We start from the raw sequence: 51,997 nt of genomic DNA, 5'->3' as shown, positions 1-51,997 counted from the left end.
GTCTGGGCCTCCCTCCCCTCAAGGGGGAGGGAGGCCCAGACGACTTTGCTCCGTGCAACCTCGCCGAACGGGATGCAGCGCCATGTCTAGCTTCGACACCGATTCCCCGCCGCCACCGCGCCGCCGTCCCTGGACGCTGTTCGAGCGCGGGCTGAAAGCCATTGGCCTGTCCGGCCGCGCGCTGGTCATTGCCGCGCCCGCCATCTGGCTCACCGTGTTTTTCCTCGTGCCGCTGCTGGTCGTGTTCGGCATTTCGCTCTCGGTCAAGCAATTCGGCCGCCCGCCCTACACGCCCTTGCTCACCACCGACGAAGGCACGGTGCAACTCACGCTGCACCTCTCCAATTACCTGCGCCTCTTCACCGACAATCTCTATGTCGCGGCCTATCTCAGCTCGATCAAGATCGCCTTCATCTCGACCGTGATTACCCTCCTGATCGGCTACCCCATGGCCTATGCCATCGCCCGCGCCCCCGATCGCTGGCGCAATATCCTGCTCATGCTGGTCATCCTGCCGTTCTGGACCTCGTTCCTGCTGCGCGTCTACGCGCTGACCGGCTTCATGCGCGGCAACGGCGTGATCAACAATTTCCTGGGCCTGTTCGGCATCCCGCCCGTGGTGATGATGCAGACCGATTTCGCCGTCTATGTCGGCATCGTCTACACCTATCTGCCCTTCATGATCCTGCCGCTCTATACCAATTTGGTGAAGCTCGACGGCGCCCTGCTCGAGGCTTCGGCGGATCTGGGCGCACGGCCCGTCCGCACCTTCTTGTCCATCACCCTGCCCCTTTCCATGCCCGGCATCATTGCCGGCTCCATGCTGGTCTTCATCCCCGCCATCGGCGAATTCGTCATCCCCTCGCTGCTCGGCGGACCCAGCACATTGATGATCGGCCGGGTGCTGTGGGACGAGTTCTTTGCCAATACCAATTGGCCCCGCGCGGCAGCCGTCGCCATCGCCATGCTGGTCGTGGTCGTCATCCCCATCATGCTGCTGCAAAAGGCGCAGGATGCGGTGCAAGACAATGAGAGGAACAAATAATGCGTCGCGGCTGGTTCCTGCCCATCACGGCAACGCTCGGCTTTGCCTTCCTCTATGCGCCCATCATGTCGCTGGTGGTCTTCTCGTTCAACGAAAGCAAGCTCGTCACCGTCTGGGGCGGCTTCTCCACCAAATGGTATGGCGAGCTGTTTGCCGATCCGCAAATGCTCGGCGCCGCATGGCTCAGCCTGCAGATTGCCTTTTTCAGCGCCTCCATCGCCCTGGTATTGGGCACGCTGGCCGCCGTCGCCCTAGTGCGCTTCCGCAAATTCCGTGGCCGCACCGTGCTGGCCGGCACCGTCTCGGCGCCGCTGGTCATGCCCGATGTGATCACCGGCCTTGCCCTGCTACTGCTCTTTGTCGCCATGGAAGGCACTTTGGGTTGGCCGGCCGGGCGCGGCATCGTCACCATCATCATCGCCCATTCCACCTTCTGCATGGCCTATGTCTGCGTCGTGGTGCAGTCGCGCCTTGCCGATTTCGATCTCAGCCTTGAGGAAGCCGCCATGGATCTGGGCGCGACCCCGGTCCGGGTCTTCTTCGACATCACCCTGCCCATCATTGCCCCCGCTCTGGTCTCGGGCTGGCTGCTAGCCTTCACCCTTTCGCTGGACGATCTGGTCATTGCCAGCTTCGTTTCCGGCCCCGGCTCTTCCACCCTGCCCATGGTGATCTTCTCTAAGGTCAAGCTGGGCGTCTCGCCCGACGTCAACGCCTTGGCCACCATCATCATCGGCATCGTCGCCCTGGGCGTCTTCGCCGCCACCCTGCTGCAATTGCGCGCCCGCCCCAAAAAGGCGCGGGCGTAACGGCCAGAAACGCTTCGCCTCGACAAAATTGTGATCGACTGGACAGATCGAAAAAATCTGTCATGCTGGTGTGATGTTCAACCAACGTGAAGGAGGTGATCCAGTGTCGATTGAGATTAAGGTTCTCGAAGCAGGTCTTGGATTTTCGGTGCAAACTTGCGAGGTAAGCCTCGGCTAGCACCCTCCTTCAAGGCACTTGAGGCCTATAAACTCAGGAAGGGCCGTCCGTTTCGGGCGGCCCTTTTTATTGCCGACTTGACGGAGCGGCCCAAGCCATTGATACCGCTGGCAAGATAATTTCGAGGCTTCCATGACCACGGCCAATTTCGTCCTGACCCTGTCCTGCGCCGATCGCCCCGGCATCGTCGCCGCCGTCACCACCGAGCTGGCCGCGCTCAATGCCAATATCGCCGAATCCAATCAGTTCTGGGATCGCGAAACCGACCGCTTCTTCATGCGCCTGGCCTTCACCGCCCCCCAGGGCGTCACCAGCCAGACCATCGAACGCGCCCTGAAGTCGCCCATCGAGCGCTTCTCGATGAAGACCGCTCTGGTCGACGAAGCTCGCAAGAAGCGCATCGTCATCATGGTCAGTAAATTCGATCACACCCTGCGCCATTTGCTCTACCAGATCCAGGTCGGCTGGCTCGATGCCGAAGTCGCCGCCATTGTCTCCAATCACGACACCACTCAAAAACTGGCCGAAGCGGAAAATATCCCCTTCCACCTGCTGCCCGTCACCGCCGCCACCAAGGCCGCCCAGGAAGAGCAGGTGCTTGGCGTGATCAAGCAATCGGGCGCCGATCTCGTGGTTCTCGCCCGCTATATGCAGGTGCTGTCGGACAATCTATCCACCCGCCTGTTCGGCCAGGTGATCAATATCCATCATTCGTTCCTGCCCAGCTTCAAGGGCGCCAAGCCCTATCACCAGGCCCATGAGCGCGGCGTCAAAATCATCGGCGCCACCGCCCATTACGTGACGCCGGACCTCGACGAAGGCCCGATCATCGAGCAGGAAACCGCCCGCGTCACCCACGCCATGAGCCCCGACGATCTCGTCGCCGCCGGCCGCGACATCGAAAGCCGCGTCCTCGCCCGCGCCGTCAAACTACATCTGGAAAACCGCGTCATGCTGAACGGCAAGAAGACGGTAGTGTTCGGCTAGGCACGCCGCCGGGCCATTCCTGGAATACTCCACCTTCGCCGGGCTGACATTAAGGGCTTGGGTTACACCTTCCTTTGTCACAACCACCGCGTCTCCCTCGGGCTTGACCCGAGGGCCACTGGCCGCTTGCGCCGGGCCGATAGAGGCCCTCGGGTCAAGCCCGAGGGAGGCGATTGTGGAGTGGCGTGATCGGGGGAAGTCCCAGCCGCCGCAGGATAGCGAGAGGCCCCTCGCCAAATCCTAAACCGGCAAATCCTCCAGCCGCAGCGAATCCGCCAGCGTCGTCTCATCGAGCACGGCCCGCGTCGCCAGCGTCACCCGCTCGAACACATGGCGGATTTCGCACGAAGCCTCGTCCCGGCAATCCTCGCATTTGCGATAGGCGATCTTGGAGAGGCATGGCAGCGGCGCAATCGGCCCATCGATCAGCCGCAACACCTCGCCAAACCGGATCTCCTCAGGCGCCCGCAGCAGCTCATAGCCCCCCGTCCGCCCGCGCCGGCTGGCGACATAACCAGCCCGCTTGAGCTCCAAAAGAATCTGCTCCAGAAACTTCTTGGGGATCGCCTGCGCCTTCGAGATTTCGCCAATCATCATGGTTTCGCCCCGGCCGGCCCGGGCCAGCGACACCAGGGCCCGCAAGGCATACTTGGCTTTCTGCGAAATCATCGTCCCAACTGCCCCCAGCGCGTGATCACCGCACTCTGCCAATCCTGACCTATGCGCGCAATCATGCCCAAAGCAAACACCTAGCCCTTGGGTTCCGGCGTCACGGGCGGAACGGTTCCAGGCTTTTCTGTCTCGTCGGCTTCATCCGCCTCGTCGGCAACCTCAACAGCTTCGGCCCCCTCAGCCTCGGCGTCAGCATCCTCGGCATCCTGTTCCTCTGGATCACCTGCCTCTGCGTCGGCAACAGCCTCATCCGACCCATCAAGATCAGCGACAGCCTCCTCCACCTCGGCCTGCTCGTCGGCTACTTCCGCCTCTGCCTCTTCCACCTCGGCAGTCACATCCGCATCGGCCTCCGAAGCTTCCGCCTCAGGCGTCACCACGCTCACCGGCGGCACGATCTCATCGATCGCCGCCGGCGCCTCGCCAACGGCTGGCGTGCTCGCTACGCTTTCCAGATCAGCCGCCGGAATTTCGGCCCCTTCACCGTCCTCCCGCTCTGGCGGTGGCAGGATAATGACATCGGCAGCGGAAACAGCCTCCGCCTCGTCAACCGTTTCCGGCTCCGGCACCTCCGCCACAACAGGCGCATCCACCACCTCGACCGGCGCCGCCTCGGTTGCCACAATAACGGCAGCAGGCGTCGCCACAGCCTTGGCCAACAGATTCTCGACCGGCGGCAATTTGGGCTCCACCGGTTCCGGCTCCGGCACCACGCCTGCAGGCCCATCCTCGCGCCGTTCGCCGCGCAGCCAGGCCAGCATGCCAATGCCGATTTCGCGCTCGCCACGAATGACGATATCGGCGCCCAGCCCGCGCAGATGCACGTCTTCCTCTTCGGAATAGGCCCGCGTGATGATGCGAATGCCCGGATTGAGCTTGCGCCCGGATTCGCAGACCGTCCCGGCCTCGAACCCATTGGAGATGGCGATCAGCAGCGTCTTGGCAGCCTCGAGATTGGCGAGCTTCAGCACGGCTGAACTCGCCGCATTGCCGAACACCACTTCAAGCCCTGCCGCCCGCGCCGCCGCCACGTCATGGTCGGAATCCTCGATCACCACCAATGGCGAACCAGCGGCCTTGAGCCCCTCGGCCACCACGCGGCCGACCTGCCCATAGCCCACCAGCACCGTATGATCGATCTGGTTGGACGCGTCAGGCACATCGTCATCGGCGCCCGGCGCACCGCGATCGACTGCCGCTTCGCTTGGTGCATCGCTGGTGATAGGCCCTTCGGCCGCATCCACCCGATCGGTCGGCTCGATCCGCACGCCATCGCGCTCGAATTGCTCGGCCTTGCGCTGCGCCATCCTCGCTTCCAGCCGCGGCCGCACCAGATCGATTGCCCAGAACACTAGCGGATTGAGCACGATGGAAATCAGCGCCCCGGCCAGGATCAGGTCCTGGCCTTCCGGCGGCAGAATGGCCAGCGACACGCCCATGCTGGCCAGGATGAAGGAAAATTCGCCGATCTGCGCCAGCGAAGCCGAAATGGTCAGCGCCGTGGCCATGGGCCGGCGGAACAACAGCACAATGCCGAACGCCGCCAGCGACTTGCCGATAATAATGATGAACACCGTCGCCAGCACCGGCAGCGGATTGGTGATGATGATCGAGGGGTCGAACAGCATGCCGACCGATACGAAAAACAGCACGGCAAAAGCGTCGCGCAGCGGCAGGGTTTCCTGCGCCGCCCGATGGCTGAGCTCGCTTTCGGAGAGGATCATGCCGGCAAAGAACGCACCCAGCGCCAGCGACACGCCAAACAACACGGCCGAGCCCAAAGCCACGCCCAGGGCAATGGCCAGCACCGCCAGCCGGAACAATTCGCGGCTGCCGGTATGGGCCGTGGCATGCAGCGCCCAGGGAATGAGCCGCCGGCCCACGATCAGCATGAAGCCCACGAAAGCCGCGACCTTGATGACGGTCAGCCCCAGTACGCCCCAGATGCCGACCGAGCCGCCGATAATGCGCTCGACAAAGGACACGAAGGGGTCATGCACGCCGCTGTCGGCGCCGTTCAGGCTCGCAATAGCCGGGATCAGCACCAGCGCCAGCACCATGGCGAGGTCTTCCACGATCAACCAGCCAACCGCGATCCGCCCGCGCTCGGTCTCGATCAATCGCCGGTCCTGCAAGGCCTTGAGCAGCACCACGGTGGAGGCCACCGACAACGCCAGCCCGAACAACAGACCCGCGCCAATGCCCCAGCCCAAGAGCGTCGCCAGCCCTAGTCCCAAGAGCGTTGCGAGGGCGATCTGCGCCAGCGCCCCGGGAATAGCCAGCGCCCGCACGCTCATCAAATCCTTGAGCGAAAAGTGCAGACCCACCCCGAACATCAGGAGGATCACCCCCAGTTCGGCCAGCTCCGCCCCTAGCGCCTGATCGGCGACGAAACCGGGCGTATTGGGCCCCACCAGCACGCCGGCAAACAGATACCCCACCAGCGGCGGCAGCCGGAACCGGTTGGCAATCATGCCGAAGATGAAGGCAAGCACGAGACCCGCGACGATCGTGGTGATCAGGGGGGTGTCGTGATGCATTCAGCGCCTCCGCAGGTCTTGTGAGCTATCGCGAAATCTCTACGGCGAAGATGGGGTATCGGGCCGCCTTGTGCAAGCGCGGCTCCAGCCAAAATTGGCTAGCAATTGGACCAACTTGGACGAAAGACTTCACACCGGCCAATGCAGTGGGCTAAGTTTGGCTTTGTTATGGCGCATTGGCGCCACGCGAGGGACCATGCCGGACACTGCGCTACCGCCTGTGCTGCAAGCCTTCCACGCCGCCATCAATGCGGGCGACACCGACGCCTTCATTGCCCTCTTCCCTGCCGATGGCACGGTGGAGGATTGGGGTCGGCGCTTTTCCGGCCACCAGGCCATCCTGAATTGGAGCGCCAAGGAACTGATCGGCGCCAAGGGCACTCTCACCTATGGCGAGGTGATCGAAACCGCCAATGGCCGCATCTCGCTCAATACCCACTGGACCAGCTCCTTCTTCACCGGCGACAGCGTCTTCACCTTCGTGCTAGGGGACGATCAGATCCGCGAACTCAAGATCAGCGCCGGTTGAACGGAACCAGGCTGCTATCATCGGGTTGTCGCAACAAGGCGGTAGATCGCCCGCAACGGGGTGAGCCATGAAATTTTCCGTCGGATGCGACATCGGCTACGAGATCATCGAGCCGGCGACCCTGATTTTCAACATCGAGGCCATTGCCGGCGGCCGGCAGCGCATCCTGGGCGAAACGCTGACCATCACGCCCAACCTGCCGGCCGATGAAAAAACCGCCACCGAAACCGGCAATCGCTATCTCCGCCTCACCGCCCAGCCGGGCCAGCTACGTCTGCGCTACACCGCCGAGATCGAGCTGGACGCCCTGCACAACCCGCCGGGCATGATCGAGGAAGTACCGGTCGCCCGCCTGCCGCTCGATACCCTGCCCTATCTCAATCCATCCCGCTATTGCCCCTCCGACCAATTGGCGCGCTTTGCCAATCGCCAGTTCGGCGGCATCGCGCCCGGCTTTGGCCGCGTCACCGAAATCTGCAACTGGATCAATGCCGAGGTCGACTATCTCAGCGGCACCAGCGATACCACGACCACCGCCGCCGATACTTTTGCCCTAAGGGCCGGCGTCTGCCGCGACTTCGCCCATCTGGGCATCACCTTCTGCCGCGCCCTGGGCATCCCGGCGCGTTTCGTCTCCTGCTACGCCTGGCAATTGCACCCGCAGGATTTCCACGCCGTATTCGAAGCCTATCTGGGCGACCGCTGGTATCTGTTCGACGCCACCCGCATGGCCGCGCTCGACGGCATGGTCCGCATCGGCTGCGGCCGCGATGCCGCCGACACCGCCTTCGCCACCATTTACGGCGCCGTCAATCCGCTCCCCATCGAAGTCTGGAGCAATGCCGATGGCGACACGGCCGAGGAATGGACTACGGACGCCGTGAGTGTCGCGCGTAGCTAGTTCTAGGCACTAGGCCATTCGCAAGTCAGCTCAGGCTGAGCCGAAAGCGGCGGTTTTCGAGAACCGGAGCGGAGCGTACTTTGGTACGTGAGCACCGGAAGCGCAGAAAATTGCCACTTGCAGGCCAGCATCAGCTGACTGGCGATTGGCCTAGCCCATCGAGTCCTGTGGCGACGTTACGCGGTCCACCGCGACCTCAACATCCATGCCGAGATAATCATCCTTGCGGCCAATGAACGTACCGGCAATCGGAATCGCCTGCTGCGGCTCCCGCGCCACCCCAACGCGGATCAGGTCACGCGTGCCGATAATGCCATTGGTGGGATCGAACTCGACCCATCCCGCGCCCGGCAGATAAATCTGGCACCAGGCATGCGTCGCCCCACCGCCACGATGATCGCCATCGCGCGCCGGAGAATAGAGATATCCCGTCACAAACCGGGCGGCAAAGCCCAGCGAACGCGCCGCCTCGATCATCAGCAACGCAAAATCCCGGCACGTGCCCTGGCGTTTCGACAGCGTCACAGCCGGGCGCTGCGTGCCCGGATCGGGCCGGCGGAGATATTTGAAACTCTCCTTGATCGAATAGGTCATGGTCATCAACAAATGCCCGGTATCGGTCTTACCCTGCGCACCGACAAAGCGCCGCGCCCAGGCATCGACCTCTCCCTCATCGGGATATTGCCGCCGCATATTGGGCGCCAGATCGATGCTATCCACAGCGCCATAATCGAAGGGATAGGTCTTGGCCCGCACCTCGATCTCGAAATTGGGCGTCAGCTCCGGCGTATGATCGAGCACCATGCCGGCCACAATCCGCAATTGCTCGGCGGGCTCGGCAAACTCGGCAATCGCAATGCCATTGCCGAACACATCGTGGATCCAGCGGATCGCCGAGGGCTCCGGGAATATCTTGAGGCTGAACGAATCCAGCGTCTGTTCCATGCTGTCGCGCGGCCGCACCAGCATGCGATGCTCGCCGAACCGCACCGGCCGGACATAGCGATAGACCGTCTCGTGCCGCACCGTGAGCAGCGTCACGAGACGACCGTGATCTTTTCGGCGGCGCGGGTAATGCCGGTATAGAGCCAACGCGCCCGCTCTTCGCGGAACACGAAGCTCTCATCGAACAGATAGACATTGTCCCATTGGCTGCCCTGCGCCTTGTGCACGGTCAGGCAATAGCCAAAGGTGAACTCGTCATATTGCCGCCGCTCGGGCCAGCTCATGGCGTCTTCCTCGCCCGAGAAAAACGCCTTGTGGGTCAAAACCTTGGCTTCGCCCTTGCCCTCATCGGCCCCCAGCAGCAGCGAATATTTGCCATTGGCCTTGCGGCTGACATCGGTGACGATCCAGATCTGCCCATTGAGCAGGCGCTTGCGCGCGTTGTTGCGCAGGCACACCATGCGGTCGCCCACCACCGGCTCGTGAAACGGCAGGCCGCGCAGCTCGCGCAACCGGTCATTATATTGCAGGCGCGTCTTGTTGCGGCCCACCAGCACCTGGTCGGCCTCCAGCACCGCATCGCGATCGACATCCTCGCGGGCGACCACCAGAGATTCGCCATAGCGCCCGCGCTCGATATAGCCGCCCTCGCGCACCTGCATCGAGAGCGCAATGATCGGATTATCCGCCGCCTGGCGGTGGATTTCAGTCAGCATGATATCGGGCTCGTCGGCGGTGAAAAACCCCGCGCCCTGCACCGGCGGCAATTGGAACGGATCGCCCAACACCAGAACCTTGGTGCCAAACGAGAGCAGGTCGCGCCCCAATTGCTCGTCCACCATGGAGACTTCGTCGATGACGATGAGGTCCGCATCGGCCGCCGGGGATTCATCGTCGAGCACGAAGCGCGGCTCGCCTTCCTTCTCGCTGACCAGCGTATAGATCAGGCTATGGATGGTCTGGGCGCCCTTGCAGCCGCGCTTGCGCATGACCAAAGCCGCCTTGCCGGTAAAGGCGGCATATTTGACTGTTTTGACGTCCTGCGCCAGATGCACGGCCAGCGTCGATTTGCCCGTACCGGCCCAGCCGAACAGGCGGAACACCTGCGGGCCGTCGCGCTCCTTAAGCCAATTGGACACCGCGACCAGCGCCGCATCCTGCTGGGGCGACCAGACCGGCATCAGACGATGCTGGTCCGTACATGGCCCACGCCCTCGATGGCGCCTTCCAGCACGTCGCCCTTGACCACGGCGCCAACGCCCGACGGCGTGCCGGTCATGATCAGGTCGCCGGGCTTGAGCGTCACAAAGCCGCTGAGATAGGCAATGGCTTCGCTGACATTCCAGATCTGCTCGGAGAGATCGCCCTTCTGGCGCACCGTGCCATTGACCGACAGCGTGATGGCGCCCGTGTCGGGATGCCCGATTTCGCTGGCCGGCTCGATCGTGCCGATGGGCGCCGAATGATCGAACGCCTTGGCCATTTCCCACGGCCGCCCGCTCTTTTTGGCCACGGCCTGGATATCGCGCCGCGTCATGTCGAGCCCGGCGGCATAGCCATAGACATGGGCCAGCGCCTGCTCCACCGGAATGTCAGCGCCTTCCTTGCCGATGGCGACGACCAGCTCGATCTCGTGATGGAAATCGTCGGTCTGCGGCGGATAGGGAATGGCCGCCCCACCCACCACGACCGCATCGGCCGGCTTGGCGAAAAAGAACGGCGGCTCGCGCTCGTCATTGCCCATTTCGCGGATGTGCTCGACATAATTGCGGCCCACGCAATAGATGCGCCGCACGGCAAACAGCCCGCCCCGGGCAATGGGAATGGTCACAGGCGCATAAGGCTCAAACAGGAAATCAGCCACGTTTGAAATCTTCCACATAGGTTGAGAGCAGGTCCTGGTCGGCCGGACCAAGCCGGTCATTGGCAGTAAACGTCTGGTGCCAATAGGGATAGAGCAGCGGCGGCCGGCTGACCGCATCGAGTTTTTGCCGTTCTTCGGCGCTGAGCTTCAAATCAGCCGCCGCCAGATTATCCTTGAACTGCGCTTCGCTGCGCCCGCCAATGATCACCGACGTCACCCCCGGCCGCCCCAAAGCCCAGGCCAAAGCCACCTGCGCACCGGACACGCCCCGTTCGTCGGCAATCGCCACGATCACATCGACAATATCATAAAGCTTGTCCCAATCGGGCACTGGCGGCTCACGCGAGCCCCCGACATGGCGGCCACTCTCCGGCCCACCATCGCGGCGATATTTGCCACTCAGCAAGCCACCGGCCAGCGGCGACCAGATCAGAATGCCCAGCCCTTGGTCCTGACTGATCGGCACCAGCTCATATTCAGCTTCGCGCGAATGCAGCGTGTAGTGGATTTGCTGGGAGATGAAGCGCTGGCCGTGATTTTTGTCGGCCGCCGCCAGCGCCTTCATGATATGCCAGCCCGAATAATTCGAGCAGCCGATATAGCGCACCTTGCCCTGTTTCACGAGTGTATCGAGCGCTTCCATCGTCTCTTCGATGGGCGTCATTCCGTCCCATTCATGCACCTGATAGAGATCGATCACATCGGTCTTGAGGCGTTTCAGGCTCGCCTCGGCCTGCGCCACGATATGGTGCCGGCTCAGCCCCACATCATTGGGCCCATCGCCCATGCGGAAGCGCACCTTGGTGGCAACCAAAGCCTTTTGCCGGCGACCATTTTCGCTGAGCGCCACCCCGATCATCTCCTCGGAGACTCCGGCATTATAGACATTGGCGGTGTCGAGCAGGTTGATGCCGTGATCAAGGCACAGATCGATCTGCCGCGTCGCCTCGGACTGTGGCGTATGCCCCACCTTTTCCGAGCCGCCAAAGGTCATCGTGCCCATGGTGAGCGTCGAAACCTTGAGACCCGAGCGGCCGAGATAGCGATAATCCATGATCACCCTCCTGCGGAAACGTCCGTAAGGGCTAGAGTGCAATCAGAGTCGGGTCAATGCGCACCCGCGCCTTCGGAGCCAGCAAAAAGAACTGGAGCATGCCTCGATTTTGGGCATAGTCGCACACCGTGCTGTCGAGGAGGGCCAGATCGATGCTCTATGCCGTGCTGTGTTACAATGACGAAAACGCCATCGCCACCTGGAGCAAGGAGGAGGACGATGCCTGCATGGTTCGCCTGGCCCAGGTCGAAGACGCCATGAAAGCCCGGGGCAAGCTCGGTCCCGTCGCCCGCCTCAAGCCCACCAGCGCCGCCACCACCCTGCGTAAGACCTCGGGCGAACCGTTCGTCATCGATGGTCCTTTTGCCGAAACCAAGGAACAGTTCCTCGGCTTCTTCGTTGCCGATTGCGACACGCTCGACGAAGCTATCACTTTCGCCAGGGACCTGGCGCAGGCCAATCCCGGCATGGGCGCCTATGAAATCCGCCCACTCGCCGTCTTCAAACCCAGCCAGATCGGCGGCTGATCCGATATTTCTAACCAGACCGGTCTGATTGGCCACCGCCCGCTCGTCGTGCTTGCATCAACCCATTTGCGAGGAGCCCAACATGACCGACACACCAGCCAGCAGCGGCCTGATCCCCTATATCAATGTCGATGGCGTCGCCGACGCCATCGCCTTCTACCAAAAAGCCTTCGGCGCCATCGAGCATAGCCGCAATCCGGCCAGCAGCGACGATGCCCGCATCATGCATGCCCATATCGAAATCAACGGCGCGCCGCTGTTCCTGTCCGATTTCTTCCCAGAACACGGCTTCCCCATCGTCGCGCCCCAGGGCTTCAATCTGCATCTGCAGGTCGAGGACGCCCAGCACTGGTTCGACCGTGCCGTCGCCGCCGGCGCCAATGTCATCCTGCCGCTGCAAGAGCAATTCTGGGGCGACACCTATGGCCAGCTCAAGGACCCCTATGGCGTCACCTGGGCCGTGGGCCAGTCCAAGGCGTAACCGATCCTGTAGAATACCCGGTGGATCCCACCGGGTCATTTCCTTACCCACGATGTCATTCCCGCGAAAGCGGGAACCTCCGTTTTACGATGTATGGATGGGAAACAGAGGTTCCCGCTTTCGCGGGAATGACACTGTGGGTGGTAAGCCATTTTGGGCAAAACCCATCGGCGCTGTCGCCTCCCCTCAAGGGGGAGGGGACAGCATCGCGGCTCCCTCTAAGCATTCACCCCCAGTGCCTCGGTCGCCGCAATCGCGGCCATATTGACCACGCCACGGCTGGTCACCGACGGCGCCAGAATATGCGCCGGTTGCTTGGTGCCCATCAGGATCGGCCCCACCGGCAGCGCATTGTTGAGCTCCTTGAGCAGTGTCATGGAGAGGTTTGCCGATTCAAGGTTCGGGAAGATCAACAGGTTCGCTTCCCCCTTCAGCACCGAATTGGGCACATAGCGGTCGCGCAATTCGGCATTGATCGCCAGATCGCCCTGCATTTCGCCATCGACGACGAGATCAGGCGCGACCTCTTGCAGCCGCTCGAACACCACCCGCATCTTTTCCGAGGTCGCCCCATCGCGCGAACCGAAATTGGAATAGCTCAGCAACGCCGCCCGCGCCTCGATATTGAAGCGCTTCAAATGATCCCGCGCCTGCAGCGTGATCGCCACGATTTCCTCGGCGCTGGGATCGATATTCACATAGGTATCGGCGAGGAAAAACACGCCCCGGCTCATGATCAACATGGAAAGCGCCGAGAGCTGCGAGCTGTATGGCGCCAGCCCGATCACCGATTGAATATCGCGCGCATGCTTGATGAACCTTCCCTGCAAGCCGCAGATCAAGGCATCTGCCTCGCCCCGCCGCACCGCCAGCGCGCCGATCACCGTCGTATTGGTGCGCACAATGGTTTTGGCCGTGTCCGGGGTCACGCCCTTGCGGCCGGTAATGTCGTGGAATAGCGCCACATAGTCGCGATAGCGCGGATCATCCTCGGGATTGATCACATCGAAATCGCGCCCCGCCTTCAGCGTCAGTCCGAAGCGCTCGATGCGCTGCTCGATCACCGAGGGCCGACCAATCAGGATGGAGCGGCCAATGCCGTCTTCCAGCATCACCTGCGTCGCCCGCAGCACGCGCTCATCCTCGCCATCGGCAAAGGCAATGCGCTTGCCCTCGCCCTGCGCCCGCTCAAGCATGGGCTTCATCACCATGCCGGAGCGGAACACGAAGCGGTTGAGGCTATCGCGATAGGCCGCAAAATCCGCGATCGGTCGCTGCGCCACCCCAGACTCCATCGCAGCCTTGGCCACCGCCGGCGCGATGCGCAGGATCAGCCGCTGATCGAACGGATTGGGAATGAGATAATCCGGCCCGAAGATCGCCGGCACGCCATGGGCACTCGCTTCCAGCCCCGGCTCATGCGCCAATTTGGCAATGGCATGCGCCGCCGCCGCCTTCATTTCCTCATTGATAACGGTCGCGCCGCAATCCAGCGCCCCCCGGAACAGGAAGGGGAAGCACAGCACATTATTGACCTGGTTGGGATAGTCGCTTCGACCAGTGCAGATCATCGCATCGGGCCGCGCTGCCCGCGCCAGTTCCGGCATGATTTCGGGGATGGGATTGCTCAGCGCCAGGATCAGCGGATTGGCCGCCATGTCCTTCATCATCTCGGGCTTGAGCGCCCCCGCCTTGGACAGCCCAACATAAATATCGGCGCCAGCCATCACTTCGCTCAGCTCGGTCTTGTCCGTATCCTGCGCAAACGCCCCGCGCCACCGGTCGACCGCATTGCCGCGCTTCTTGGTGACCAGCCCCTTGGAATCAGCGATCCAGATATTTTCGCGTTTCGCGCCCACTGCCACCAGCATATTCATGCAGGCAATGGCCGCAGCCCCCGCGCCGGACGTGGCGATCTTGACCTTGGCAATGTCCTTGCCCACCAGCCGCATCGCATTGATCACCGCCGCCGCCACGATGATCGCCGTGCCATGCTGGTCATCATGGAACACCGGAATATTCATGCGCTCGCGCAAAGCTTCCTCGATCTCGAAGCATTCCGGCGCCTTGATATCTTCCAGATTAATCCCGCCAAAGCTGGGCTCCAGCGGCGCCACGATCTCGATGAACCGCTTGGGGTCCTGCTCGTTGACCTCGATATCGATGGAATCGATGCCGGCGAACTTCTTGAACAGCACCGCCTTGCCTTCCATCACCGGCTTGCTCGCCAGCGCCCCGATATTGCCCAGCCCCAGCACCGCCGTGCCATTGGAGATGACGGCAACCAGATTCCCCTTGGCCGTATACTTGTAGGCCGCCTGCGGATCGGCCGCGATTTCCTCGCAGGGAATGGCCACGCCCGGCGAATAGGCCAGCGACAAATCGCGCGTATTGGCCAAGGGCTTGGTCGCCACGATTTCGAGTTTGCCCGGACGCGGAAACTCATGGAAATGCAGTGCGGCTTCGCGCAAGCTATTGGTATCGTTGGACATCGCGGTTGGTTCCTCCCCGGAGCGTCTGTCTGGACTGGCGCACGGGTATGGAACAGCTCCACCCCCGCAGCAAACCCGACCTTAGACTAAGGAATACCCCACCCATGATGCCGGCAAGAATTTTCATCGACTTCCCCGGCCTGCCCGCTAGTGTCGTGCGCAATCCCATCGCGAAGAAATCCCGAATATGAAAATCCTCGTCCTCGGCTCCGGCGTCATCGGCACCACCACCGCCTATTATCTGGCCCGTGACGGTCACGAGGTTACCGTCATAGACCGCCAGCCCGGCCCGGCGCTTGAAACCAGTTTTGCCAATGCGGGGGAAATCTCGCCCGGCTATGCCTCGCCCTGGGCGGGGCCCGGCATTCCGCAAAAGGCCATCAAATGGCTGATGATGACCCATCCCCCGCTGATCCTGCGCGCCTCGCTCGATCCCGCCATGATCGAATGGATGCTGCGCATCCTCGCCAATTGCACACCCAAGGCCTATGCCATCAACAAGGCGCGCATGGTGCGCATCGCCGAATATAGCCGCGACCTGATGGTTGCGCTGCGGGCGGATACCGGTATCGCCTATGACGAGCGCATGCAGGGCACGTTGCAGCTGTTCCGCCAGCAAAAGCAGGTCGACGCCGCCCACAAGGATATCGAGGTGCTCGAGCAATATGGCGTGCCCTACCAGGTGCTCGACCGCGCCGGCTGCATCGCCGCCGAACCTGGCCTTGCTGATTCACCCGCCCCGATAGCCGGCGGCCTGCGCCTGCCGCATGACGAAACCGGCGATTGCTTCATCTTCACCAATAAGCTCGCCGACATGGCGAAGGCTTTGGGCGTCGAGTTCCGTTTCAACACCACAATCGACGCCATCGAACAGCAGGGCGACCGCATCACCGCGGTCAAGACCAGCGCCGGCACGCTGGCCGCCGATCATTACGTGCTGGCCATGGGCAGCTTCACCCCGCTCCTCGCCAAAACCATCGGCCTCAAGCTGCCCATCTATCCGGTCAAGGGCTATTCCATCACCGCCCCGATCAGCGACGCGGACAAGGCTCCGGTCTCCACCGTGCTCGACGAAAGCTACAAGATCGCCATCACCCGCCTGGGCGACCGCATCCGCGTCGGCGGCATGGCCGAACTCTCCGGCTACAATAACCGGCTCGATCCCAAGCGCCGCGACACGCTGGCCCACTGCGTCAACGACCTGTTCCCCGGCGCCGGCGACACGGCTTCAGCCAGTTTCTGGACCGGCATGCGGCCGATGACGCCCGATGGCACCCCGGTTCTGGGCCGCGCCAGACACGCCAATCTCTTCATCAATGCCGGTCACGGCACGTTGGGCTGGACCATGGCCTGCGGCTCCGGCCGCGCCATTGCCGATCTCATCGCCGGCAAAAAGCCCGAAATCGACATGAAGGACCTCGGCCCCGAGCGCTATGCCTGAGTTTTCTCTGCCGGCGGCTCCACCGCACCCCGCCGCTGCAGCCAGAAGGCAACCAGGCTACAGCCCAGCGCCCAGGCGGCGCCCAGGCACCAACCCGCCAGCACGTCGCTGGGGAAATGCACCCCCATATAGAGCCGGCTGACGCCCACGATCAGCGTCAGGAAGATCGCCGCCCCGATGGCAAAGATGCGCAGGGCCCGCGTCGGCGCCACCTGCGCCAGGATGGCCCCCAGCGTCAGAAACGTCACCGCCGACAACATGGCATGGCCGCTGGGAAAACTGGCGGTGAACTGATGCGAAGAGGTCACCAGGTCCGGCCGCGGCCGGTCATAGCCCATTTTGAGCACGGTGCTGAGCACGGTCCCGCCCAACACCGAAACCAGCACCAGCAGCGCCATGCCCCGCATCCGCGCCAGCACCAGATAGATCACGACCCCCAAGACCAGCAGGCCCAGGATCGCAAAGCTTCCCAGCGCCGTCACGTCGCGCACCATTTCCTGCACCCAGGGCGGCCCGATGACCTGATCGATATTGGCCTTGTCGCGAAATAGCATCAGAATGGCGCGGTCAAACGCCTCCGTTTCCCCTTCCAGCATTTCATCGGCCAGCCGCAAAAATCCCAGGATCAGCCCGCTGACTAGCGCAATGCCGCTCAGCAGCAGCGCCTCGGCTTTTACGAAATCGCGCAGGGCCCGATAGGGCCGGGAACGGATAAAGTTTTGCAGCATAGAGTGAAATCGTCTCCGCTAGGGCCGGCAAGCCAACGCCGGCCAGCTTGCTATGTTCCTCAACTTTAGCGCAAGGCTGAACCAATAGGCATGCGCGCCCGTTACCTAGAGGCCAATCATCCCAGCTTTGTGAGCCGCATGCCCACGCGAACCTTTCACGTCATCTTCAATGCCAATGCTGGTACGGCCCTCGCCACCGGCATCACCGAAGCCGCGCTCGCCGAAATGTTCGCCAGCAACGGGCTGACCGCAACGATCGATGCCGATGCCGACCGCCCAATGCCCGAACGTATCGAGCAGGCTTTAGCGAGCGATGCCGACACCATCGTGGCCGCCGGCGGCGACGGCACCATCACCGCCCTGTGCGGCCCCATCCTCGGCACCGGCAAGTCGCTGGCCATCCTGCCTCTGGGCACGGTCAATGCCCTCGCCAAGGATCTGCGCATTCCCCTCGATACACCGGCCGCCGTGGCGGCCCTTGCCGATGGCATCGAGCAGCAGATCGATGTGGGCGAGGTCAATGGCCGCTTCTTCCTGCACAAAGTGGTCATCGGCACCATTCCCGGCCTGGCCGCCGGCCGCGAATATATCCGCACCATGCCCGGCGTGTCCCCCAAGCTCGGCTTCATGCGCTATGTCTTCCGCCGGCTCCAGCGCACCCGCCGCATCGCCATCGCCATCGATGCCGATGACAAAGGCAAGCCCCGGGTGGAGCGCGTGCAGGCCGTGGCCGTGGCCAGCAATTCCTATGATGAAGGCTTTGGCCGCATCCTTGCCCGCGAGCGCCTCGATGGCGGCACCCTCACTCTTTACGTGCTCAAGCGCCTGACCTTTGTCGATTTCTTCCGCCTGGCCAGCGGCATGCTGCTCGGCCGCTGGCACCAGGATCAGGCGCTGGACGTGCAAAGCGTTGGCGCCGTGACCATCACCAGCCACAAGGGCTTGCTCAAGGTCATGTTCGATGGCGAGGTGGAGACTCTGACCACGCCACTGCATTTCACCATTCACCCCAAGGCCCTGACCGTGCTGGCCCCGCCACCCCTGCCCGATACCTCAGCCCCCGCAGACGAGGCCGTGCGCGCATGAAACTGGTCCACCTGTCTGACCTGCATTTCGGCCATCACGACGCGGAAGCGGCCGCGGGCCTTGCGGCCGACATTACCGGGCTTGCGCCCGATCTCATCGTCATCAGCGGCGATTTCACCCAGATCGGCAGCAAGGATGAATTCATCGAAGCGCGCGCCTTTCTCGATACGCTCAAGGCGCCGATCTTTGCCGTGCCGGGCAATCACGATGTGCCCGCGGTCAATATCCTGCGCCGCTTCCTCAATCCCTATGGCTTTTACCGCCGCTACATCGCCCGTGACCTTGAACCCTTCCTCGAAATGGGCGGGGTGGCCCTCTTGGGCATGCGCACCTCGCGCCGGGCGCGGCTGGAATGGAATTGGGGCCATGGCAGCATTTCCCGCGGCCAGCTCGAGGATCTCGAAACCCGTTTCGCCCAGGCTTCGCCCGACGCCATCCGGGTCATCGTCGCGCACCATCCGCTGCTCTTTCCCACCGAACCCATGCTGCAAAAGACCAAGCGGGTGAAGCGGGCCGACGAAGCGCTGGAAACCTTCGCCCGCCTTGGCGTGCGCCTCGTCCTCTCGGGGCATTTTCACCTGTCCTATGTGCGCAAGCACCACGCCCAGGGCACCACCAACCAGGGCGCACCCACGGGCCTGCGGAAATCGGCCGTGGCGCCCATCCTCGTCGCCCAGGCCTCTTCGACCATCTCGACCCGCCTGCGCGGCGAGCCGAACGCCTACAACATCATCACCATCACGCCCGAGCGCATCGCCATCACCGTGCGCGAATGGCGGGGCCAGCAATGGGTCACCCGCGAAAAGGAATCCGAGCCGGTCTGAGCTCTCAGGCCGGCTGCACCTCGCCTTGCTGGTCCCCCTCGTCCCGCTTGGGCGGTGGAAACGCCAGCGCCATGGCCGCGGCGGCAATGCCCACGGCGGCCGAGGCCACATAGAGCCAGTGATAGCTGCCGAAATTGTCATAGAGCCAGCCGCCACCCACCGGTCCAAACGCCATGCCGATGCTCGAGGTCATCGTCGCCGCGCCCAGCACCGTGCCCATCACATGGGGCCCGAAATAATCGCGCGCCAGCACCGCATAAAGCGGCATTACCCCGCCATAGGCCATGCCCAGCACCACGGCCAGCATGTAGAAATGCTCCAGCTGCGTCACATAAATATAGGTGTAGATGCCCAATGCCTGCAGCACGAGCCCGGCCACCAGCACCCGGCGCACCCCGAGCCGATCGGCCAGCACGCCAAAGATCAGCCGGCCGAACAGCCCCGCCACCCCTTCCACGCTATAAATGCTCGCCGCCGCCAGCGACGACGCCCCGCAGATCATGGCATAGCTCACGGTGTGGAAGATCGGCCCGGAATGGGCCGCGCAGCACAAAAAGAACGTCGCGGCCAGAACGACAAATTGCGGCGTCCGCAATGCGCTGGCGGCAGCAGACGGCCGGCGTTCGATGGCAACGCCATCACCGGCCAGAACCGGCGCTTCGACCAGTGCTGGCGCCCGGCGAATAAGCAGGCTTGCCGGCAGCACGATGATCACCGCGCCGATGGCAATCGCCAGCATGGCGCTGCGCCAGCCATAATTGGCGATCAACACGCTGGCAAAGGGCGTGATGACCATCGGCGCCACCCCGCCGCCCACCGAGACCAGCGAGACGGCGAGGCTCCGATGCTTATCGAACCAGCCGACCGTCGCCGCCATGATCGGCGCAAAGAAGGCGCCCCCGGATGCCCCGACCAATCCGCCATAGGCAAACTGGAACACCAATAGATCAGTGGCGCGGCTGGCCAGCACCAGCCCGGCGCCCAACAACAGCGCGGCCATAAATACGACCGGCCTCGCCCCGATCCGGTCGCTCAGCGCGCCCCAGCCGAACCCGGCAACGCCCATGACGATGAACCCCAAAGTCATGGCGCCCGAAATCCCGGCGCGCGTCCAGCCCGTCTCCTCGGCAATCGGCTGCAGATAGACCGGCAGGGCGAACATCGCCCCCATCGCCACGCAGGTGATGACAGCGCCCGCTGCCACCACAACCCAACCATATCGCTCGTTCACTTTCCCGCTCCTCTCCAAACACCTGCCCTATCGACGAGCGGGCAAACAGCGGTTCGACTGGAAAGAGAGAAATACTTCGGCGGCTGGTTTGGGCTAGGCTCGCGGGCGGCTCACCCCCGGGCGGAGGGCGACCTTGCCTCCGCAGAGCGGTCCTTGCCACAGCTTGGATCGGCACAGATCTTGCGGATGGCCGTGTTCAGCCCCTCACGCATCGCCTGCGTCATCGCCAGCGCATATTCGAGCATCCAGCGGCCCTGGGAACTGCTGGAACTTTGCGACAGCATGGCCTCCAGCCGCCCCACTTCGTCATCGAGATGCTGCTGGCGCGCCTCGATATTGGCCACCACCACTTCGCGTGGCGCCAGATGGGCAAAGCGCAGGAAATGCAGGAACGAGCTCTGGAACTTGTCCTTGGCCAAGGGCTCCCGCAACCCCGCCATGAAGGCCTGCCTTCCCGCTTCGGTAATCCGATAGACCTTGCGGCTGGGTCTGCCGACTTGCTCCTCGATCTCAAAGCCCACCAGGCCCTTGGCTTCGAGCTTGGCCAGAGCCGGATAGATCGCCCCGATGCTGGCATCGGCAAACCACGCCGCCTCGCCCTCGCTGAAATGCCGGCGGATGTCATAGCCGGTCGCTTCACCCTCATAGAGGATCGACAGGCACAATTGTTCAACAGTCAAAGCACTCGCCTTTCCCATTCCGGAATAGGGTAAAGGCAGGGACGGTTTGCGCCGCCCCTGCCCCTTGCTGGCCGAGGGTCACTCCGCCGGTGCGGCGACCGCAGCGGAATCGTCCGTCTTGGACTTTTCCTGCTTTTTGCGATCGCCGAAAATCCGCATCACGAAGACGAAGAAGACCGGCACGAACAACACGCTGAGTACGGTTGCCGAGATCATCCCGCCCATCACCGCAGTGCCGATGGCGTTCTGGCTGGCCGCGCTGGCGCCCGTGGCAATGGCCAGCGGCACCACGCCCAGGGTAAAGGCCAGCGACGTCATCAGGATCGGCCGGAAGCGGAGCTTGGAGGCTTCGATGGTCGCCTGCAGCAGCGGCATGCCCTGGGCTCGCAGATCCTTGGCAAACTCGATGATCAGGATGGCGTTTTTCGCCGAGAGCCCGATGATCGTGATCAACCCGACCTTGAAGTAGACGTCATTGGGCATGTCGCGCAGCGACACGGCAATCACCGATCCCAGCACCCCCAGCGGCACCACGAGCATCACCGAAAGCGGGATCGACCAGCTTTCATACAGCGCTGCCAGCAGCAGGAAGACGAAGATGACGATGAGGCCAACCAGCAGGGGCGCTTGCGAGCCGGACTGGATTTCCTCCAGCGACTGCCCGGTCCATTCATAGCCAAAGCCATTGGGCAATTCGCCCACCAGCCGTTCCATCTCGGCAATGGCGTCGCCCGATGAATAGCCCGGTGCTGCCGCCCCGCCGATGCGGACCGCCGGATAGCCGTTATAGCCGACCACCTGGGACGAGCCGCGCTGCCATTCCGCCGTCGCAAAGGACGACAGGGGTACCATGCCGCCCGAACTATTGGGCACATCCAGCTTGAGCAGGTCATCGACCTGCATGCGCTGGTCCTGGTCCGCCTGCACGGTCACTCGCTGCATCCGCCCTGCATTGGGGAAGTCGTTGGCGTAGGACGAGCCCAGATTGGACGAGATCGTCGCATTGATCGCCGCAAAGGTCACGCCCAGCGTATTGGCCTTTTCGCGGTCGATCACCAGATTCACCTGCGCAGCCGCTGGCATGCCTTCGACGCGCAGACCTGCCAGGATCGGGCTTTGCGATGCCGCAGCCATCAATTGATCGCTGCCCGCGAGCAGCGCCGCCTGGCCCAGCCCCGCACGATCCTGCAGGCGGAAGGTAAAGCCGCTCGAGGTCCCCAGGCCCTGGATAGCGGGCGGCGAGAGCGCGAAGGAGATCGCGTCCTTGAGCCCGAACAGCGCGCCATTGGCGCGGTTGGCAATCGCCTTCGCCGAATTATTGGCGTCGCGTTCGCTCCAGTCCTTGAAGGTGATGAAGGCCAGGCCCGCATTGTCGCCGGCGCCCGAAAAGCTGAAGCCATTGACCACGGCGGTGTTTTCGACGGCCGCTTCCTGGCCGAAGATTTGCTCCACCTGGTTGGCCACTTCGCGGGCCCGGTTGCTGCTGGCCTCGGGTGGCGCCTGCATGTCGACGATGACGAAACCCTGGTCCTCATTGGGCAGGAAGTCCGACGGCAATTGCAGGAAGCCCCAGCCCAGACCGACCAGCAAAGCCAGATAGACCACCATGAAGCGGCCGGTGCGGTTGATCAGCCAGCCAACGCCCCTGGAATAGCCATTGGTCGTGTTTTTCAGTCCGCGGTTGAACCAGCCGAACGGACCCTTCCGCTCGTGATGGCCCGGCTTGATGGGCTTGAGGAAGGTGGCGCATAGCGCCGGCGTCAGCGACAGGGCCAGGAATCCCGAGATCAGGATCGAGGCCACCATGGTGATGCTGAACTGTTGATAGATCACCCCGACTGCGCCGGGGAAGAAGGCCATGGGCACGAACACCGCCGACAGCACCAGCGTAATGCCGATAATGGCGCCGGTAATCTGCTTCATCGCCTTGCGCGTGGCGTCCCGGGGCGACAGCCCCTCCTCGGCCATGATGCGCTCGACATTCTCCACCACGACGATAGCGTCATCCACCAGAATGCCGATCGCCAGCACCATGGCGAACATGGTCAGAACGTTGATGGAAAATCCTGTCGCCAGCATGATGGCCAGCGTTCCCAGCAGCGCCACCGGCACCACCAGCGTCGGGATCAGCGTGTAGCGGAAGTTCTGCAGGAAAATGAACATCACGATAAAGACGAGGCCAATGGCCTCGACGAGTGTGTGCAGCACCTTCTCGATGGAGACTTCGACGAAGGGCGAGGTATCGTAGGGAATGGTATATTCCACGCCCGGCGGGAAGAACTCGGCCAGTTCCTCCATGCGATGGCGAACGCCCTCGGAGGTCGATAGCGCATTGCCCGACGGGGACAGCTGCACGGCCAGCGCCGCGGCGGGCTGCCCATTGATGCGGGTGGAGAAATTGTAGCTCTCCGCCCCCACTTCGATCCGCGCCACATCGCGCAGGCGAACCGAGGAGCCATCCGGATTGGCCCGCAGCACCACCGCGCCGAACTCTTCGGGCGAGCGCAATTGCCCGCTGACCAGCACCGTGGCCGACACCTGCTGGGTAATCGGATTGGGCTGTGCCCCGATCCGCCCGGCCGTAACCTGGGCATTCTGGGACTGGATCGCGGCGGTCACTTCCTGGGTAGTCAGGTTGAGGCTGCTCATCTTGTCGGGGTCGACCCAGACGCGCATGGCGCGCTGGGAGGCGAACAATTGCGCCCGCCCGACACCCTCGACCCGGCGGATTTCGCCCAGCACGTTGCGGCTGAGATAATCGCCCAGGCCCACGGCGTCGAGCGAGCCGTCGGTGGAGAGCAAGCCCACCAGCATCAGAAAGCCGCTGCCGGCTTCCTGCACCTGGATACCCTGCTGCGTCACGATCTGCGGCAGGCGCGATTCAACCCGGCGGACGGCATTCTGCACATCCGTCGCCGCCTGGCTCGATTCCGTGCCCGGCTCGAACGTGACGGTAACAGTCACCGAACCCGAGGAATCCGAGGTGGATTCGAAATACATGGCGCCTTCGACGCCGTTCATTTCCTCTTCGATCGGCCGGGTCACGCTTTGATACATGTCCTCGGGCGAAGCGCCCGGATAGACGGCGTTGATCGTGACCTGTGGCGGGGCCACATTGGGATATTGCGCGATTGGCAGCATCGGCAGGGCGATAATGCCCGCCAGCATGATGAAGATGGCCACGACCCATGCAAAGATGGGCCGGCCGATAAAGAATTGTGCCATAAAAAACGACCTTAGCTTGCGGGAGTTTCAGCAGCCTCAGCCGCGGCCACCGCTTCGGGTGGCGTCCATGGTTCTGGCGCGACCGGAGAGCCCGGCCGGATTTTCTGCACGCCCTCGACAACCACCCGGTCGCCGGCAATCAGGCCCTGCTCGATCACCGAGCGCGAGCCGATCGAGCGCCCGACAGTGACCGTGCGCAATTCCACGACATTGTCGGCGCCCACGATATAGAGCTGGGACTGCCCGCCCGCATCGCGCTGGATGGCCTGCTGCGGCACGGCAAAAGCGCCGCTTTGCACGCCCTGGTCCAGCAACACCCGCACATACATGCCGGGCAGCAGATTATCGTCGGGATTGGGGATTTCGGCGCGCAAGGTCACCTGGCCGGTGCTGGCATCGACCGCCGCACCCGAAAACAGCAGGCGCCCGGCATGGGCATAGGTGCTGTCATCGTCCATCAGCAGCTTGACGCTGGCTTCGCCCGGCGCCAGGCTGGCCAGGGTGCCGTCTTCGAGCGCCTTGCGCAGCCGCAGCATCTCGTTGGAGGGCTGGGTGAAATCCGCATAGACCGGGTCGAGCTGCTGGATGATGGCCAGGTTCTCCCCGCTGCCGGCATTGACCAGCGCCCCTTCGGTGACCAAGGCGCCCCCGATACGGCCCGAAATCGGTGCCTTGACCTCGGCATATTCAAGATTGAGCTTGGCCTGGGCCAAAGCCACTTCCGCCAGCGCCACATCGGCATTGGCTGACGCCAGGGCCGCTTCGGCCGTGTCGGCATTCTGCTCGGTGCCGATATTGCGTTCGCGCGAAGCGATGGCGCGGGCGGCCTGCTGGCGGGCCTGCGTCTGCTGCGCCAAAGCGCGGTCGCGGCTGGCCTGGGCGCTGTCGACCTGCAGCTGGAACGGCGCCGGGTCGATGCGGTAGAGCACATCGCCTTCCTCAACCGTGCTGCCCTGCTCGAACACGCGTTCGATGATGATGCCCGAAACGCGCGGGCGAACCTCGGCAATGCGGGTCGGGGCGATCCGGCCCGGCAATTGATTGGTGATCGCCAATTGCTCGGGTTTTGCCTCGACAAAGCTGACCGGCATCGGGGGTGGCGCGCCGGGGGCGGCCTGGGGCGCGCTGTTGGACTCGGTGCAGGCTGCAATAAAAGTCAGCAGCGCGAGCACGCTTGCAGCCTTGGCCAGGGAGCTAATCGCCTTCATGATGAATATCCAAATTTTGGCAGAACGGACAAAGGGAGGCCTACCCAGGCGCGCCTGATGGCGGTGGGACAGCCGGAACTACGGGAGATTGAGAAAGAGAATTAGGCTGGTGCGGGGCTATCACCCTGCGTCATTGCGATACGTTCGATTTCGGCGAGCAGCCCGGTAAACTCGGCCGGGGACCACTTGTGAAAACCCATCAAATGCATGGACCGCAGCCCCTCAAGCGCCAGCAGGGCGACCAGGGCCGCACGCGGATTTTCCGAAGTATCGGTCACTTTGGCCAGAGCCTGGTTCACGCTCGCCCGCACCAGGCATTGCAGATCTTCATCCTGGGCCAGCGCCGAACACAATTGCAGGGCGACCGGCTCGGCCTCTTCCCCCAGCCAACCTGCGGCAACCGCAATGCGCCCGCGAATCTCGGCATTCTTCTGCCCGTTCAGCTTGGCGACGGCGGCTTCGGTTTTCTTGTCTTCGGTCGCGATCTTGCGCTCGATGATCGCCTGGATCAGCGCATGCTTGCTCTTGCAGTCATAGAGCACGCTGCCCTTGCTGATGCCGGCCTCCGCGGCCACCGCATCAAGGGTCAGGTTTGACGCGCCATCGCGAATGACCACCCGTTCCCCGGCATCGAGAACTCGGTCGAGATCGATTGTCCTGGGGCGTGCCATGATACTGCGCTGGGGTTATTGACCGACTAGTCGGAAATTAATTGGGGCAAGCATCATTTGTCAAATGCGCTGACGGTGCAGCAGGCATGCAGCGACGGGCCTTCAATAATCCCGCGCGATGCTTACGGCCCGCATTCCGACGCTCTGGTGACAGATTCGGCGGCGCGGCACCGCCCAAAAGGCCAAGTGCCGCGCCTAAATCCGCCTAGCCCAGCGCCAATTGCGCCTGACAGATCCGATCGACCAGCGCATCGAACTCGCCCTTGGGCGGACGATTGGTCGCAAGGCGTTGCTTGAGATGCATGATCGGCTCGGCCAGGATCTCGTCAAGGCTTTGCGCGCAGCTGAAATCCCCCGCCACGCTCTTGACCTTGGAATTGTCGAAGATCGCCGTCCAGGCCTTATCCCCCACCAGCGGCCCCACCCATTCGGGGTTATACCGGATCAGCGTATCGGTCGGCACATGCACGATCCTGGCCTCGACGCCCAGCAGCCGGCCAATGGCCTTCTGGATATCGTCCCAGATATGGGCGCGATCATTGGTGATATGGAAAATCTCGTTCAAGGCCGCCGGCTTGCCGAACAGCCCGACAAACGGCACCGCGAAATCCACCGACCGGGTCAGCGTCCATGGCGTGTGGCCATCCCCCGCCACGATCGTGGGTTCCCCATCCAGCATGCGCCGCGCCATGATGTCGGCGTCGCCCATCATGATGGGCAGGCCGGTGCGCACGGTGTGGCTGGGGCGGACAATGGTCCAGTCCAGCTCTTGCGTCCCCTTGAGCAGGTCTTCGCAGGCAATCTTGGCCTGGCTATAGGGCCAATATGGGTTAACCGCCGGGGTCTGCTCGGTGATCACATAATGGCGCGCCGGCTTTTCGTAGACCGAGGCCGACGAGATGAAGACATATTGCCCGCAATGGCCGGAAAACACCTCGATATCCCGCGCCACCTGATCGGGCGTGAACGCGATGAACTGGCACACCACATCATACCTGGCCTTGGCCAATTCGGCATAGTCCGGCCCGCCAAGCTCGCCGATGATCGAGGTCACCCCCGCCGGCAGCGCCCCGCCCCTTTTGCCCCGATTATAGACGCTGACCTGATGCCCCGCTGCCACCGCCCGCTCGACGCAGGGATAGGAAATCTGCCCCGTACCACCAATAAAAAGCACGCTCATCGCCATTGAAAAGACCTCGGTTTCAAAAATCGTCAGCCATCATTATCAATAATGGTAACGCGAAACGCCTCGTCCGTCTCCCTCAACGGCGTTATGTCGGCGTACTGCCGATCCTGACCACATTGTCGTCCGCAGCAATGACGCTGAGCCGGTGGGTGATGGCGATAATGGTGACCTCGTCACGGAGGCGGCGCAATTGGTCCATGATGTCTTTTTCGGTTTCCGCATCGAGCGCCGAGCTTGCTTCGTCCAGCAGCACGATGGCCGGATCGGCATAGAGCGCACGGGCAATGGCGATGCGCTGGCGTTCCCCGCCCGAGAGCTTGAGGCCCCGTTCGCCGACCATTGTTTGAAAGCCGGATTCAAGACCTTCGATGAAGCCCAGAATGGCGGCGCGTTCGGCGGCCCGCCGCAGCCGGGCCTGCTCGAACGGGCGGCCGAGCACGATGTTGGTCGCCAGACTATCGTTCAACAGCACGATGTCCTGCGGCACCGCCGCGACATGGGCAAACCAGTCGGCGCGCGCGATGGAACCCAGATCCACCCCATCGATGGTGATGCTGCCGGTGGCGGGACGCATGGCTTTCAGCAGCAGCTTGAAGAGCGTGGATTTGCCCGAGCCGGTATCGCCGGTAATATAGGTAATGGTCCCGCGCCGGGCCCTGAAATTCACCCCGCAAACCCCGCGGCCATTGCCGTAGAGATAGGACACGTCGGTGAACGCGATAACGCCTTCGGTCACCGCAAAGCTGCGCGTGCTGTCCGGATCGTCATGGCTCTCGGCCTGCCACATGCGGGCAAAGGGCACAAAGTTGGAATAGGATTGGGCAAATTGCTGGATCGCCTGGCCCATCATCTGGAAGGGAATGTTGAGCTGGAGCAGCAGCGTATTGAACAGCACGAGATCCCCGACCGTCAGCTCGCCCGCCGCAACGCGCGGCACCAGCAGCCAAAGGGTGATGGCAAACTGGGCGGTGAGCGCCAGACCGAAGACGAAAGCATAGCGCACCTGGATCATCGCATAGCGGCCGAAGGCGTCCAGAACCGTGCGCTCCCGATCGTTGAATTGGCCGATCATCCAGCGGTCGGACTGGAACTGGCGCAGGGTGTCCATCGAGGAAATTGCGTTACCGACGAAGCGCGAACTGGCCTGGGATTGCTCGATGGCTTCGTCCAGGTGGGGCCGCGTTACCGAGGCGGCGCGGGTAACGAGCGCCACATAGACCACGCCATAGCCCAGAACAATCAGCGCGATATCCAGATCCAGCACGGTGCCCAACAGGCCAAGGGCGAGGATGAGCTGGGCGATGCTGGGAAGCACGGCGGCGAGGGCAAACTGCACCACGATATTGAGCGCGCTGGCGCCCTTCTGCTGGGCGCTCTCGATCTCGGCGGGGTTGTGCTCGAGAAAAAAGTCTGAGGTTTTCTCGAGCAGCCGGGCAAAGAACGAGGTCGAGGTGACAAAGTTGAGGCTCTCCGACGTCATGAAGGTCAGAAAGCTCGACATGCGCTGGAACGTGTAGGCGGCCCCCATCAGCACGGCATAGGCCATGAAGGCCCAAAGCAGGTCGCCGGCCATTGACGCCGACGTGAGTTGATCGATCAGGCGGGAAAACAGGTATGGCGCGCTGATAGAGGTAAGCGTACCCAGCAGGGTGGTGACGAGCACGGCCAACAACACCAGCCGGGCGGTCTTGAGATAGTTCGAAAGGATCGTCTGCAGCGGCGGGGAAATCAGGGGCAAGTCGAATTTCAAGGTCGCTTTCTCCCCTCGCCAGGACTGCAAGCCTAAGCGATTCGGCGAGCGGGGAGGAAATAACGACCGGCCGATCGACCCGGCAACCGCCCCATTGCGGACGCCGGCCGCTTGGCCGATGCTCCCCCAAAGCTGCCATGTTCGATCGGAAAGGGAGTCCCGCTTATGGCTGAAGCTGTCGTCAATCTTGATACGCTGCCGCTCAAACCGGACATTGTGGGCACGCGCTTCGCCAACCAATACGCGGAAATCGGCACCGCGCTCGGCCTTAAGGCCCTGGGCGCCAATTATCTCGTTGTTCCGCCCGGCAAGACCTCCATGCCGTTCCATCGCCACCACACGTCCGATGAACTGTTCTTCATTCTTTCGGGCAAGGGTGAATACCGCTTCGGCGATGACCGCATTCCGGTGCGCCAGGGCGATTGCCTGGGCGCTCCGGCGGCCGGGGCGGCCCATCAGCTCATCAATACCGGCAGCGAGCCGCTGCGCTATCTGGCGCTGTCCAACAATACCAATGCCGAAGTGATCGAATATCCCGACAGCGGCCGCGTCCGCGTGGATGTCGGTCTCTCCGGATTCCACCGCTACGATGGCACCTTCAAGCAAGGCGGCCGGCTGACCCCGCTCGGCTATTGGGAGGGAGAAAATATCGACGACGCGGATAGTCCGGCGGACTGAACAAAACCGATCCAGCGGCCGGAACGGCGGTTTTGACCCGCAGCGTTCCGGGGACGCGATCGGCTTGCTCAGTGCATCGCGTCGGATTGGGGATATTCGAGCTGCATGGCGACCACATTTTTTGTGCCCTCGCCATATCGGTCGGCGATCGCCGCAAGGCCCTGATCCAGCGCCGCGGCGGGGCTCTGGCCCGAAGATATCGAGACCTTGTCTGCCGCCGGCCAATCCTGCATGTTCCGGTCGGGCAGGATGGACAGCCCATTGGCCGTCACGACCGGCGCCATCGAAGCCGCGAACGTCGTCGCGTGGGACCGATAGGTCCGCGACCAGGCATCGGCCACCAGTGCCAGCGAGACCTCGTCCATTCCCGGCTCCAGAGCAATGCCGAACTCGTCGCGGTTCCAGAAGGCGAGCGTATTGGCAAGCACGGTGGTGGCGAACGGTCTTGTGAACCGGAATGCGCTGCTCGCATGCCGCGTATCCCAATACTCAAGCCCGAGGTCACGCGCCGCCGCACTGGCCTTTTGCCGGCCGGCAATGGCCTCGATCAGCGTCAGCATCATGGGCATGGATGCGGTGATACCGGTGGTCGTCACGACATTGCCGTCGGCCACGAAGCGCCGGTCGGCGACATAGTCGATCGTCGGGTTGCGCTGCAGCAATTGGCGCAGATAATACCAATGCGTCGTAGCGCGCTTGCCATCGAGCAGGCCGGCCGCGCCGACCACTTTGGCCCCCGCGCAAACGCCGATGATGATGGCCCCTTTGGCCGATTGCTGCTGCAGCCAGGCCAGAACTGCCGGATCGTCATCCCGGCTCATCGCCGGCACGATTACATAGTCCGCCCCGTCCAAATGCGCCGCGTCGAATGCGGCAATAGTGGCATCGGGCTCGACCTTGAGCGCGGGATAGAGCTGCACCGAACCCGGACCGGTTGCCAGCATCAGCACATCGGCAATGTCGGCCCGCCGCAGAATTCCGGTCGGTATGAGGTAATCAGTCGTCTCGGTCGCGTCATTGAGCCCGATCACGGCAATCAGCGGCCGCTCGGCACTGGCGGGCCGCAGCGTCTCGAGCATGGCGGCCGTCTCAGCCTCCGGCACCGGCGGCGCCGAGGCCCCGCCCCCTGCCGGCAGGGATGCCAGCCAGAGGCCAAAGCCGCCGGCCCCCAGTATGGCAATACCGAGCAATGCCCATGCCGCGACCACACGTTTCCGCACGCCACTCTCCTGCGCTGAACCGCATCTTGACGACAGCCTAGCCTGTGGCCGACTATGTCCGAAATGACATATATCGGGCAAAAACGGCCATGCCGCGCAGCATTGGTTTCGTCATTCATCCAGGCTTTCAATTCCTCGACGTCGTCGGCCCGACGGCAGCATTCGAGATCGCGTCCCGCTATGTGCCGGATGGTTATGCCCTTGAAATCCTGGCGCCCTCCGCCGGCATGGTCACCAGCTCCAGCGGTCTCGAATTGGCGGCGGGGCCGCTCGGCATGGATGGTCTCGACACCATCATCGTCTCGGGCGGCCAACTGGTCTGGGACATGGCCGCCTTCCACGCAATAGTGGACTGGCTGAAAACCATCCAGCCCCGCCGGCTCGCCAGCGTGTGCTCGGGGGCCTTCCTGCTGGCCGAGGCCGGCCGGCTGGACGGGCGCTTGGCCACCACCCATTGGGAAAGTACCGAGCGTTTCCGGCGCCACTACCCACGCGTACGTCTGGAGCCCGACCGCATCTTCACGCGCGACGGCGACATGTGGACCTCGGCCGGAATTTCGGCTGGCATCGACCTTGCACTCGCCCTGATCGAAGACGATCACGGCCCCTCGATCGCCCGCCGCACCGCCCAGCAACTCGTGGTGCACAACCGCCGCCCCGGCGGACAGTCGCAGTTTTCGGGCCTGCTGGAGCTGGGCGGACGATCCGGACGCTTCGCGACCCTGCTCGACTGGGCCAGGGCCAATCTGGGCGAGGCGCTGACGGTCGAGCAGCTTGCCGAGCACGCCGCAATGAGCCCGCGCAATTTCTCGCGCGCCTTTCTGCGCGAAATGGGCACCACACCGGCCAAGGCCATCGAGCAGCTTCGGGTTGCCGCTGCACGCGACGCCGTCGAGGCCGGGAGTAGCAGCCTGGAAGAAATCGCCCGCCAGATCGGCCTCAAGGATGCCGGCCGGATGCGGCGCGCCTTCCTGCGCGTCCTGGGGCAATCGCCTCAATTGCTGCGCCGATCACTCCGCGACCGGGTTTAGAAAAGCGGGCATTGTAGGCCTGCCTTCCGATCTCACCCGGCGTGCCGGCCGGCAGCAGCTGCCGCAAGCAGATCGACCACCTCCTGGTCACTGGTCTGCCCGAAGCTGACATAATGCTGGCCGACCGAGCCGAAAGGCTCTGGGGTCGCGAGACACACCACCCCGTCGGCCTCCTCGCGCAGGCGATCCATCGTATCGGGCGGCGCCACGGGAACGGCGAGCACCACCCGGGCGGCGCCGGCTTTGCGCAAGGCACGCAATGCGACGGTGATCGTGCTGCCGGTGGCGATGCCATCATCCACAATGACCACTATTTCCCCTTTTACCGGCAGCGCCTGGCGGGAACCAAGATAGGCCTTACGGCGGCGTTCGAGCTCGATCAGCTGGCGCTGCGTCTCGGCCTCCACATAGCCGGGCGGCGGCTTGATGATCGCCATCGCTTCGTCATTGAGCACGATCTGCGGATGTGCGCCATCGACCAGCCCCCCAATGCCGTATTCTTCATGTCCCGGAGCGCCAAGCTTGCGCACCAGCAGCAGATCGAGCGGCGCCCGCAAGGCTAGTGCAACTTCCAACGCCACCGGCACCCCGCCACGCGGCAGCGCCAGGACAATCGGATCGCTGAGCCCCAGGCCAGCAACCGCCTTGGCCAGGCGCCGTCCCGCCTCCCGGCGATCGGTGAACAGGGCTGATGTCGCAAACATGGGCTTAACTCCCCTCAACGCTGCCGGCCGCCGCGCGCATGACTAGACTCCAAACGGATAAGTCTCGGGCACCCCATGCGGCCGGCTGCTCGGCAATGGGGTAATGGCCCTGGTATCCTCGAACCAGACATAGGCATCGAATTGCTCGGGCAGCACCGCCTCGAAATAATGGCTCTGCAACTCGGTCTCGGGCCGGTAGATCACGCCAATGGCGCGCTCCAGCCGCGGCTGTGACAGCGCCTCGCGGACGTCGCCGGGTTCACGCAGGTCGATCAATGAGCGGGCAATCCCGGTATGGCGGAACACCCGCTCGTAGGAATCGGGACGGGAGGGCAGCACGGTCTTGATCTGCATCGGCGCGTCCCAGTCATCGGCCGCCGCCACACTGCCCCGGTCGGTGCCGAACCCGATCAGCACGGCGCTGTCGCCGAACGCAGTGCGGCAGAGTTCCCCGATATTGAACTGGCCGCGCCAGCCCATGGCAGTCGCGGCCGCATCGCCGATATGGGAATTATGCGCCCATACGATCAGTTTTGCGTCGGGACCACGCCGCTCCAGCAGGTGCTGCAGGGTCTCGAACATGTGGCGGTCGCGCAGGTTCCAGGAATCGTTCGAGCCGCGATACATGATGCGGTAATATTGCTCGGCCGCGCGTACGATGCGGGCATTCTGCGCCGCATCGGCAAAGTCTTCGCCGTCCTTGGCGGCATAGTCGAACTGGCGCGACAACAGCTCCTCGAGCTGGGCCACGACGTCATCCTCGCAAGGGTCACGCTCTCCGCTTATGACGGCCCGGCCATACCAGGCCGGTTCGCTTTGCCAGGGTGTGAGGCATCCATAGCGCCGCCGCGCCATGGCCGCCCCCTCCGGATCGACCCGGTCAAGATAATGCAGAACGGCCGCGATCGAGCTGCGCAGCGAATAGACATCGAGCCCGCGAAACTCGGCCCGCCGCTCTATCGGCAGCGCCTCATTGTGCGCGCGGAGCCAGTCGATGAACTCCCCGACCTCCCGGTTGCGCCACATCCAGGTGGGGAACCTCGCGAACGAGTCCTCATCATAGCGCCCCGCGCCACGGTGGCGGACATAGCGGTCGATGCGGCTGGCGTCGGGCCAGTCGGTCTCCACCGCGACGATGTTGAAACCATGATGGGTGATCAGATTGCGCGTGATGGCGGCCCGTGCCCGATAGAATTCGGAGGTGCCATGCGAGGCCTCGCCCAGCAGCACCACCCGCGCATCGGCGAACTGCTCGAAAAATGCGCCGAAGGCAACGGATTCGTCTGGGTCGGGCAATGGCTGGCACGCAGCCTTGATCGCGTGCCCTATCTCGAAAGCCGCTTCCGGCCTGAGTTCAAGACTATCCATATCAGCTCTCCCCACGCGCGCCGCACACCCGCAACGACGTCTCGAAAGCTTCGATTCCAGTGGCGCTCATCTCCGCCTCCCACAACAGGCGCCCTCAAAACCTGAACGCCGGGAATGCGCCATGGTTCACCCAAAAGGCGCATGCGCGCCACGCGACGCCCGCCTGCATGTCAGCAAACGCCCGCCCAAGTACCGGGCCGACACCTGTCCTTGGCAACCCTTGATGATGCTATATTGTCCTGGCCATAACAGGGGTCTGCAGATGGATAGAGGACTCGTTCGGCGGAAGTCGGTCAGCCCGGAGGAAATCGAGCGTCGCTCGGTGCCGCGCCGGCCGTTGCGGGCCCGTGGGGTCAAGCGTGTGGAAGTGCTACTCGACGCCACCGAGCATCTTTTGGCCTATTCGCACAATGACGATATCAGCCTGGCCACCATTGCCGAGCAGGCCGGAGTGCCCCTGCCCTCGGTCTACCATTTCTTCCCCAATCGAAACGCCGCTTTGGTGGCGCTCGCCGGCCGTTACCACCGCGATCTCGCCAATCTAGCGCGCCAGCCGCTCGATCCCGAGCCGAGCGAATGGCAGGACCTGATCCGAATGCGCCAGCGCAATGGTGCGCGCTACCTCAATCGCCATCCCGCCGCGTTGCGCCTGTTCATGGGTGCCGGCGTCAGCGTTGAAGTGCGTCATCTCGATCTGCGCGGCAACGCCGCCCTGGCGGTGAGCCGCGCCGAGGACCTGCGCCAGCGCTTTGATTGCAGCGGTCTACTCAATCTTGAGTTCTGGCTCGCCGTTTCGATCGGCATCATGGACGGCATCTGGGCCATTTCCTATGCCGAGCACGGCACCATCGAGGACGTCTACGTGGCTGAAAGCTCCCGCGCGGCCATCGCCTATCTCCGCTGCTTCCTGCCGGAACAGCTCGCGCCGCGACCGCCAAATGCCATCGTGAAAAGATAGTCGAATATTCTATCACTTTCTTGCCTTCCCTTCTAACTGCAGGTGTTGCAGCTCGGCCGTAAGAGGTCGAGTTTTGCGAGCCATAGCGGCGAAACACGCGAATTCCGGGGAATTTATCTAACGCCTGGACAAAATTTGCATAACAGATGCGCATTTCTTGCAGATGACTAGTTTCGCATCAATAGCTGCTTGAAGACCGAATTTTCTGTCCCTAACCTGCCTGTCATAGAGGCGCCGTTGCGCGCTGCCAATGCAGGGAGGACAGCCATGGTCTGGAGCAACACACGCGACAAGCAATTGCAGGAACGGGCCCATCAGGTCATTCCCAACGGTATGTACGGCCACGAGTCGGTCGCCATGATGCCCGACGATTTTCCGCAATTCTTCGCCAAGGCTGAGGGGACCCGGCTTTGGGACGTCGATGGCAACGAGTATATCGACTATATGTGCGCCTATGGCCCCAACCTGATGGGCTATGCCCGCCCGGAAGTCCAGTCCGCCATCATGGAACAATTGGCGCAGGGCGACACCATGACGGGCCCTGGTCCCGGCATGGTTGAACTGGCCGAGACCATGGTCTCCATGGTGCGCCACGCCGATTGGGCCATGTTCTGCAAGAATGGCGGCGACGCCACTTCCATCGCCATGGTCGCTGCGCGAGCTTATCGCGGCAAGAAGAAGATCCTTGTGGCGCGCGGCTCCTATCATGGCTCCGCCCCCTGGAATACACCGGGCATGTCAGGCATCGTGCCGGAAGACCGGGCCCACATCATCTATTTCGACTACAATGATCTGGACAGCCTCACCAAAGCCGCCAAGTTTGCCGGCGACGATGTTGCCGGTGTCTTCGCCACCCCGTTCAAGCACGAGACCTTTTCCGATCAGTCCCATGTCGATGCGGATTACGCCCGCGGCGTGCGCAAGCTGTGCGACGAGCTTGATGCGCTGCTGATCGTCGATGACGTGCGCGCCGGGTTCCGCCTGACGCGCGGCTGCACCTGGGAAACCGTCGATGTCGATCCCGATATCGCCTGTTTCGGCAAGGTGATCGGCAACGGCCAGCCCATTTCGGCCGTGCTGGGCGCCAACAAAGCGCGCAAGGCCGTCGAGTCCATGTTCGTTACCGGTTCATTCTGGTTCTCGGCGGTGCCGATGGCCGCGGCGCTCGCCACCATGAAGCTGGTGCGCGAAACCGACTATCTCGAGCGATTGGTCACGATCGGCACGCTGCTGCGCACCTCGCTCGATGCCCAGGCCAGCCAATATGGCTTCTCCATCCGCCAGACCGGCCCCGTGCAGATGCCGCAAATCCTGTTCGACGACGATCCCGATTGGCGCTTCGGCTACCGCTGGTGCCAGCTCGCCATGAAGCACGGCGCCTATCTCAGCCCTTACCACAACATGTTCATCAACGCGGCGATGACCGAGGCCGACGTGGCCAAAACCCTTGAGGCCACCGGCGCGGCTTTCGCCGACCTGCAGGCCAACCGGACGACGCTCGAGCCCCAGGCCAAGCTCGGCGTGCTCAAGCGCCTGCTGGCCAGCTGACCTCCCACCGAACCCAAGGACTGCCCGCAATGCCCCAAATGCGTCTTCCTGCCCGTATGTCCCGCCGCTACCTGCTTGCCGTCACCGGTACCTTTGCCCTTATGTCAGGCGTCCCAGCCACCTTCGCGCAGGATAGCGACACCCTGGTCATCGCGCGGTCCATGGACGTCAACTCGCTCGATCCGGCCCGGGCGTTCTGCGACACCTGTCAGATCTATCTCAGTGCCACCTATGAAACGCTGGTCACCCTGGCGCCCGACAACCAGACGCTGGTGCCAGCCCTGGCCACCAGTTGGGATATCAATCCGGAAACCACCCAATTCACCTTCCACCTCAAGCCCGAGGCCGTATTCGCTGACGGCTCGCCGGTCGAGGCCAAGGATGTCGCGTGGAGCCTGCAGCGCTTGCTCAACCTCAAGGGCTCGCCAGCTTTTCTGATGGACGGCACGACTGCCATCGAGGAAGTTGATCCCAAGACCGTCAGGATCACGGTGGCCGCGCCCGACTCCGAGTTCATCAACAAGATCTCGGCCAGCTATGCGGGCATCATCAATTCTGATGTCGCCATCGAAGCCGGCGCCATTGCCGAAGAAACGGCCGCGACTGCCGACACGGCCGAAACCTGGTTCTTCGAAAACTCGGCCGGCAGCGGCCCCTTCACGCTCGCCGGCTACACGCCCGAGAGTGAACTGCGCTTTGCCCGTAATGATGCCTATTACGGCACCAAATCGCCCTTTTCCGCGGTGGTCATCACCCAGGTGCAGGATGCCGTCAGTCAGGCCCAGGCTCTGGAATCGGGCGCCGTCGATATCGCCATGCAGATCGATCCCGACACCGCCACCTCAATCTCGTCCCCCGACGTCACCACTGAAGTCGTGCCCTCGTTCAACTTCGTTTATGTGGCCTTCAGTCCCGGCGCCGCCTCGGCTCAGGGTGTGCTGACCCCGGCGGTGCGAGAGGCGCTGGCGCTGGCCATCGATTATGATGGCATGCTCGAATTCACCGTTGGCGGCAATGGCTTCAAGCAGGCCTCGCCCGTTCCGAACGGCTTTCCCGGAACCGCCGGTTTGCCGCAGATCAGCCAGGATATCGACAAGGCCAAGGCCATGCTGGCCGAAGCCGGATTTCCGGACGGGTTCACACTCGATGCCGTCTACCCCAATGACAACGTCTATGGCGTCGATCTCAACATGATGATGCAAAAAGTGCAGCAGGATTTCGCTGCCGTGGGCGTCACTATCAACCTGCAGCCCCAGACCTACCCGGTCTGGCGTGATCAACTGACCGGGGATGGCATTCCCGTCACGGCGGTCTACTACGCACCCGATTATTATGGCAGCGGCCAATATGTGGCTTACTTCGCCATGATCGAGGGCACGCCATGGGCGGCCCGCGCCGGCGGCAAGACGCCGGAATCGGTGATCAGCGCCACCGAAACCGATCTCTATGCCAAGGCCCTCGCCGCAACGGGCGACGCCAGCAATGCGCTCTACAACCAGATCGGCCTCGAGATGATCAAGGACAAGATCATCATCCCGTTGGTCAGCCCCAATCTGGTGCTGGCCTATAGCAGCGATTTGGCTGGGGTCCGCTATAGCGCCTGCTGCAACCTGCCGCTCGGCGAGATCACGCGCAAATAGGGGAACGGATCGATGTTGGGCTATCTGCTGCGCCGTGTCATGGCCATGCCGCTGCTGCTCCTGGGGATAGCCAGTGTCGTCTTCCTGCTGTCGCAGGTCACCAAGGGCGACCCGCTCTCAGCCCTCATCCCCGAACGGATGATGTCCAACGAGACCTTGGTCGCTACGGTCAAGGCCCAATGGGGCCTCGACCGATCGCTGCCCGAACGCTACCTCATCTATATGGGCCATCTGGTTCAGGGCGATCTGGGGACGTCCTTCGGCACGCGCCGCCCAGTCAGCACCGACATCGCCGAGCGCTTGCCGGCAACGATCGAGTTGGTGGTCGCCGCCATGATCTTCGGCTGCACCTCCGGCATCGGCTTGGGCCTGCTGGCGGCGCGCTTCAAGAACACCGTCACCGACAGCGCTGCCCGCATCTTCGCGCTGATCGGCTCGTCGGTGCCCGTCTTCTGGTCCGGCCTGATCCTGCTCTTCATCTTCTCGGTCAAGTTGGGCTGGGTCACCGGCCCCGGCCGGCTCGATGCCCGCACCGATGCGCCACCCGGCGTCACCGGCTTCTTTACCATCGACAGTCTTCTGGCCGGCAATTTGCCGCTTTTCGGTGAGGCCCTGGCCCATCTGATGCTCCCCGCCTTCGTTCTCGGTTGGTCGGTCACCGGCATCATCACGCGCCTCATCCGCTCCAGCCTGCTCGAGGCGATGAACATGGACTATATTCGCACCGCCCGCGCCAAGGGCGCGCCGGAGAATGTGGTGCTGATGCACCATGCCTTGCGCAATGCGCTGATCCCCGCGCTTACCATTCTGGGCTTCACCTTCGCCTATCTCATCACCGGGGCGGTGCTGACCGAGACCATCTTCTCCTGGCCCGGCATCGGCTCCTATGCGGTGTCGGCGGCCCGCTCGCTCGACTATCCGGCCATCATTGGTGTGACGCTGGTGGGTGCGATGGCGTTCCTCGTCGCCAACCTGCTCACCGACATCGCCTACGCCTTCGCCAATCCGCGCGTAAAGCTGGAAGGATAGGATCATGGCAGACCTCGCCGAACCAGCGCCCGCGTCCACCGTTCGTCCGGTCGCCGCCATTGTCACCCGGCACAATCGCCCTTCACGTTGGTCGGCCGCCAGCCAACTCTTCGGTAAGCTGCCCGCCACGGCCATCCTCGGCGCGGGGGTGATCCTGTTCTGGTGCATCTGCGCCGCGACGGTGCAGCTTTGGGGGCTCTCCGATCCGCTCGCCATGGCCGGCAAGCGCTTGCAGGGACCCAGCTTGGAGCACTGGCTCGGCACCGATGCACTGGCGCGCGATGTCCTGTCGCGCACCTTGCACGGCGCCAGCTTCTCCATCCCGATCGCCATCGGCGTGGTGGCGGCCGCGGTCGCCATCGGATCGATGCTCGGCGCCATTGCCGGCTATGTGGGCGGCTGGATCGACGCCTTCGTCATGCGGGCCGTCGATATCACCGTGTCCTTCCCGCCCATTCTCCTCGCCATGACCATCTCGGCCGCATTGGGACCAGGTCTGACCAATGCCGCCATCGCCATGGTCATCGTCTGGTGGCCCATCTATGCCCGCCTCATGCGCGCCCAAGTGCTTGAGGTGCGCGAACGTGAGCATGTCGAGGCGGCCATTGCCGGCGGCGCGGGGTCTTTCCGCGTTCTCACCAAGCACATCATGCCGCTGTGCTGGACGCCGACGCTGGTCAACGCCACCATGGATTTCGGCCAAGTGGTGCTGCTTGCCGCGTCGCTGAGCTTCATCGGCCTCGGCGCCACCCCGCCCAGCCCGGAATGGGGCAGCATGATTTCGGAGGGCGCCTCCAAGTTCTACAATTGGTGGATCGCGCTGGGACCCGGTGTGGCCATCCTGTCGGTTGTGCTGGCCTGCAGTTTTCTCGGCGATGGCCTGCGTGATCTCCTCGACACCCGGGAGCGTTGAGATGCTGCAAGATCCCAAATTTATCTCGCCGCCACTGCTAGAGATCAAGGGCCTGCGCGCCAGCTTCCGCGGCAGCAATGGCTATGGCGAAGCCGTGCGGGGTATCGATCTGACCCTGCAGCCTGGCAAGGTACTCGGGATTGTCGGGGAATCGGGTTCGGGCAAGTCGGTCTCGATGATGGCATTGCTGCAATTGCTGCCCGCCGGATCGCTGGTCACCGGCAGCGCCAAGTTTGGCGGTCGCGAACTGGTTGGCATGGCACCGGGCGATATCCGCCGCATTCGCGGCAAGCAGATCGGGGTGATCTTTCAGGATCCGCTGACTGCCTTCAATCCGGTCCTGACCATTGGCGAACAGATCGCCGAGGCTATCCGGCTGCACGATGCGTCGGTCAGCCGCAAGCAAGGTCTGGAACGTGCCGAGCACTTGCTGGATTCGGTCGCCATTCCCCAGCCGCGGCGGCGCGTCAGTCAGTATCCGCATGAATTTTCAGGTGGCATGCGCCAGCGCGCCATGATCGCGATGGCCATTGCCAACAGCCCCCAATTGCTGATTGCCGATGAGCCGACCACGGCGCTCGATGTCACGGTACAAGCCCAAATCCTGGATCTGCTGCAACGCCTGCGCGAAGAGCTCGGTATCGGTCTCGTGCTGATCACGCACGACCTCGGCGTCGTCGCCGGCTCGGCCGACGAAATCGCTGTGATGTATGGCGGCCGGATCGTGGAGCGCGGCCAGGTGGAAGACATCTTCTACCGCACTCGCCATCCCTATACGCGCGGTCTGTTGCGGGCCATGCCCAATATCGAAGACGATGGCGAGAACCTGACCCCGATCGAAGGCACGCCACCCTCGATCTGGGCCCGGCCCGGCGGCTGCGCCTTTCATCCGCGCTGCGTCAATGCCCAAGCCATCTGTGCCAGTGACGATCCCGAGCTGCGCCCGGCGCAGGCCACGCTCAGCGCCTGCCATTTCGCCGATCGACTGCCCCAGATGCTGGCTCCGGTTTTGGAGATGACACCATGAACGCCCTCGCGCCATTCGATGGCCCGATTTTGCAGGTCGACGGCCTGGCCAAGGATTTTCCGGTGCGCGGCGGGCTGCTCCACACGCCCTCAGACCATGTGCGCGCCGTGTCCGGCGTGTCCTTTGCCATAAACCGGGGCGAGACCTTTGGCCTGGTGGGCGAATCCGGTTGCGGAAAATCTACCCTAGGCCGCTGCATCATGCGCCTCATCGATCCCACCGAGGGTCAGGTCAAGCTGGCGGGACGGGACCTGCTCGCTGCTTCCCCTGCCGAGATGCGCCAGTTGCGCCGCGACATCCAGATCGTCTTCCAGGATCCCCTGGCCTCACTGCATCCGCGCATGCGGATCCGCGATATTCTCGCCGAGTCGCTTCGCCTCGCGCGTTTGCCAAGCCGCCGCGTCGCGGAGCGGGTTAGCGAACTCATCGAACTGGTGCAATTGCCGCAGGATGTGGCCGATCGCTGGCCCCATGAACTGTCCGGCGGCCAGCGCCAGCGCGTCGGTATCGCCCGTGCCATCGCTCTGGAACCCAAGGTCATCGTCCTCGACGAGCCGGTTTCCGCCCTCGATGTCTCCATCCAGGCCGGCGTGCTCAATCTACTCAAGTCGCTGCAGCAGCGATTGGGCATCGCCTATCTGTTCATCGCCCACGATTTGGGCGTGGTGCGCCACATCTCCCACCTGATCGGGGTAATGTATCTCGGGCGCATCGTCGAGATCGCGCCGGCGCGCCAATTGTTCCACGCGCCGCAGCATCCCTACACATTGGCACTGCTCTCGGCCGTCCCGCTGCCCGACCCGATTGCCGAGCGCAAGCGCAGCCGGATCGTATTGTCAGGCGATCTACCCAGCCCGCTCAATCCGCCCAGCGGCTGCCATTTCCGCACCCGGTGCTGGAAGGCGCAGTCATTGTGTGCCAGCAAGGTGCCGGCTTTGCGCGAAGTGCCCGGCGGCCAGCGCGTCGCCTGCCATTTCCCCACCATCGAAACCGTGTCGGCCGACTAACCTCCCGGGTCTTTATCCATGCGCCTGCGCGACTTCCTGATTTTTGCCGGCGTCTGTTTCATCTGGGCTGCCAACCTCGTGGTCAGCCGGGCGCTCTTCACCATGTTCGGCATTGCCCCCGTCTTCTATGCAGCGGCCCGCTTCGCGCTGGTGGCGCTGATCCTGGCGCCATTGCTACGTCCCCTGCCCAGGCCGACCATGCCGGTGCTGATCATCGGCGCCTTGCTGGGCGCGCTGCATTTTGGCCTCATGTTCGTGGCCTTGAATGCGGCCTCGACCGCCAGCGTCTCCATCGTGCTGCAACTCTCGATCCCGCTGACCGCCATCCTGTCCATGCCCCTTCTTGGCGAGAAGATCGGCTGGCGCCGAGCGGCGGGCATTGCCCTGGCCCTTTTCGGGATCATCCTCGTCATGTGGGAGCCCGAAGGTCAGTCGATCACCATTGGCCTGTTCTACGCCTTTGCCTCGGCCGCCTCGCTGGCGCTCGGCTCCATCCTGCTCAAACGCTATGGGCCGATCCGTCCGCTGCGCATGCAAGCCTGGGTCGCGCTGGCTTCGTTTCCACCGCTGCTGGTTTTTTCGCTGCTGGCCGAACACGCCCAATGGCAAGGCGGCGTAGATGCCGGCTGGCCATTTTGGGCTGGGCTCGCCTTTTCAGTGGTCATCGTCACCATCGTCGCGCACACCGCCTATTTCCGCGTGTTACAGCGCTATCCCGCCAGTCTGGTTGCGCCACTTGGCCTGATGATGCCGCTGATGAGCATCGCCATGGGCGTGGGACTGCTCGGCGAGGCGTTCAATGTGAGCATGCTGGTTGGCGGGCTGGTGGCATTGACCGGGCTATTCATCATTCTCTTCGGCCAGCCCACTGCGCCACAACCGCAAGAGGCAACCTGAACCGTTTGGCCGGATCACGCCTCAGCCGATTTCGGATCCGCCATTTGTTTGTGAGCGCCGATCTTCAGAACCCCAAAGATGGTGGGGTCGATACCCGCCCGGGTTATGCACCACCAACCCATCACCGCCTGGGAGACGATGCGGGCGACCATATTGACCAGCGCGGCGCCGACCAGACCATAGACCGGCAGGATCAGCGCCTGCGCCACCAGTCCCAGCGCGGTTATCGTGCCGAATGCGGCCACATAGGTGCGTTCATGCCCCGTCATCATCATGACCGTGCGGGTCGGCCCTGCCGCCGCGTCCACCAGCAGACCGACCCCCAGCAATAGCAGGATCGGATAGGCACCCTCATAGCCAGCCCCGAATAGCGACATGATCTGGCTGCCGAAAAACAGGAAGGCAATGAAGGCGACGAGCGAGAACGCAAAGCCGACCCAGACGCAGGCGGCGGTGATGGCCTGGGCCTTGCGCATATCGCCGGCATGATAGTGCTGGGCCAGCATGGGCGCGATGACCAGCGTCACGGCGAAGGCAAACAGCGTCATCAACCCGGCGGTGCGGAAGGCGTTGAAATAAAGCCCCGCGCTTTGCGCATCGACCAGCAGCCCGACCAGGATAGTGTCGGCATTGAGCGCTATGGTATCGACCACCGCACCGAGCAGGAACCAGCGGCTGATTGTGCCGCGATCGCGCCAATAAGCGCCGAGGCCAGAGACCCCAGGGACCAGCAGATAGTGGCGGGTGGCAGCCCAGCCATATTGCAGGGCCAGCGCCAGAGCCAGCAGCAGCGCGGCAACCAGCAGCGCCAGCCAGCCCGGCAGGCCGGTGCCCAGACCCGCCAGCAGCAGCACCACCGCAGGCAGCGCCACGCGCCAGATGATGTCGCGCGGCACCAGGGCCGCCATGACCGAGCCCTGCGCGCGTAGTGCCGAAGAATTATATTCCGCCAGTGCCAGCGGCACCACCAGCGCCGCAGTCGCATAGAGATGCAGCACGGGGCCGGACGAGGGCAGCACCGCGCCGACGCCGAAGGCAAAGATGACCAACAGTGCGGCGATGACGAGGCCCGCCCCAATCGTCAACGCGCCACCTGCCCGCAGCGTCGCCGCCGCCTTTTCTGGCAGGCCCTTGACGGAATCCTCGGACCAGAAGCGCAGAATGGCAATCTGCTGGCCCATGCCAGCACCGATCGCCAACACCGTGGCTAGCGCCAGTCCAAAGGCAAAATAGCCATATTCCACCGCCGTCATGGTGCGCGACAGCACGACAAAGGCCAGATAGGTCAGCCCGGCCGTCGCCACCTTGATCAGCAGCGAAGTGAGCGATCGGGTGAGCCCTGTCTTGAGCAGCGCCGACAAATCAGCTGGAATCTTGCGCATTTCGGTCCCGAAACGACGAATATAGACCCGTGGTGTGACACAGCCGGATCAAGAAGGTCTTACCGGCCGGCCCGCATTTCTTCAGATGGATTACAATTCCTCTCGCCTTGAACCACGACCGCAAGCTTGCCAAACCGTCCGACCATACGGATTTCAACGCATAATCTTACGCGATCTTAATCGGTATCTCCCACAATCGGCGCCATGGAACTGAACATTCACGGCCGATCGTGCAAGCTGCTGGTCGCCTCTCAAGGACATGACGCATGACCATTCAGGTCTCCGAACGGGCGCAGCCGCGAGCCGCCAAGCACAATGTTCCAGGTGGAAATCAGCTGAGCTGGGAAATCGTTGACGGGCCCCGTTGGGACCGGATTCTGGCCGATTTCGATGGCGCCTGCCAGGAACAGCTTTACGCCTTTGCCCATGCTCGCTGGCCCGCCGCGCGCCACGAGCCGATTGTATTTTCATATGCCGGTGAAGTTGTCGGCGGTTGCCTGGTGATGATCCAGCCCCTGCCGCTTGGTCTTGGCGCAGTAGCAGTCACCAAATGGGGGCCCGCGCTGAAGACCGCCAGCGATCCCGCTGCGCCCAAGCTCTACGAGGCTATCATCGATGCGCTAATGGCCGAGTATGCCGGCCGGCGGCGGATGACCTTGTCCGTGCTGCCGCGCGTGTCGCCTGAACCGGACAATTCTGAATTCACCCTTCTAGTTGAGAAAGGCTTTTCGCCAGGACCGTCCTTGCGGTCTCCGGATCGATATCTGGTCGATGTGCGCCTGAGCGACGCGGAACAGCGCAAGAGCGTGCAGCAAAAATGGCGCAACCGGCTCAACAAGGCCGAACGCTCGGGACTGGTCTTTGAGCGCGGCGGTCTCGCGCAGAAGCCCGAATTCGACGCCCTGTTCCAGGCCATGCTGGCGCGCAAGCAATATACCGATCATTCCGCCTACGACACCCTGCCCGCGCTGCTCGGCCACGAGGTCGAGACCCTGCGGCCGGAACTGTTCCTGGTGCGACATGAGGGCGAGGCCGTTGCCGGCGCCATCGTCTTCAAGGCGGGCGATACCGCGGTCTATCTCTACGGCGCCACCAACGAAAAGGCCTTGCCGCTCAGCGCCGGACATTTCCTGCAATTCAACATCATCGGCTGGCTGCGGGAGAACACCAATGCGCGCTGGTACAATCTGGGCGGCACCGACGGCGCCGAGGGCCTGCACATCTTCAAAAGCGGGCTGATCGGCAGCGCCGGCGCCATCCGACCGTTTCCGCCCACGGCCAACTATGCCGCACATTCGCTGCCACGGATCATTGGCAATACCGCCTTCTGGGCGCGCGACATTGTCGGCCGCTTGAAGCGAGGCCTGGAGGACTGGAAAGACACGAGGCGCAAACAAATATCGTGATCCGATGATGCGAGACTTAACGCCCTCCAGCCTGCGACAAGCTCGATTCCGGCCCAACCAATAGGGGGCCGCAACGCCGGCTTATTTAGAAGAAGGCGAGCACGGAGAAGACATGACCGTGCCCGCTATTTGGTCTTGCCTTAAAGCGCGCTGACCTTTTCGCTGAAGGCTTGGGTTAGCGCCTCAAGGGCCTGTTCGGCATCGCCGCGACGCGTCTCGATGTCGGCAATACGATCTTCCTCGGCCCCAAGCATGTCGAGATACCGCCCGGCCAGGGCACTCTCGGCCGGAACGGCGGCGAGGTTTTCGCGGATGCGCGCCTGGCCATCGCTGGCCTCGCCGAGATCCTGCTCAAGGCTAGCCAGGGTATTTTCGGCACGGGCAATGTCCTGCCGGCTCTTGGCCAGCTCGCTCAGGATCGCTTTGGTGGCCGGATCATCCAGTTGGCCCAGCCAATAGAGCAAGGTATCGGCATCGGAATCGACAAGCGCGATGCTTTCCAGATCGGTGCGCTCGACGCTGGCAACCACTTTGGCCGTGCCGCCGGCCGCCAGCTTCGCCTGCAAGCGATAGCTGGTGGGCGTCGTTGATTCCAAGGCGTCGGATGATAGGGTCCATCCCGCCTGGCGCGGATGCTCGATCACTACCGTGCGCGGCGCATCCTGGGCACCGGTGATGGCGTAGCTCGTATCAGTGCGGGTGATGCCGGTCACGCGCAGCACACCATCGGCCAAGGTCGCGCGATAGATGGTCTGGCTGTCTCCATATTCGGTGGTTACTTCCACCTTCCGATCGGCGGCAAAGCTGATCATGCGGCTCTCGCCGGGCGGCACATTGGCCAATTGCGCATCCCCGGCATAGCCTTCTTCCTGCGGCGCATAGACGGTGACGAGACCCGGCGGCAGACTGCTGCCGGTAGTATTCTCTAGCCGCAAGGTGGCGATCGGGTGCACCTCGCCCCGCTCGGGCTGGAACAGCGAAATCCGTTCGGCCGTAAGCTGCGCATCAATGAACGGCACCGACATGGTCTCGCCGGACGCCAGGTCGACCGGCATGGGCAGCAGATAGGTCGCTGCATTTGCGCCGTCGACCGCCTCAGCCACCGCCACGGGCGCGGAGGGGGATATGGGCGCGGAGGCCGGTAGCGACGCACTGCCCAGGCGCATGGCATCGGCCGTCACCATCTCTGCGCCTGAGTAGAAGGCCTGTTCGGCCTCGGTCTCGCGATAGCGGTCCGGAGCGGGCGCCGCGATAGTTTGGGCAAAAACCGGCACCTCGGGCCGTTGGTGCCAATAACGCTGATAGAGACGCTGGGCCAAAGTCACCGGTGCGCCCGATGACAAGGTCAGCTCGACATCGGACCAGTCATCGCCGGACGCATTCTCGATAATTGCCCAGGCCTGCAGCCGTGCGGTGCCTTCCGCATCGAGGATCAGCCGATAGGCGGTTTTCCAAACGGGGGCAGGAACCACATAGTCCAGCCGCACCTCGCGGGGGCCGCTGCCGTCGAGCCCGATCTTGATGCTCCGCATGCCCGCGACCCGCCCCTGGCCGCTGACGAGGACCGCCTGGCGCAGGCTCTCGCGCACGGCTGGGTCGAGAATGTCGAGCTGGGCATCGGCACGCAAGCGGATCGTGACCAATTGGCCCTGCTCGGTCAGGATGGACAGCAGCGGCGCAGGCTCTTCCCCTTCGCTTTCGAGAGGAGCCGCAATATCGACGCCGAGCACCATGCCTTCCACCGTGCGGCCGGAGGAAGAAACGCGCACTGGCACGCCCTGCAGCGTGTCGAGCAGGCGCGGCAGCGCCCTCAGGTCGTCGGGCGTGAACGGCAACCCGCGGAAGGTTTCTTCCACCTGCGAGGGGCCATCCAGGGTAATCGCGGCGACGCCTCCCGCCGGATCATAAACCAGCAGGCTCTTGAGAATGTCATCGACCTGATCGAGCGGCACGTCAAAGCCGAGCGCCGCGGCCTCCTCGAGGGAAATGCTGCGCCGGATTTCGGCCAGGCCGCCTGAGGACAGCGTCACCGCCTCGATGCGATAGCCGTCCCCTTCCGCTGCGAAGGTAACACCGACTGGCGCGCCAATTACAACGCCTAGCCCGGCCAGAACCGGCCAGAGCAGCGGGACCCCCAAGCGGCGCCGTGCCCTGGCCGCACGCCAATCTGCTGCTCCTGGTGATCTGGAATTGCTCATAGCCCCATCCCTTTTGCTGTCGTTGCTGGAAATCTCCACCATGAGACGACAACCGCGCTGCAATCCTTGGGGCGCTCGGAAAATAAACGCGGGCGAGGTCAGTAACAAAAAGGCCCCAGCACAAATGCCGGGGCCCGCTTGGCTGCAACGTAGGCGTGCGGCCTAGAACTTGAAGTTCACACCGGCGCGAACGACGTGCGAGGTCAGGTTAATATCAACGCCCGTATCAAAGTCGGCAGCGCCGAAGTCGACATAGAGATATTCGCCTTTGACGGTAATGTTGTCGGTTACCGCGTATTCAACGCCGCCACCGACAGTCCAGCCAACGAAGTTGTCCGTGACTTCAACCGAAAAACCCGGAGCGGAACCGGAGACCGAACCCCGCGCCCAAGCGACACCGCCTGTGACGTAGGGCATGAACCGATCAACAGCCAAGCCGGCGCGAGCGCGGACCGTACCGAAATAGTCGATCCCGATTTCACTGGTCGCCCCGCCAAGTTCTTCAGAATACTTAACGTCCGAAATCTGAACGTCGCCTTCGAGGCCGAGCACGAAACCGCCGAAGTCGTAGTTGTACCCGATCTGAACGCCGCCCAGAGCGCCATTAAGGTCGTCGAGCGTGAAACCGCCTTGCTCAAGCTCAGCCCAACCATAGCCGAGGTTCGCACCGGCATAGAAGCCGGACCAGTCGAATGCGCCGGAGGTGTAAGCGGCCGGAGCGGGCTGCTGCACAACACCGAGGTCGGCAGCGAAGGCGGTCGACGTCGAAAGCGCGCCAACAAAAGCAAGAATGGCAATATTTTTCATGATTCCCCCAACAGGTAATGCAAGACGCATAATCGTAAAGCCCTGAGAGCTCCACATTTTCAGCGTCTTCCCCGCACTCTTGCTCCGAATAGTGGCATTTGCGCCACGCCTGCACCTGACGACTAGGAGAGCTACAGAAAACGGCTCGTTTCGGATAAATGGCCGCACGATTTGGCCCAGCCAATCGCAAGCGTCCGGGGACGGACGTGGACTCAATCTGCATGGAGAGAAGTGGCGGAGAGAGAGGGACTCTCGCCCGTTTGAAGAAAAATACCGGAAATCCGAGGTTTTCGTCCTTTGAATCCTTCGTTTTCTGTACAACCTCTCTGTACAACTGGGGTCTATTCGCCTCTATTCTCGTCTTCATCACTCGAGACCTTACGCCCTTGGCGCGCGAGGAAGCTGGGACCGTCCTTCTTGGGCATAGCTGGCTCCGACGTGGTCACCTGCACAACGGCCCTTCCGGAAACCAAGGAATCGTAGGCCTCTGCGGACATTATCACCACCGCTCGGCGACCATGCTTAGTCAACGTGACGGGCGCCGCCAGCGCCATGTCCACGACCTCGCCAGGTCTTCGGTTCAAATCGGACAATGCAAGGGAACGCATGGGCTGCTTCCACGTATTTCACGCATAATACGTATTCTACGTATTCTACGAGTGATGCACGGTCCGATCAAGTGGGCGAAGTGCAAATTGGCGGTCGAAACCCGCGTCTACAAGGGAGATAAGCTTCGGCCTGGATCGGGTCGGACCAACCCCGCATCCGCTTGCGAGCAGCCCAAAAGATTGAAGGCGGCGCCCGGGGGCCCGCCTTCCTAATCCAGTCTGCGACAGATATACGCGAACGCAGTGATCAAATCCGCAGCGCATGCGGGTAGAAGTAGTCGACAGAGGTTAAGGTTGCAATACCAATTTTCGATGGTGCATACGACCTATTCCGCGGTTGAGGCGGTTCTTTCGCCCGCCCGGCTGGGGCGCTACCTCAAGGCGGCGAATGGCGACAAACACCTGGCGACCAGGCTTTATGTCTGGAACAGCCACATCTGCCAAGCCCTGTATCTCCCGCTGCAGACCGTCGAAGTGGCGGCGCGGAACGCCATCGTCATCCCAGTGCGAAAGCGCTTCGGCAACAGTTGGTTCGACAACCCAAAATTCCACAACTTGCTGGCTCAACACACCCGGGCCGAGTTGCTGGACACCGTTCGACGGCAAAAGGCCAAGCGGTCGCATGTTACGACCGAGGACCACATCATCGCCAGCCTCACCTTCGGCTTCTGGCAGCATCTGATGACCTCGTCGTACGACAAGCAGCTTTGGGCGAATGGCATTCGACACTCGTTCCCGAATGCTCCTGCAGCCGCCGACAGGGCGCACATTTTCCGTCTACTCGACGATGTCCGGCTTTTGCGGAACGACGTGATGCACCATTACGCGATCTTCGATCACAAGCCACAGGCCCGCTACCAGACAGTCCTCATCCTCACCAACTACGTTTGTGCCGAAACCCATTGGCTAATGACCGAGCTCTCTCAAGTCAGCCAAGTAATCAACGACCGCCCTGTCGTCTGATGGCCGATAAGATCTTCATGCGCCGGGTGGGACCGCTCGGGCATCAATGGGCGATGGCGACCATAAGCGACCCCAGCCCCGCGTTTGGGGTTACGGACACGCAGGCCAAGTGCTGCCACTCTTGGTCCACAGCCAAAACAAGCGCATGTTGCCGAGAAGACGGGTCGATTGAATTGCTATCGTCGTTTAGACGATGCTTGTCGGTATCGATTCGAGCATTGCCGCCGGCAACGCGGGGCTCTTCAATGCAGGATGGGAGAATTTCTTGTCGGGCTTTTCTGACGTCGTCATTCTCATTCCCGGAATAATCGGATCGGAACTGTCGAAGGACGGAAGGGTCTTGTGGGGCGGATCCGAGAGCACGATATGGGGTGCCCTGACCGAAGACACCCTCGATGCACTCGCACTTTCGGCCCCAGGCAGCCTCGATGAAGATATCGGCGACGGCATCACCGCAACGGGAATCCTGCGGCGACCCGCCGTCATACCGGATCTTTGGAAGATCGGAACCTATCAAGACCTCAGCCGGGGTCTGATCGAAGGCTTGCGGCTGTCGCCGGGGAAGAACTATTTCGAGTTCGCGTACGATTGGCGACGCGACAATCGGGTGGCGGCCGGACAATTGGCCAGGGCTGCACATTCCTGGTTGTCGGTGTGGAAGGCATCAAGTGGCAATGATGGTGCGCGCCTGGTACTGGTGACCCATTCCATGGGAGGGCTGATCGCGCGGCATTTCGTGGAGGTGATGGAAGGATGGCGAACGACCCGAGCGACTTTCGCCATCAGCACGCCGTTTTCCGGGTCCGGAAACGCGGTCTCCTTCCTTGCGGATGGGATGACCCAATGGTGGCTACCCCAGCGCCTCAAGGACAGCATCAACGCCATTCGGGGCATGGACTCGGTCTACCAGCTCTTGCCGACCACAACGTTCATCAAGGACACCGACGGCGGGCTTCACCACGTCCATGATAGCAGCATAGCCAACATCGATGCCGGCCGGGCTCGGGCCGCTCTCGACTTTCACGCCGAAATGACCGGGGCCGCCAACTCGAACGCAAGCATCGACGCCTATGCGAGCCGGCGAGGCTCGTTGCGGACGGTCATCGGCACGGAACAACCCACATTCGGGTTCGCCGCTCTGCAATCGACCGGCGTCGTGACATGCGAAAACTCCGATGACGACCGCCTCCTTTGGGGCGACGGCATTGTTCCAAGACGATCGGCTACACCGCCCGAAGTCGGGGAAGAGGTCGCCACTTTCGTTCCGACCCGCCACGCCGTCATCCCCTCCCATGCGATGACGATCGCTCATATCCGCAACGCGATCGCCGGCTTACCGGAGGTCAGCCTTCGTGACCGCGGTGGCGTCGGCACGATCAGCCTGACGATCGGTGACATTTATCCGGCCCGAGAACCGGTTCGCATGACCGCCGCGACGGGAACGCCGACACAATATCTCGATCTGTCCATCACAGGTTTGGATCAGAGCGCCATCCGGTTCACCACCAGAATGTATCCCAAAGACGGCATGTTCACCTGGGAAGGCGCGCTGGAACCGG

General features: G+C 62.9%; 44 protein-coding genes and 1 pseudogene (1 of these 45 only partly in view). 23 read left to right on the top strand and 22 right to left on the bottom strand.

Going from position 1 to position 51,997, the window contains the following annotated elements; translation table 11 throughout:
- Nucleotides 1-82 precede the first annotated feature (82 nt).
- The 3 genes from ACI3KW_RS12410 to purU all read left to right on the top strand — a co-directional run bounded on the left by ACI3KW_RS12410 (nucleotide 83) and on the right by purU (nucleotide 3,019).
- Nucleotides 83-1,045 (top strand): ABC transporter permease subunit, encoded by a 963-nt coding sequence (locus ACI3KW_RS12410; RefSeq protein WP_262171201.1) that lies wholly within the window; start codon nucleotides 83-85, stop codon nucleotides 1,043-1,045.
- The gene (locus ACI3KW_RS12405; protein ID WP_113119943.1) at nucleotides 1,045-1,854 is read left to right on the top strand and encodes an ABC transporter permease subunit; all 810 of its coding nucleotides are present in this window, start codon (nucleotides 1,045-1,047) and stop codon (nucleotides 1,852-1,854) included. Before ACI3KW_RS12410 ends, ACI3KW_RS12405 begins: the two co-directional genes overlap by 1 nt.
- Before the next feature lie 310 nt (nucleotides 1,855-2,164).
- Nucleotides 2,165-3,019, top strand: a complete 855-nt coding sequence (gene purU / locus ACI3KW_RS12400) for a formyltetrahydrofolate deformylase (protein ID WP_404848334.1) — start codon at nucleotides 2,165-2,167, stop codon at nucleotides 3,017-3,019.
- 240 nt (nucleotides 3,020-3,259) lie between these two features.
- On the opposite strand, the gene ACI3KW_RS12395 is transcribed toward purU, so the two are convergent.
- Nucleotides 3,260-3,688 carry an Rrf2 family transcriptional regulator gene (locus ACI3KW_RS12395; protein WP_035097167.1) on the bottom strand — a complete coding sequence of 143 codons (429 nt, stop codon included), beginning with the start codon at nucleotides 3,686-3,688 and terminating at the stop codon, nucleotides 3,260-3,262.
- Between the two features lie 758 nt (nucleotides 3,689-4,446).
- Nucleotides 4,447-6,231 (bottom strand): annotated as a pseudogene (locus ACI3KW_RS12390) (cation:proton antiporter); the annotation flags it as partial.
- Between the two features lie 196 nt (nucleotides 6,232-6,427).
- Here ACI3KW_RS12390 and ACI3KW_RS12385 point away from each other — a divergent pair.
- Both ACI3KW_RS12385 and ACI3KW_RS12380 read left to right on the top strand, forming a co-directional pair.
- Nucleotides 6,428-6,760, top strand: coding sequence for a hypothetical protein (locus tag ACI3KW_RS12385; RefSeq protein WP_404848333.1), 333 nt, complete (start codon nucleotides 6,428-6,430; stop codon nucleotides 6,758-6,760).
- Nucleotides 6,761-6,827: 67 nt separating this feature from the next.
- On the top strand, nucleotides 6,828-7,661 hold the full coding sequence (locus tag ACI3KW_RS12380; protein WP_404848332.1) for a transglutaminase family protein: 834 nt from the start codon (nucleotides 6,828-6,830) through the stop codon (nucleotides 7,659-7,661).
- Between the two features lie 150 nt (nucleotides 7,662-7,811).
- Here ACI3KW_RS12380 and ACI3KW_RS12375 read toward each other — a convergent pair whose 3' ends face one another.
- Genes ACI3KW_RS12375 through ACI3KW_RS12360 form a run of 4 tightly spaced genes read right to left on the bottom strand, consistent with a single transcriptional unit; the run spans nucleotide 7,812 to nucleotide 11,524 of the window.
- Nucleotides 7,812-8,702, bottom strand: coding sequence for a transglutaminase N-terminal domain-containing protein (locus ACI3KW_RS12375; protein ID WP_404848331.1), 891 nt, complete (start codon nucleotides 8,700-8,702; stop codon nucleotides 7,812-7,814).
- Nucleotides 8,699-9,787, bottom strand: coding sequence for an ATP-dependent RecD-like DNA helicase (locus ACI3KW_RS12370; protein WP_404848330.1), 1,089 nt, complete (start codon nucleotides 9,785-9,787; stop codon nucleotides 8,699-8,701). Before ACI3KW_RS12370 ends, ACI3KW_RS12375 begins: the two co-directional genes overlap by 4 nt.
- Entirely contained in the window at nucleotides 9,787-10,470 is a 684-nt protein-coding gene (locus ACI3KW_RS12365; RefSeq protein ID WP_404848329.1) for a fumarylacetoacetate hydrolase family protein, read from the bottom strand. The genes ACI3KW_RS12370 and ACI3KW_RS12365 overlap by 1 nt, the downstream gene beginning before the upstream one ends.
- Nucleotides 10,463-11,524, bottom strand: coding sequence for an aldo/keto reductase (locus ACI3KW_RS12360; protein ID WP_404848328.1), 1,062 nt, complete (start codon nucleotides 11,522-11,524; stop codon nucleotides 10,463-10,465). The genes ACI3KW_RS12365 and ACI3KW_RS12360 overlap by 8 nt, the downstream gene beginning before the upstream one ends.
- A gap of 152 nt (nucleotides 11,525-11,676) precedes the next feature.
- Here ACI3KW_RS12360 and ACI3KW_RS12355 point away from each other — a divergent pair, with 152 nt between their 5' ends.
- On the top strand, nucleotides 11,677-12,051 hold the full coding sequence (locus ACI3KW_RS12355; RefSeq protein WP_404848327.1) for a YciI family protein: 375 nt from the start codon (nucleotides 11,677-11,679) through the stop codon (nucleotides 12,049-12,051).
- Between the two features lie 82 nt (nucleotides 12,052-12,133).
- Entirely contained in the window at nucleotides 12,134-12,532 is a 399-nt protein-coding gene (locus ACI3KW_RS12350; RefSeq protein WP_404848326.1) for a VOC family protein, read from the top strand.
- Between the two features lie 218 nt (nucleotides 12,533-12,750).
- Here ACI3KW_RS12350 and ACI3KW_RS12345 read toward each other — a convergent pair whose 3' ends face one another.
- On the bottom strand, nucleotides 12,751-15,024 hold the full coding sequence (locus ACI3KW_RS12345; protein WP_404848325.1) for an NADP-dependent malic enzyme: 2,274 nt from the start codon (nucleotides 15,022-15,024) through the stop codon (nucleotides 12,751-12,753).
- Nucleotides 15,025-15,211: 187 nt separating this feature from the next.
- Between ACI3KW_RS12345 and ACI3KW_RS12340 the strand changes: the two genes are divergently transcribed.
- Complete coding sequence (locus ACI3KW_RS12340; RefSeq protein WP_404848324.1) at nucleotides 15,212-16,465, top strand: D-amino acid dehydrogenase; 1,254 nt, start codon at nucleotides 15,212-15,214, stop codon at nucleotides 16,463-16,465.
- Here ACI3KW_RS12340 and ACI3KW_RS12335 read toward each other — a convergent pair.
- Entirely contained in the window at nucleotides 16,456-17,193 is a 738-nt protein-coding gene (locus ACI3KW_RS12335) for a phosphatase PAP2 family protein (protein WP_404848323.1), read from the bottom strand. The genes ACI3KW_RS12340 and ACI3KW_RS12335 overlap by 10 nt on opposite strands.
- A gap of 138 nt (nucleotides 17,194-17,331) precedes the next feature.
- Between ACI3KW_RS12335 and ACI3KW_RS12330 the strand changes: the two genes are divergently transcribed.
- Nucleotides 17,332-18,279, top strand: a complete 948-nt coding sequence (locus ACI3KW_RS12330; RefSeq protein WP_404848322.1) for a diacylglycerol/lipid kinase family protein — start codon at nucleotides 17,332-17,334, stop codon at nucleotides 18,277-18,279.
- Nucleotides 18,276-19,103 carry a metallophosphoesterase gene (locus ACI3KW_RS12325; protein WP_113119958.1) on the top strand — a complete coding sequence of 276 codons (828 nt, stop codon included), beginning with the start codon at nucleotides 18,276-18,278 and terminating at the stop codon, nucleotides 19,101-19,103. Before ACI3KW_RS12330 ends, ACI3KW_RS12325 begins: the two co-directional genes overlap by 4 nt.
- Before the next feature lie 4 nt (nucleotides 19,104-19,107).
- Here the strand turns inward: ACI3KW_RS12325 and ACI3KW_RS12320 are convergent, their stop codons facing one another.
- From ACI3KW_RS12320 to ACI3KW_RS12290, 7 genes are all read right to left on the bottom strand, one after another.
- Nucleotides 19,108-20,334 carry an MFS transporter gene (locus ACI3KW_RS12320; RefSeq protein ID WP_404848321.1) on the bottom strand — a complete coding sequence of 409 codons (1,227 nt, stop codon included), beginning with the start codon at nucleotides 20,332-20,334 and terminating at the stop codon, nucleotides 19,108-19,110.
- Between the two features lie 110 nt (nucleotides 20,335-20,444).
- Nucleotides 20,445-21,014: a PadR family transcriptional regulator gene (locus ACI3KW_RS12315; protein ID WP_404848320.1), complete on the bottom strand. Its 570-nt coding sequence runs from the start codon at nucleotides 21,012-21,014 to the stop codon at nucleotides 20,445-20,447.
- A 78-nt stretch (nucleotides 21,015-21,092) separates the two neighbouring features.
- Complete coding sequence (locus ACI3KW_RS12310; protein ID WP_404848319.1) at nucleotides 21,093-24,239, bottom strand: multidrug efflux RND transporter permease subunit; 3,147 nt, start codon at nucleotides 24,237-24,239, stop codon at nucleotides 21,093-21,095.
- 11 nt (nucleotides 24,240-24,250) lie between these two features.
- Nucleotides 24,251-25,447, bottom strand: coding sequence for an efflux RND transporter periplasmic adaptor subunit (locus tag ACI3KW_RS12305; RefSeq protein WP_113119962.1), 1,197 nt, complete (start codon nucleotides 25,445-25,447; stop codon nucleotides 24,251-24,253).
- A 101-nt stretch (nucleotides 25,448-25,548) separates the two neighbouring features.
- Nucleotides 25,549-26,118 (bottom strand): TetR/AcrR family transcriptional regulator, encoded by a 570-nt coding sequence (locus ACI3KW_RS12300; protein ID WP_404848318.1) that lies wholly within the window; start codon nucleotides 26,116-26,118, stop codon nucleotides 25,549-25,551.
- Between the two features lie 205 nt (nucleotides 26,119-26,323).
- Entirely contained in the window at nucleotides 26,324-27,304 is a 981-nt protein-coding gene (locus tag ACI3KW_RS12295; RefSeq protein ID WP_404848317.1) for an SDR family oxidoreductase, read from the bottom strand.
- An 85-nt stretch (nucleotides 27,305-27,389) separates the two neighbouring features.
- Entirely contained in the window at nucleotides 27,390-29,054 is a 1,665-nt protein-coding gene (locus tag ACI3KW_RS12290; protein WP_404848316.1) for an ABC transporter ATP-binding protein, read from the bottom strand.
- A 165-nt stretch (nucleotides 29,055-29,219) separates the two neighbouring features.
- Here ACI3KW_RS12290 and ACI3KW_RS12285 point away from each other — a divergent pair, with 165 nt between their 5' ends.
- A complete protein-coding gene (locus tag ACI3KW_RS12285) occupies nucleotides 29,220-29,732 on the top strand; it encodes a cupin domain-containing protein (RefSeq protein ID WP_404848315.1) in 513 nt (170 codons plus the stop codon).
- Nucleotides 29,733-29,800: 68 nt separating this feature from the next.
- On the opposite strand, the gene ACI3KW_RS12280 is transcribed toward ACI3KW_RS12285, so the two are convergent.
- Nucleotides 29,801-30,952: a DJ-1/PfpI family protein gene (locus ACI3KW_RS12280; protein WP_404848314.1), complete on the bottom strand. Its 1,152-nt coding sequence runs from the start codon at nucleotides 30,950-30,952 to the stop codon at nucleotides 29,801-29,803.
- A gap of 89 nt (nucleotides 30,953-31,041) precedes the next feature.
- Here ACI3KW_RS12280 and ACI3KW_RS12275 point away from each other — a divergent pair, with 89 nt between their 5' ends.
- Nucleotides 31,042-31,983: a GlxA family transcriptional regulator gene (locus ACI3KW_RS12275; protein WP_404848313.1), complete on the top strand. Its 942-nt coding sequence runs from the start codon at nucleotides 31,042-31,044 to the stop codon at nucleotides 31,981-31,983.
- Nucleotides 31,984-32,015: 32 nt separating this feature from the next.
- Here the strand turns inward: ACI3KW_RS12275 and ACI3KW_RS12270 are convergent, their stop codons facing one another.
- Both ACI3KW_RS12270 and ACI3KW_RS12265 read right to left on the bottom strand, forming a co-directional pair.
- Nucleotides 32,016-32,687 carry a phosphoribosyltransferase gene (locus ACI3KW_RS12270; protein WP_404848312.1) on the bottom strand — a complete coding sequence of 224 codons (672 nt, stop codon included), beginning with the start codon at nucleotides 32,685-32,687 and terminating at the stop codon, nucleotides 32,016-32,018.
- Nucleotides 32,688-32,729: 42 nt separating this feature from the next.
- Nucleotides 32,730-34,055 (bottom strand): erythromycin esterase family protein, encoded by a 1,326-nt coding sequence (locus ACI3KW_RS12265; RefSeq protein ID WP_404848311.1) that lies wholly within the window; start codon nucleotides 34,053-34,055, stop codon nucleotides 32,730-32,732.
- Between the two features lie 262 nt (nucleotides 34,056-34,317).
- Between ACI3KW_RS12265 and ACI3KW_RS12260 the strand changes: the two genes are divergently transcribed.
- From ACI3KW_RS12260 to ACI3KW_RS12225, 8 genes are all read left to right on the top strand, one after another.
- Nucleotides 34,318-35,013 (top strand): TetR/AcrR family transcriptional regulator, encoded by a 696-nt coding sequence (locus ACI3KW_RS12260; protein WP_404848310.1) that lies wholly within the window; start codon nucleotides 34,318-34,320, stop codon nucleotides 35,011-35,013.
- A gap of 267 nt (nucleotides 35,014-35,280) precedes the next feature.
- Nucleotides 35,281-36,561, top strand: a complete 1,281-nt coding sequence (locus ACI3KW_RS12255) for an aminotransferase class III-fold pyridoxal phosphate-dependent enzyme (protein ID WP_404848309.1) — start codon at nucleotides 35,281-35,283, stop codon at nucleotides 36,559-36,561.
- Nucleotides 36,562-36,590: 29 nt separating this feature from the next.
- A complete protein-coding gene (locus tag ACI3KW_RS12250; RefSeq protein ID WP_404848308.1) occupies nucleotides 36,591-38,201 on the top strand; it encodes an ABC transporter substrate-binding protein in 1,611 nt (536 codons plus the stop codon).
- A 12-nt stretch (nucleotides 38,202-38,213) separates the two neighbouring features.
- Nucleotides 38,214-39,230 carry an ABC transporter permease gene (locus ACI3KW_RS12245; protein ID WP_404848307.1) on the top strand — a complete coding sequence of 339 codons (1,017 nt, stop codon included), beginning with the start codon at nucleotides 38,214-38,216 and terminating at the stop codon, nucleotides 39,228-39,230.
- 4 nt (nucleotides 39,231-39,234) lie between these two features.
- Complete coding sequence (locus tag ACI3KW_RS12240) at nucleotides 39,235-40,143, top strand: ABC transporter permease (RefSeq protein ID WP_404848306.1); 909 nt, start codon at nucleotides 39,235-39,237, stop codon at nucleotides 40,141-40,143.
- Nucleotide 40,144: 1 nt separating this feature from the next.
- Nucleotides 40,145-41,170 carry an ABC transporter ATP-binding protein gene (locus tag ACI3KW_RS12235; RefSeq protein WP_404848305.1) on the top strand — a complete coding sequence of 342 codons (1,026 nt, stop codon included), beginning with the start codon at nucleotides 40,145-40,147 and terminating at the stop codon, nucleotides 41,168-41,170.
- Nucleotides 41,167-42,177 carry an ABC transporter ATP-binding protein gene (locus tag ACI3KW_RS12230; protein WP_404848304.1) on the top strand — a complete coding sequence of 337 codons (1,011 nt, stop codon included), beginning with the start codon at nucleotides 41,167-41,169 and terminating at the stop codon, nucleotides 42,175-42,177. Before ACI3KW_RS12235 ends, ACI3KW_RS12230 begins: the two co-directional genes overlap by 4 nt.
- An 18-nt stretch (nucleotides 42,178-42,195) precedes the next feature.
- Nucleotides 42,196-43,074: a DMT family transporter gene (locus ACI3KW_RS12225; RefSeq protein ID WP_404848303.1), complete on the top strand. Its 879-nt coding sequence runs from the start codon at nucleotides 42,196-42,198 to the stop codon at nucleotides 43,072-43,074.
- A gap of 14 nt (nucleotides 43,075-43,088) precedes the next feature.
- On the opposite strand, the gene ACI3KW_RS12220 is transcribed toward ACI3KW_RS12225, so the two are convergent.
- Nucleotides 43,089-44,456: a lipopolysaccharide biosynthesis protein gene (locus ACI3KW_RS12220; protein ID WP_404848302.1), complete on the bottom strand. Its 1,368-nt coding sequence runs from the start codon at nucleotides 44,454-44,456 to the stop codon at nucleotides 43,089-43,091.
- 266 nt (nucleotides 44,457-44,722) lie between these two features.
- Here ACI3KW_RS12220 and ACI3KW_RS12215 point away from each other — a divergent pair, with 266 nt between their 5' ends.
- Complete coding sequence (locus ACI3KW_RS12215; RefSeq protein WP_404848301.1) at nucleotides 44,723-45,862, top strand: lipid II:glycine glycyltransferase FemX; 1,140 nt, start codon at nucleotides 44,723-44,725, stop codon at nucleotides 45,860-45,862.
- 140 nt (nucleotides 45,863-46,002) lie between these two features.
- On the opposite strand, the gene ACI3KW_RS12210 is transcribed toward ACI3KW_RS12215, so the two are convergent.
- From ACI3KW_RS12210 to ACI3KW_RS12200, 3 genes are all read right to left on the bottom strand, one after another.
- Nucleotides 46,003-48,060, bottom strand: a complete 2,058-nt coding sequence (locus tag ACI3KW_RS12210) for a DUF4139 domain-containing protein (RefSeq protein ID WP_404848300.1) — start codon at nucleotides 48,058-48,060, stop codon at nucleotides 46,003-46,005.
- A gap of 162 nt (nucleotides 48,061-48,222) precedes the next feature.
- Nucleotides 48,223-48,867, bottom strand: a complete 645-nt coding sequence (locus ACI3KW_RS12205) for an outer membrane protein (RefSeq protein ID WP_404848299.1) — start codon at nucleotides 48,865-48,867, stop codon at nucleotides 48,223-48,225.
- Nucleotides 48,868-49,208: 341 nt separating this feature from the next.
- Nucleotides 49,209-49,475: a type II toxin-antitoxin system prevent-host-death family antitoxin gene (locus ACI3KW_RS12200; RefSeq protein ID WP_404848298.1), complete on the bottom strand. Its 267-nt coding sequence runs from the start codon at nucleotides 49,473-49,475 to the stop codon at nucleotides 49,209-49,211.
- 312 nt (nucleotides 49,476-49,787) lie between these two features.
- Between ACI3KW_RS12200 and ACI3KW_RS12195 the strand changes: the two genes are divergently transcribed.
- Complete coding sequence (locus ACI3KW_RS12195) at nucleotides 49,788-50,438, top strand: hypothetical protein (protein ID WP_404848297.1); 651 nt, start codon at nucleotides 49,788-49,790, stop codon at nucleotides 50,436-50,438.
- A gap of 193 nt (nucleotides 50,439-50,631) precedes the next feature.
- A protein-coding gene (locus ACI3KW_RS12190; protein WP_404848296.1) for a lipase/acyltransferase domain-containing protein crosses the window boundary here: on the top strand, nucleotides 50,632-51,997 show its 5' portion. Its footprint extends 83 nt past the window's final position; 1,366 of the gene's 1,449 nt are visible here — the first part of the coding sequence; it begins with the start codon at nucleotides 50,632-50,634; its stop codon lies off the right edge, out of view.

This window comes from Devosia sp. ZW T5_3 (assembly GCF_044987315.1).
In the GTDB taxonomy this organism is placed as follows: Bacteria; Pseudomonadota; Alphaproteobacteria; order Rhizobiales; family Devosiaceae; genus Devosia.
This window is presented reverse-complemented; position numbering and strand designations above follow the sequence as displayed.

What these genes read in the sequence shown, in the direction of transcription:
- ACI3KW_RS12410 (WP_262171201.1), top strand. Translation starts at nt 83, where the DNA reads ATGTCTAGCTTCGACACCGATTCCCCGCCGCCACCGCGCCGCCGTCCC.
- ACI3KW_RS12405 (WP_113119943.1), top strand. Translation starts at nt 1,045, where the DNA reads ATGCGTCGCGGCTGGTTCCTGCCCATCACGGCAACGCTCGGCTTTGCC.
- purU (WP_404848334.1), top strand. Translation starts at nt 2,165, where the DNA reads ATGACCACGGCCAATTTCGTCCTGACCCTGTCCTGCGCCGATCGCCCC.
- ACI3KW_RS12395 (WP_035097167.1), bottom strand. Translation starts at nt 3,688, where the DNA reads ATGATTTCGCAGAAAGCCAAGTATGCCTTGCGGGCCCTGGTGTCGCTG.
- ACI3KW_RS12385 (WP_404848333.1), top strand. Translation starts at nt 6,428, where the DNA reads ATGCCGGACACTGCGCTACCGCCTGTGCTGCAAGCCTTCCACGCCGCC.
- ACI3KW_RS12380 (WP_404848332.1), top strand. Translation starts at nt 6,828, where the DNA reads ATGAAATTTTCCGTCGGATGCGACATCGGCTACGAGATCATCGAGCCG.
- ACI3KW_RS12370 (WP_404848330.1), bottom strand. Translation starts at nt 9,787, where the DNA reads ATGCCGGTCTGGTCGCCCCAGCAGGATGCGGCGCTGGTCGCGGTGTCC.
- ACI3KW_RS12360 (WP_404848328.1), bottom strand. Translation starts at nt 11,524, where the DNA reads ATGGATTATCGCTATCTCGGCCGCTCGGGTCTCAAGGTTTCGACGCTC.
- ACI3KW_RS12355 (WP_404848327.1), top strand. Translation starts at nt 11,677, where the DNA reads ATGCTCTATGCCGTGCTGTGTTACAATGACGAAAACGCCATCGCCACC.
- ACI3KW_RS12350 (WP_404848326.1), top strand. Translation starts at nt 12,134, where the DNA reads ATGACCGACACACCAGCCAGCAGCGGCCTGATCCCCTATATCAATGTC.
- ACI3KW_RS12345 (WP_404848325.1), bottom strand. Translation starts at nt 15,024, where the DNA reads ATGTCCAACGATACCAATAGCTTGCGCGAAGCCGCACTGCATTTCCAT.
- ACI3KW_RS12340 (WP_404848324.1), top strand. Translation starts at nt 15,212, where the DNA reads ATGAAAATCCTCGTCCTCGGCTCCGGCGTCATCGGCACCACCACCGCC.
- ACI3KW_RS12335 (WP_404848323.1), bottom strand. Translation starts at nt 17,193, where the DNA reads ATGCTGCAAAACTTTATCCGTTCCCGGCCCTATCGGGCCCTGCGCGAT.
- ACI3KW_RS12330 (WP_404848322.1), top strand. Translation starts at nt 17,332, where the DNA reads ATGCCCACGCGAACCTTTCACGTCATCTTCAATGCCAATGCTGGTACG.
- ACI3KW_RS12325 (WP_113119958.1), top strand. Translation starts at nt 18,276, where the DNA reads ATGAAACTGGTCCACCTGTCTGACCTGCATTTCGGCCATCACGACGCG.
- ACI3KW_RS12310 (WP_404848319.1), bottom strand. Translation starts at nt 24,239, where the DNA reads ATGGCACAATTCTTTATCGGCCGGCCCATCTTTGCATGGGTCGTGGCC.
- ACI3KW_RS12305 (WP_113119962.1), bottom strand. Translation starts at nt 25,447, where the DNA reads ATGAAGGCGATTAGCTCCCTGGCCAAGGCTGCAAGCGTGCTCGCGCTG.
- ACI3KW_RS12300 (WP_404848318.1), bottom strand. Translation starts at nt 26,118, where the DNA reads ATGGCACGCCCCAGGACAATCGATCTCGACCGAGTTCTCGATGCCGGG.
- ACI3KW_RS12295 (WP_404848317.1), bottom strand. Translation starts at nt 27,304, where the DNA reads ATGGCGATGAGCGTGCTTTTTATTGGTGGTACGGGGCAGATTTCCTAT.
- ACI3KW_RS12285 (WP_404848315.1), top strand. Translation starts at nt 29,220, where the DNA reads ATGGCTGAAGCTGTCGTCAATCTTGATACGCTGCCGCTCAAACCGGAC.
- ACI3KW_RS12275 (WP_404848313.1), top strand. Translation starts at nt 31,042, where the DNA reads ATGCCGCGCAGCATTGGTTTCGTCATTCATCCAGGCTTTCAATTCCTC.
- ACI3KW_RS12270 (WP_404848312.1), bottom strand. Translation starts at nt 32,687, where the DNA reads ATGTTTGCGACATCAGCCCTGTTCACCGATCGCCGGGAGGCGGGACGG.
- ACI3KW_RS12265 (WP_404848311.1), bottom strand. Translation starts at nt 34,055, where the DNA reads ATGGATAGTCTTGAACTCAGGCCGGAAGCGGCTTTCGAGATAGGGCAC.
- ACI3KW_RS12260 (WP_404848310.1), top strand. Translation starts at nt 34,318, where the DNA reads ATGGATAGAGGACTCGTTCGGCGGAAGTCGGTCAGCCCGGAGGAAATC.
- ACI3KW_RS12255 (WP_404848309.1), top strand. Translation starts at nt 35,281, where the DNA reads ATGGTCTGGAGCAACACACGCGACAAGCAATTGCAGGAACGGGCCCAT.
- ACI3KW_RS12250 (WP_404848308.1), top strand. Translation starts at nt 36,591, where the DNA reads ATGCCCCAAATGCGTCTTCCTGCCCGTATGTCCCGCCGCTACCTGCTT.
- ACI3KW_RS12245 (WP_404848307.1), top strand. Translation starts at nt 38,214, where the DNA reads ATGTTGGGCTATCTGCTGCGCCGTGTCATGGCCATGCCGCTGCTGCTC.
- ACI3KW_RS12240 (WP_404848306.1), top strand. Translation starts at nt 39,235, where the DNA reads ATGGCAGACCTCGCCGAACCAGCGCCCGCGTCCACCGTTCGTCCGGTC.
- ACI3KW_RS12235 (WP_404848305.1), top strand. Translation starts at nt 40,145, where the DNA reads ATGCTGCAAGATCCCAAATTTATCTCGCCGCCACTGCTAGAGATCAAG.
- ACI3KW_RS12230 (WP_404848304.1), top strand. Translation starts at nt 41,167, where the DNA reads ATGAACGCCCTCGCGCCATTCGATGGCCCGATTTTGCAGGTCGACGGC.
- ACI3KW_RS12225 (WP_404848303.1), top strand. Translation starts at nt 42,196, where the DNA reads ATGCGCCTGCGCGACTTCCTGATTTTTGCCGGCGTCTGTTTCATCTGG.
- ACI3KW_RS12220 (WP_404848302.1), bottom strand. Translation starts at nt 44,456, where the DNA reads ATGCGCAAGATTCCAGCTGATTTGTCGGCGCTGCTCAAGACAGGGCTC.
- ACI3KW_RS12215 (WP_404848301.1), top strand. Translation starts at nt 44,723, where the DNA reads ATGACCATTCAGGTCTCCGAACGGGCGCAGCCGCGAGCCGCCAAGCAC.
- ACI3KW_RS12210 (WP_404848300.1), bottom strand. Translation starts at nt 48,060, where the DNA reads ATGAGCAATTCCAGATCACCAGGAGCAGCAGATTGGCGTGCGGCCAGG.
- ACI3KW_RS12205 (WP_404848299.1), bottom strand. Translation starts at nt 48,867, where the DNA reads ATGAAAAATATTGCCATTCTTGCTTTTGTTGGCGCGCTTTCGACGTCG.
- ACI3KW_RS12200 (WP_404848298.1), bottom strand. Translation starts at nt 49,475, where the DNA reads ATGCGTTCCCTTGCATTGTCCGATTTGAACCGAAGACCTGGCGAGGTC.
- ACI3KW_RS12195 (WP_404848297.1), top strand. Translation starts at nt 49,788, where the DNA reads ATGGTGCATACGACCTATTCCGCGGTTGAGGCGGTTCTTTCGCCCGCC.